Origin of the sequence: Curvibacter soli, from assembly GCF_029211125.1 — a bacterium.
GTDB lineage: Bacteria > Pseudomonadota > Gammaproteobacteria > Burkholderiales > Burkholderiaceae_C > Curvibacter_A > Curvibacter_A soli.
In genome coordinates this window covers 1-57,101 of sequence record NZ_JARGEN010000034.1, presented here as the reverse complement: position 1 = coordinate 57,101, position 57,101 = coordinate 1, and the positions used below count along the sequence as shown (strand labels likewise).

The 57,101-nt window shown below is 67.5% G+C and carries 47 protein-coding genes, 3 tRNA genes and 3 pseudogenes (1 of these 53 running past the window's edge); 32 read left to right on the top strand and 21 right to left on the bottom strand.

Annotated features, from left to right (window positions below; translation table 11 throughout):
* The 10 genes from PY257_RS08615 to PY257_RS08570 form a co-directional block, all read left to right on the top strand.
* A protein-coding gene (locus PY257_RS08615; RefSeq protein WP_275740945.1) for an O-succinylhomoserine sulfhydrylase crosses the window boundary here: on the top strand, positions 1-215 show its final stretch. It extends 1,006 nt beyond the left edge of the window; 215 of the gene's 1,221 nt are visible here — the last part of the coding sequence; its start codon lies off the left edge, out of view; the stop codon is at positions 213-215.
* Positions 212-1,618: a glutamate--tRNA ligase gene (gene gltX, locus PY257_RS08610; protein WP_275740943.1), complete on the top strand. Its 1,407-nt coding sequence runs from the start codon at positions 212-214 to the stop codon at positions 1,616-1,618. Before PY257_RS08615 ends, gltX begins: the two co-directional genes overlap by 4 nt.
* A 65-nt stretch (positions 1,619-1,683) precedes the next feature.
* Positions 1,684-1,759 (top strand) — tRNA-Ala (locus PY257_RS08605).
* Positions 1,760-1,787: 28 nt separating this feature from the next.
* Positions 1,788-1,863: transfer RNA gene (locus tag PY257_RS08600), tRNA-Glu, on the top strand.
* Positions 1,864-1,906: 43 nt separating this feature from the next.
* Positions 1,907-1,983: transfer RNA gene (locus PY257_RS08595), tRNA-Asp, on the top strand.
* A 679-nt stretch (positions 1,984-2,662) separates the two neighbouring features.
* Positions 2,663-5,758 (top strand): bifunctional diguanylate cyclase/phosphodiesterase, encoded by a 3,096-nt coding sequence (locus PY257_RS08590; RefSeq protein ID WP_275740941.1) that lies wholly within the window; start codon positions 2,663-2,665, stop codon positions 5,756-5,758.
* 492 nt (positions 5,759-6,250) lie between these two features.
* On the top strand, positions 6,251-7,354 hold the full coding sequence (locus tag PY257_RS08585) for an NAD(P)/FAD-dependent oxidoreductase (protein ID WP_275740939.1): 1,104 nt from the start codon (positions 6,251-6,253) through the stop codon (positions 7,352-7,354).
* A gap of 139 nt (positions 7,355-7,493) precedes the next feature.
* A complete protein-coding gene (locus PY257_RS08580) occupies positions 7,494-7,805 on the top strand; it encodes a DUF883 family protein (protein ID WP_275740937.1) in 312 nt (103 codons plus the stop codon).
* 46 nt (positions 7,806-7,851) lie between these two features.
* Positions 7,852-8,247: a phage holin family protein gene (locus PY257_RS08575; RefSeq protein WP_275740935.1), complete on the top strand. Its 396-nt coding sequence runs from the start codon at positions 7,852-7,854 to the stop codon at positions 8,245-8,247.
* A complete protein-coding gene (locus PY257_RS08570) occupies positions 8,244-8,579 on the top strand; it encodes a hypothetical protein (protein ID WP_275740934.1) in 336 nt (111 codons plus the stop codon). Before PY257_RS08575 ends, PY257_RS08570 begins: the two co-directional genes overlap by 4 nt.
* A 94-nt stretch (positions 8,580-8,673) precedes the next feature.
* On the opposite strand, the gene PY257_RS08565 is transcribed toward PY257_RS08570, so the two are convergent.
* Positions 8,674-9,729, bottom strand: a complete 1,056-nt coding sequence (locus tag PY257_RS08565; RefSeq protein WP_275740932.1) for a quinone-dependent dihydroorotate dehydrogenase — start codon at positions 9,727-9,729, stop codon at positions 8,674-8,676.
* A 38-nt stretch (positions 9,730-9,767) separates the two neighbouring features.
* Between PY257_RS08565 and rpiA the strand changes: the two genes are divergently transcribed.
* Entirely contained in the window at positions 9,768-10,463 is a 696-nt protein-coding gene (gene rpiA / locus PY257_RS08560) for a ribose-5-phosphate isomerase RpiA (RefSeq protein ID WP_275740929.1), read from the top strand.
* A 178-nt stretch (positions 10,464-10,641) separates the two neighbouring features.
* On the opposite strand, the gene PY257_RS08555 is transcribed toward rpiA, so the two are convergent.
* From PY257_RS08555 to PY257_RS08525, 7 genes and pseudogenes are all read right to left on the bottom strand, one after another.
* The gene (locus PY257_RS08555; RefSeq protein WP_275741070.1) at positions 10,642-11,289 is read right to left on the bottom strand and encodes a glutaredoxin family protein; all 648 of its coding nucleotides are present in this window, start codon (positions 11,287-11,289) and stop codon (positions 10,642-10,644) included.
* Between the two features lie 32 nt (positions 11,290-11,321).
* A complete protein-coding gene (locus tag PY257_RS08550; RefSeq protein WP_275740927.1) occupies positions 11,322-13,379 on the bottom strand; it encodes a M3 family metallopeptidase in 2,058 nt (685 codons plus the stop codon).
* Between the two features lie 94 nt (positions 13,380-13,473).
* Complete coding sequence (locus PY257_RS08545; RefSeq protein WP_275740925.1) at positions 13,474-14,688, bottom strand: ATP-grasp domain-containing protein; 1,215 nt, start codon at positions 14,686-14,688, stop codon at positions 13,474-13,476.
* Between the two features lie 15 nt (positions 14,689-14,703).
* Positions 14,704-15,966: pseudogene (locus PY257_RS08540) on the bottom strand (pyridoxal phosphate-dependent decarboxylase family protein); the annotation flags it as partial.
* Positions 15,967-16,212: 246 nt separating this feature from the next.
* Positions 16,213-17,058: pseudogene (folD, locus tag PY257_RS08535) on the bottom strand (bifunctional methylenetetrahydrofolate dehydrogenase/methenyltetrahydrofolate cyclohydrolase FolD); the annotation flags it as partial.
* A 78-nt stretch (positions 17,059-17,136) separates the two neighbouring features.
* Entirely contained in the window at positions 17,137-17,763 is a 627-nt protein-coding gene (locus PY257_RS08530) for a response regulator transcription factor (RefSeq protein ID WP_275740923.1), read from the bottom strand.
* Between the two features lie 4 nt (positions 17,764-17,767).
* Positions 17,768-20,323 (bottom strand): PAS domain S-box protein, encoded by a 2,556-nt coding sequence (locus PY257_RS08525; protein ID WP_275740921.1) that lies wholly within the window; start codon positions 20,321-20,323, stop codon positions 17,768-17,770.
* A 190-nt stretch (positions 20,324-20,513) separates the two neighbouring features.
* Between PY257_RS08525 and aceE the strand changes: the two genes are divergently transcribed.
* The 6 genes from aceE to PY257_RS08495 all read left to right on the top strand — a co-directional run bounded on the left by aceE (position 20,514) and on the right by PY257_RS08495 (position 30,148).
* The gene (aceE, locus tag PY257_RS08520; protein WP_275740919.1) at positions 20,514-23,264 is read left to right on the top strand and encodes a pyruvate dehydrogenase (acetyl-transferring), homodimeric type; all 2,751 of its coding nucleotides are present in this window, start codon (positions 20,514-20,516) and stop codon (positions 23,262-23,264) included.
* Positions 23,265-23,315: 51 nt separating this feature from the next.
* The gene (gene aceF, locus PY257_RS08515; protein WP_275740917.1) at positions 23,316-24,965 is read left to right on the top strand and encodes a dihydrolipoyllysine-residue acetyltransferase; all 1,650 of its coding nucleotides are present in this window, start codon (positions 23,316-23,318) and stop codon (positions 24,963-24,965) included.
* Between the two features lie 13 nt (positions 24,966-24,978).
* Positions 24,979-26,796, top strand: a complete 1,818-nt coding sequence (gene lpdA, locus PY257_RS08510; protein WP_275740915.1) for a dihydrolipoyl dehydrogenase — start codon at positions 24,979-24,981, stop codon at positions 26,794-26,796.
* A 505-nt stretch (positions 26,797-27,301) separates the two neighbouring features.
* Complete coding sequence (locus tag PY257_RS08505; protein WP_275740913.1) at positions 27,302-27,484, top strand: hypothetical protein; 183 nt, start codon at positions 27,302-27,304, stop codon at positions 27,482-27,484.
* Between the two features lie 175 nt (positions 27,485-27,659).
* Positions 27,660-28,190, top strand: a complete 531-nt coding sequence (ppa, locus tag PY257_RS08500; RefSeq protein ID WP_275740911.1) for an inorganic diphosphatase — start codon at positions 27,660-27,662, stop codon at positions 28,188-28,190.
* 152 nt (positions 28,191-28,342) lie between these two features.
* Positions 28,343-30,148: a methyl-accepting chemotaxis protein gene (locus tag PY257_RS08495; RefSeq protein ID WP_275740909.1), complete on the top strand. Its 1,806-nt coding sequence runs from the start codon at positions 28,343-28,345 to the stop codon at positions 30,146-30,148.
* A 156-nt stretch (positions 30,149-30,304) separates the two neighbouring features.
* Here the strand turns inward: PY257_RS08495 and PY257_RS08490 are convergent, their stop codons facing one another.
* Positions 30,305-31,489, bottom strand: coding sequence for a GNAT family N-acetyltransferase (locus PY257_RS08490; RefSeq protein ID WP_275740907.1), 1,185 nt, complete (start codon positions 31,487-31,489; stop codon positions 30,305-30,307).
* A 59-nt stretch (positions 31,490-31,548) separates the two neighbouring features.
* Between PY257_RS08490 and PY257_RS08485 the strand changes: the two genes are divergently transcribed.
* Together PY257_RS08485 and PY257_RS08480 are read left to right on the top strand one after the other, a co-directional pair.
* Positions 31,549-33,216, top strand: coding sequence for an NAD+ synthase (locus PY257_RS08485; RefSeq protein ID WP_275740905.1), 1,668 nt, complete (start codon positions 31,549-31,551; stop codon positions 33,214-33,216).
* Positions 33,217-33,233: 17 nt separating this feature from the next.
* Positions 33,234-33,572 carry a P-II family nitrogen regulator gene (locus PY257_RS08480; RefSeq protein ID WP_275740903.1) on the top strand — a complete coding sequence of 113 codons (339 nt, stop codon included), beginning with the start codon at positions 33,234-33,236 and terminating at the stop codon, positions 33,570-33,572.
* A 29-nt stretch (positions 33,573-33,601) separates the two neighbouring features.
* On the opposite strand, the gene PY257_RS08475 is transcribed toward PY257_RS08480, so the two are convergent.
* From PY257_RS08475 to PY257_RS08450, 6 genes are read right to left on the bottom strand one after another with little or no spacing between them, the layout of a single operon-like run.
* Positions 33,602-34,204 (bottom strand): LOG family protein, encoded by a 603-nt coding sequence (locus PY257_RS08475; protein WP_275740900.1) that lies wholly within the window; start codon positions 34,202-34,204, stop codon positions 33,602-33,604.
* Positions 34,201-34,596 (bottom strand): diacylglycerol kinase, encoded by a 396-nt coding sequence (locus tag PY257_RS08470; protein WP_275740898.1) that lies wholly within the window; start codon positions 34,594-34,596, stop codon positions 34,201-34,203. Before PY257_RS08470 ends, PY257_RS08475 begins: the two co-directional genes overlap by 4 nt.
* Positions 34,597-34,637: 41 nt before the next feature.
* Positions 34,638-35,219, bottom strand: a complete 582-nt coding sequence (locus tag PY257_RS08465; RefSeq protein ID WP_275740895.1) for an RDD family protein — start codon at positions 35,217-35,219, stop codon at positions 34,638-34,640.
* On the bottom strand, positions 35,216-35,929 hold the full coding sequence (locus PY257_RS08460; RefSeq protein WP_275740893.1) for a DUF3106 domain-containing protein: 714 nt from the start codon (positions 35,927-35,929) through the stop codon (positions 35,216-35,218). The genes PY257_RS08465 and PY257_RS08460 overlap by 4 nt, the downstream gene beginning before the upstream one ends.
* Before the next feature lie 24 nt (positions 35,930-35,953).
* Entirely contained in the window at positions 35,954-36,394 is a 441-nt protein-coding gene (locus PY257_RS08455; RefSeq protein WP_275740891.1) for a DUF3619 family protein, read from the bottom strand.
* Positions 36,391-36,960: an RNA polymerase sigma factor gene (locus PY257_RS08450; RefSeq protein ID WP_275741068.1), complete on the bottom strand. Its 570-nt coding sequence runs from the start codon at positions 36,958-36,960 to the stop codon at positions 36,391-36,393. Before PY257_RS08450 ends, PY257_RS08455 begins: the two co-directional genes overlap by 4 nt.
* Before the next feature lie 291 nt (positions 36,961-37,251).
* Here PY257_RS08450 and PY257_RS08445 point away from each other — a divergent pair, with 291 nt between their 5' ends.
* The 4 genes from PY257_RS08445 (at position 37,252) to pssA (ending at position 41,715) form a co-directional block, all read left to right on the top strand.
* Positions 37,252-39,033, top strand: a complete 1,782-nt coding sequence (locus tag PY257_RS08445; RefSeq protein WP_275740889.1) for an acetolactate synthase 3 catalytic subunit — start codon at positions 37,252-37,254, stop codon at positions 39,031-39,033.
* A 144-nt stretch (positions 39,034-39,177) separates the two neighbouring features.
* Entirely contained in the window at positions 39,178-39,669 is a 492-nt protein-coding gene (gene ilvN, locus PY257_RS08440) for an acetolactate synthase small subunit (protein WP_275740887.1), read from the top strand.
* A gap of 52 nt (positions 39,670-39,721) precedes the next feature.
* Positions 39,722-40,738, top strand: coding sequence for a ketol-acid reductoisomerase (gene ilvC / locus PY257_RS08435; RefSeq protein WP_345799239.1), 1,017 nt, complete (start codon positions 39,722-39,724; stop codon positions 40,736-40,738).
* 122 nt (positions 40,739-40,860) lie between these two features.
* Entirely contained in the window at positions 40,861-41,715 is an 855-nt protein-coding gene (pssA, locus tag PY257_RS08430; RefSeq protein WP_419095677.1) for a CDP-diacylglycerol--serine O-phosphatidyltransferase, read from the top strand.
* A gap of 77 nt (positions 41,716-41,792) precedes the next feature.
* On the opposite strand, the gene PY257_RS08425 is transcribed toward pssA, so the two are convergent.
* A complete protein-coding gene (locus PY257_RS08425; protein ID WP_275740883.1) occupies positions 41,793-42,428 on the bottom strand; it encodes a GntR family transcriptional regulator in 636 nt (211 codons plus the stop codon).
* A gap of 142 nt (positions 42,429-42,570) precedes the next feature.
* Between PY257_RS08425 and scpA the strand changes: the two genes are divergently transcribed.
* From scpA to PY257_RS08385, 8 genes are all read left to right on the top strand, one after another.
* On the top strand, positions 42,571-44,739 hold the full coding sequence (gene scpA / locus PY257_RS08420; protein WP_275740881.1) for a methylmalonyl-CoA mutase: 2,169 nt from the start codon (positions 42,571-42,573) through the stop codon (positions 44,737-44,739).
* A gap of 34 nt (positions 44,740-44,773) precedes the next feature.
* Complete coding sequence (locus PY257_RS08415) at positions 44,774-45,052, top strand: hypothetical protein (RefSeq protein WP_275740879.1); 279 nt, start codon at positions 44,774-44,776, stop codon at positions 45,050-45,052.
* Between the two features lie 298 nt (positions 45,053-45,350).
* On the top strand, positions 45,351-45,479 hold the full coding sequence (locus tag PY257_RS08410) for a PIN domain-containing protein (protein WP_275740877.1): 129 nt from the start codon (positions 45,351-45,353) through the stop codon (positions 45,477-45,479).
* The gene (gene meaB, locus PY257_RS08405; RefSeq protein WP_275740875.1) at positions 45,479-46,504 is read left to right on the top strand and encodes a methylmalonyl Co-A mutase-associated GTPase MeaB; all 1,026 of its coding nucleotides are present in this window, start codon (positions 45,479-45,481) and stop codon (positions 46,502-46,504) included. Before PY257_RS08410 ends, meaB begins: the two co-directional genes overlap by 1 nt.
* A 38-nt stretch (positions 46,505-46,542) precedes the next feature.
* Positions 46,543-48,075 carry an acyl-CoA carboxylase subunit beta gene (locus PY257_RS08400; RefSeq protein ID WP_275740873.1) on the top strand — a complete coding sequence of 511 codons (1,533 nt, stop codon included), beginning with the start codon at positions 46,543-46,545 and terminating at the stop codon, positions 48,073-48,075.
* Positions 48,076-48,096: 21 nt separating this feature from the next.
* Positions 48,097-50,145 carry an acetyl-CoA carboxylase biotin carboxylase subunit gene (locus tag PY257_RS08395; RefSeq protein WP_275740871.1) on the top strand — a complete coding sequence of 683 codons (2,049 nt, stop codon included), beginning with the start codon at positions 48,097-48,099 and terminating at the stop codon, positions 50,143-50,145.
* Between the two features lie 4 nt (positions 50,146-50,149).
* Complete coding sequence (gene bioB / locus PY257_RS08390) at positions 50,150-51,199, top strand: biotin synthase BioB (RefSeq protein ID WP_275740868.1); 1,050 nt, start codon at positions 50,150-50,152, stop codon at positions 51,197-51,199.
* A complete protein-coding gene (locus tag PY257_RS08385) occupies positions 51,196-51,675 on the top strand; it encodes a VOC family protein (RefSeq protein ID WP_275740866.1) in 480 nt (159 codons plus the stop codon). Before bioB ends, PY257_RS08385 begins: the two co-directional genes overlap by 4 nt.
* A 249-nt stretch (positions 51,676-51,924) precedes the next feature.
* On the opposite strand, the gene PY257_RS08380 is transcribed toward PY257_RS08385, so the two are convergent.
* The 5 genes from PY257_RS08380 to PY257_RS08360 all read right to left on the bottom strand — a co-directional run bounded on the left by PY257_RS08380 (position 51,925) and on the right by PY257_RS08360 (position 56,287).
* On the bottom strand, positions 51,925-52,560 hold the full coding sequence (locus tag PY257_RS08380; RefSeq protein WP_275740864.1) for a LysE family translocator: 636 nt from the start codon (positions 52,558-52,560) through the stop codon (positions 51,925-51,927).
* A gap of 259 nt (positions 52,561-52,819) precedes the next feature.
* Positions 52,820-53,479 carry an electron transport complex subunit RsxB gene (gene rsxB / locus PY257_RS08375; protein ID WP_275740862.1) on the bottom strand — a complete coding sequence of 220 codons (660 nt, stop codon included), beginning with the start codon at positions 53,477-53,479 and terminating at the stop codon, positions 52,820-52,822.
* A 6-nt stretch (positions 53,480-53,485) separates the two neighbouring features.
* Positions 53,486-54,868 (bottom strand): polyhydroxyalkanoate depolymerase, encoded by a 1,383-nt coding sequence (locus PY257_RS08370; RefSeq protein ID WP_275740860.1) that lies wholly within the window; start codon positions 54,866-54,868, stop codon positions 53,486-53,488.
* A 9-nt stretch (positions 54,869-54,877) separates the two neighbouring features.
* Positions 54,878-55,069, bottom strand: coding sequence for a hypothetical protein (locus tag PY257_RS08365; protein ID WP_275740858.1), 192 nt, complete (start codon positions 55,067-55,069; stop codon positions 54,878-54,880).
* Between the two features lie 21 nt (positions 55,070-55,090).
* On the bottom strand, positions 55,091-56,287 hold the full coding sequence (locus PY257_RS08360) for an amino acid aminotransferase (RefSeq protein ID WP_275740856.1): 1,197 nt from the start codon (positions 56,285-56,287) through the stop codon (positions 55,091-55,093).
* 633 nt (positions 56,288-56,920) lie between these two features.
* Here PY257_RS08360 and PY257_RS16385 point away from each other — a divergent pair.
* Positions 56,921-57,037 (top strand): annotated as a pseudogene (locus tag PY257_RS16385) (IS701 family transposase); the annotation flags it as partial.
* Positions 57,038-57,101: the final 64 nt, after the last annotated feature.

Here is a 57,101-nt window from a genome sequence, read left to right as displayed (position 1 = left end):
TCGACAGCACGCGCGTATGCAGCATCACCGCGAACCTGGGCGACACCAAGACCACCATCACACATCCGGCGACCACCTCGCACGGACGGCTCACCGAGGTCCAGCGCCAGGCGGCGGGCATCGGCCAGGGGCTGATCCGCGTGGCGGTCGGGCTCGACCATATCGACGACATCAAGGCCGATCTGCTGCGCGGTCTGGATACCCTCAGCGCATGACACAACAAAAAATCCGCACCCGCTTCGCCCCGTCGCCCACAGGATTCATCCACCTTGGCAATATCCGCTCGGCGCTCTACCCCTGGGCTTTCGCCCGCTCCACGGGTGGCGCCTTCATCCTGCGCATCGAGGATACCGATCTCGAGCGCTCCACCCAGGCGGCCGTGGATGTGATCCTTGAAAGCATGCAATGGCTGGGCCTGACGCCAGACGAAGGGCCGTACTACCAGATGCAGCGCATGGACCGCTACAAGGAGGTGCTGGCGCTGATGCAGGCGCAGGGCCTGGTCTATCCCTGCTACATGAGCGTGGCCGAACTCGATGCGCTGCGCGAACGCCAGATGGCCGCCAGGCAGAAGCCGCGCTATGACGGCACCTGGCGCCCAGAGCCCGGCAAGGTTTTGCCCGCTGTTCCCGCTGGTGTGCAGCCGGTGCTGCGCTTCAAGAACCCGATGGCGGGCGTCGTGGCGTGGGACGACAAGGTCAAGGGGCGCATCGAGATCCACAACGAGGAACTCGACGACCTCGTGATCGCGCGGCCCGATGGAACGCCGACCTACAACTTCTGCGTGGTGGTGGATGACATCGACATGGCGATCACGCATGTGATCCGAGGCGACGACCACGTGAACAACACGCCGCGGCAGATCAACATCTTCCGCGCCCTCGGCAAGGAGCCGCCCGTCTACGCCCACCTGCCCACCGTGCTCAACGAGCAGGGCGAGAAGATGAGCAAGCGCAACGGCGCCAAGCCGGTGACGCAGTACCGCGATGAGGGCTATCTGCCCGACGCGATGATCAACTACCTTGCGCGCCTGGGCTGGAGTCATGGCGATGACGAGATTTTTTCGCGCACGCAGTTCCTGCAGTGGTTCGATCTCGACCATCTTGGAAAAAGTGCCGCGCAGTTCGACGAGGCCAAGCTGCGCTGGGTCAATGCGCAGCACATCAAGGCAATGGGCGATGACGAACTGGCTGTGCTGGCGAGCGCAATCCTGGTGCGCCGCGGTTTCTCTGCGGATGTGCTCGCGGACGGGCGGCTCCCACGCATCTGTGCCTTGTTCAAGGATCGTTGCGAGACGACGGTGGCACTGGCGGACTGGGCGGCCATCTTTTATGGTGCGGCGATAGCGCCCACGCAGGAAGACCGCGAGAAGCACATCACTGCGGCCATCGCGCCGGCACTGGATGCGCTGGCTGCGCAACTCGCAGTAGGCACATGGGACAAGCCATCGATCGCCGCGGCGATCAAGACTGTGTTGGCGGAACATGGCTTGAAGATGCCGCAGCTTGCAATGCCCGTGCGTGTACTGGCCATGGGCACGCCGCACACTCCGTCGGTCGATGCGGTCATCGAGCTCATCGGACGAGAAAAAATCTTGGAAATATTGCGGAGCCGCTGAATATCTGTCTATAATTCAAGGCTCAGGAGTTGGCGGCCGAGCGGATTCGCAGGGTCGAAAACTATGGGGGTATAGCTCAGCTGGGAGAGCGCTTGCATGGCATGCAAGAGGTCATCGGTTCGATCCCGTTTACCTCCACCAATTTCTTGAGAATCAGTCCCAAGGTTTTGACCCTATCGTCTAGAGGCCTAGGACATCACCCTTTCACGGTGAGTACCGGGGTTCGAATCCCCGTAGGGTCGCCAAGTTTGTGGCGCTTGGCTCGCAAGAGCGAAAGCCGCACCACGCGGAGTGGTAGTTCAGTTGGTTAGAATACCGGCCTGTCACGCCGGGGGTCGCGGGTTCGAGTCCCGTCCACTCCGCCAGCCATATGGGAAGCCGCTGCAATTTCATTGATTTGCAGCGGCTTTTTTCTTGACTGCTACACGTTGTACGCCTGTCTGTGCTACCCGCGGCCGCTCGTTTGTGCAGCAGATGTGCAGCAACCAAAGCGTGCCACGCGCTTCTGCTTCTGCCTGCATGCACCGCTCTGCGCCGGCGGCTCGTTGGCCACCAACGCGAGCGAGCACCCCATGCATCACACCGACAGACAAGGCGCCCAGCAGCGCCCGAAACCGGCTACGCGACCTTGTTGTTCTCGTTGGCGCGAAGTTAACCCTGGAAACGGCAGTTGGATGCGCTCCGCCGGTGCCGTGATCGGGGTGCCAGGCAAGACGCGACGACGCGGCGGGCTGCTGCCCGCAAGGAGAAGCAACGCCGCATGGCGCCCCGAGCGCGGTGCTGGCAGGTGCATAGCGCTCTCACCCACGAGGTGAACCCCATCGGCGCCGTCAATGCTCGATTTCATGCGGCCTGGCAAGGGATACGAAGCGGTCAACTGCCGTTTCCAGGTTAACTGCATGTATCCGAACGAGGCGTGGACTGGTCGTCTGGCGGCACCTGTGTGGCGCCAAAGTTGACGGCCTCGGATTCCTTGTTTGCGTCAGTCCTGTGCGGTTATGCTGGCATTTTTCCGTGCAGCAGAATCCGTCCATAAGCCCCGCCATGCCCTACCGCAACCTGCCGACATTGCAGCGCCGTCTCGGCGAGTGGCTGTTGTTGGGCGTGCTGTTCCTGGCGCTGGGGGCCCTCGTGGTGCACATCGTGCTCCTGGAGCAGAGCCGCATCGCGCGGCAGGAACTGGACCGCCTGCAGGCGCAGGCCCGCACGGTGGACGACAACCTCACGCGCCAGTTCCACGGCATCTACGGTGCCCTGGGCGACGTGCGTGACGAGTTCGGCCTGGGCGACCCGGCATCCGCCGGCCCGCAGGCCTCGGCGCGGCTGCAGGCGCTGGTGCGCGCCATGCCCGGCGTGCGCACCATGCTGGTCGTCGATGCCGAGGGGCGCATCTGGGCCGCCAGCCGCAGCGAACTGCTGCAGCGCAACGTGGACGAGCGCGAATTCTTCACCACGCCGCGCGAGCAGCCGCGCGCCGCGCTGCTGTATGTATCGCAGCCGTTTCATACCGACCTCGGCGTGTACTCGATCAACGTGGCGCGCGTCATCCTCGATGCGCGGCAGCGCTTCGCCGGCATCGTCTCGGCCACGCTCGACCAGACCTACGTCGACGTGGTGCTCCGCTCGGTGCTCTACGCCCCCGACATGCACGCATCCATCATGCACGGCGACGGGGCCGTGTTCCTGGCCCTGTCGGGGGACAGCCAGCGCCCCATGGCCATGGAGCCGGGCGGCCCGCTGTTCGCGCGGCACATGACCAGCGGCCAGATCGCCACGGCATACGAGGACACCCGCGAAACGGCCAACGCCCGCATGCTGGCGCAGCGCACCATCAACCCCGCCAGCGCGCCGATGGACAAGCCGCTGGTGGTGGGCATCAGCCGCCAGGTCGATGCCGTGTTGGCACCGTGGCGCGCCCAGGCCATGGTGTATGGCGTGCTCTACGCGGCGTGCGCGCTGCTGGCGGTGCTGGGGCTGCTGCTCATACAGCGCTGGCGCGCCCAGCGCGTGTTGCTCGATGCCCGGCGCGACGCGGATCGGCGTGCCGACGCCGAGCGGCTGGAACTCACCCTCACCGGCGCCGACGTGGGCCTGTGGGACTGGGACGTGCCCAGCGGGCGCATGTTCTTCAATGAGCGCTGGTATGCCATGCTCGGCTACGCCGCCTCGGAGATCGCGCCCTTCGTGCGCAACTGGCTGGCCCTGGTCCACCCCGAAGACCGCGCACGCATCAACCAGAGGCTCGACCCGCACCTGCGCGGCGAAACCCCGGTGTATGAATGCGAATACCGCATGCGCCACCAGGACGGCCACTGGGTCTGGATCCTCGACCGCGGCAAGCTCATGGAGCGCGGCACGCGTGGCGAGCCCGTGCGCATCGTCGGCGCGCACATGGACATCACCGCCCGCAAGCACGCCGACGAAGCCCTGCGTGCCAGCGAGGCGCGCTTCCGCAGCCTGACCGAGCTCTCATCCGACTGGTACTGGGAGATCGACGCACAGTACCGCCTCGTTCGCATCGAGGGCTATTCGGCCCGCGACACCGGCTTGTCGAGCCAGGGGCAGCTTGGCCATACACAGTGGGAGATCGGCGCGCTCAACATGTCCGACGCGGACTGGCAGGCCCACCGCGCGGCGCTGGAGGCGCACGAGACCTTCCACGACCTCGAACTGCAGCGGCTCGACGGGCAGGGCAGTACGTACTGGATCGCCATCAGCGGCGCGCCGATCTTCGACGAGGCGGGGGCCTTGCGCGGCTACCGCGGCATCGGGCGCGACATCACCGGGCGCAAGCGCGCCGAGGACGAGATCGAGCGCCTGGCCTTCTACGACGCCCTCACCGGCCTGCCCAACCGCCGCCTGCTGCTGGACCGCCTGACCGTCGCGCTCGCGGCCAGCGGGCCGCGGCAGGACCAGGGCGCGCTGCTGTTCATCGACCTCGACAACTTCAAGGACCTGAACGACACCATGGGCCACGACGTGGGCGACACGCTGCTGGAGCGCGTGGCCAACCGCCTCGTCACCTGCGTGCGCGCCGGCGACACGGTGGCGCGCCTGGGCGGCGACGAGTTCGTGGTGATGCTCGAACACCTGGGCCGCGACATCGACGCCGCCGAGGCCGCGGCCCGCGCCGTGGCCGCCAAGGTGCTCGACATCCTCAACCACCCCTACGTGCTCGACGGCTACCAGCACCACAGCACGCCCAGCATCGGCATTGCGCTGTTCGACAGCCAGACCCGCAGCGTGGACGAGCTGCTCAAGCGCGCCGACCTCGCCATGTACCAGGCCAAGGCCGACGGGCGCAACACCATCTGCCTGTTCCTGCCCGAAATGCAGGCCGCCGTCAGCGCGCGCTCGGCGCTCGAAGGCGACCTGCGCCAGAGCCTGCAGCACGACGAGATGCTGCTGTACTACCAGCCCGTGGTGAACGAGGACGCGCACCTCACGGGCGTGGAGGCGCTGCTGCGCTGGCACCATCCGCAGCGCGGCATGGTGTCGCCGGCCGAGTTCATCCCGCTGGCCGAGCAGACCGGCCTGATCCTGCCCATCGGCCAGTGGGTGCTGGAGATGGCCTGCGCGCAACTGGCGGCGTGGGCGCAGCAGGCCGACACGCGCGGCCTCTCCATCGCCGTCAACGTGAGCGCGCGGCAGTTCCGCCACCCGGACTTCGTGCGTCAGGTCACCGGCGCGCTGGGGCGCAGCGGCGCATCGCCCCAGCGGCTCAAGCTCGAAATCACCGAGACGCTGCTGCTCTCCAGCGTGGAGGACATCGTCGCCAAGCTCGCCCAGCTCAAGGCCGTGGGCGTGGGCTTCTCGCTCGACGACTTCGGCACCGGCTATTCATCGCTGGCCTACCTCAAGCGCCTGCCGCTGGACCAGTTGAAGATCGACCAGTCCTTCGTGCGCGACGTGCTCACCGACCCGAACGACGCGGCCATCGTGCGCACCATTCTGGCCCTGGCCGAGAGCCTGGACCTGCAGGTGGTGGCCGAAGGCGTGGAAGTCGCCGGCCAGCTCGACTACCTGCGCCGCCACGGCTGCAAGGCGTTCCAGGGCTACCTGTTCGGGCGGCCCGTGCCGGTCGAAGAGCTGGTCATCACGCCGGCCATGCGCGGCGTCCGCATCGACGCCATCATCTGACCCCGGATGGTTCATGAACCTAGAAACGGCAGTTGACCGCTTCGTATCCCTTGCCAGGCCGCATGAAATCGAGCGTTGCCGGCTTCGATGGGGTTCACCTCGTGGGTGAGAGCGCTATGCACCTGCCAGCACCGCGCTCGGGGCGCCATGCGGCGTTGCTCCTCCTTGCGGGCAGTAGCCCGCCGCGTCGTCGCGCCTTGCCTGGCACCCCGATCACGGCACCGGCAGGCGCATCCAACTGCCGTTTCTAGGATGAATGAAATATGCCTCCAGTGCAGTGTTCAACGCTAAGCAGCACATAAAACCGCGCCTTTTGACGCATGGCGGCGTTGCAAATCCTCGCGATAGCTACGGCTATCGCTGTGGTTTGCGCCTTGCCCTGCGCCACAACGCATCGCTTTTATTGGTGCCGCCAAGCATCGAATACTGCACTAGCGCTTATTCCGCCTGCGGGAGCAGCTCTTTTTTCGATAGCAGAACAGGAGAATCCCGATGGACCGCGTAGACACCGTCGTCGTGGGTGCGGGCGTGGTGGGCCTGGCGGTGGCGCGCGCACTGGCGCTCGCCGGGCGCGAGGTGCTGGTGCTGGAGGCCGCGGCCGCCATCGGCACCGGGACCAGCGCGCGCAACAGCGAGGTCATCCACGCCGGCATCTACTACGCGCCAGGCTCGCTCAAGGCCCGGCTGTGCGTGCAGGGCCGGCGGATGCTCTACGCCTACTGCGAAGAGCGCGGCCTGCCGCACCGCCGCTGCGGCAAGCTCATCGTCGCCACGCACCAGGACCAGCTCGCGCAGTTGCAGGGCATCGCCGCCCAGGCCGCGGCCAACGGCGTCGGCGACCTGCGCCTGCTCACGCGCGAGCAGGCCCGCGCGCTGGAGCCACAGCTCGAATGCATGGCCGCGCTGCTGTCGCCATCCACGGGCATCGTGGACAGCCATGCGCTCATGACCGCGCTGCTCGGCGACATCGAGAACGCCGCCGGCCTGCTGGCGCTCGATTCGCCGCTGGAGCGCGCCGCCGCCACCGCCGCCGGCATCGTGCTCACCGCGCGCGACGGCACGCAACTGCTGGCGGGCACCGTCGTCAACGCCGCCGGCCTGCACGCGCAGGCGCTGGCGCGGCGCTTCGATGGGCTGGACGCGCGCCACGTGCCGCCCGCCCATTACGCCAAGGGCAGCTACTTCACCCTCTCGGGCCGCTCGCCGTTCAGCCGCCTGATCTACCCCGTGCCGCAGGCCGCGGGCCTGGGCGTACACCTGACCATCGACCTGGGCGGACAGGCCAAGTTCGGCCCCGACGTGCAGTGGGTCGATGCGCCCGACGACCTGGCGGTGGACCCGGCGCGTGGCGACGCCTTCTATGCCGAGGTGCGCAAGTACTGGCCCGCGCTGCGCGACGGCGCGCTGGAGCCCGGCTACGCCGGCATCCGCCCGAAGATCCAGGCGCCCGGCGAGCCTGCGCGCGACTTCCTGGTCCAGGGCCCGCGCGAGCACGGCGTGGCGGGCCTGGTCAACCTGTTCGGCATCGAATCGCCGGGGCTCACCAGTTGCATGGCCATCGGGCAGCACGTGCGGGAGCTGCTGGCCGCCGCATGAACCTTGCCTTGATCTGGGTCAGTTGTGGGCCCGCGGGTTGGCGGCGTAAGATGGACTCGAATGTGCGCCAGGGGGCTGATTTCGACACCTGGCCTTTCCGCAATCGAAGAAAATCGCACTCTGCAAAGGAAGTACCACCATGACCGCAACCATCAAAGAAACCGCCAGCAAGACCCAGGCCGAGATCGAGAAGCTCGTCTCCGACCTGCGCGAGCTGGTCGACAGCAAGGAGCTCGACAGCATCCCCGAGATCAAGGCCCTGCGCCGCCGCCTCGATGCCGGCCTGCATTCGCTGCGCGACTCTGCCGTCGAGGCGGCCCAGGAGGCCGCCTACCAGGCCAAGGAAGCCGCGCGCGCCGCCAATGAATATGCCCACGACGAGCCGTGGCGCGTCGCCGGCGCGGCATTGGCCGTGGGCGCCTTGCTGGGCTTCCTGCTGGGTCGCCGCTGATGGCGGCGGGCGCGCCGGGCGCCCTGTGCGCCCAGGGAGCGCGGGCATGAACTGGCGGTCCCTGCTGGGCCTGGACGACTGGGCCGCGTGCTGGCACAAGGCCGCCACCGAAGGCGCTATCGCGCTCGAGGACCGGGTGGAGCTGGCCTGCCTCGAATGGCAGGACCAGAAACGCCGGCTCTGCTGGCTGCTGGTGCTGTCCATCCTCGGCGCGGGCCTGACGGTGGTGGCGCTCACGGTGCTGTCGCTGGCCGTGCTGGTGCAGTTCTGGGACACGCCCCAGCGCGCCACCGTGGCCTGGGTGCTGGGCGCGCTCTGGACCCTGGCCTGGCTGGCCGTGCTGGCGGCGCTGGCGCAGATGGTGCGCCGCAGCGGCGCCGCGTTCGCACTGACCCGGCGCGAGCTGTCGCGCGACTGGCAGGCCCTCAAGGAGTCGCTATGACCGACGAGGCCGCATTGCCATTCCTGGCCGCCGAACTGCCCGCGCCGTCCCCCGCGCAGCAGGAGGTGCTGGCGCGCATCGCGCGGCAGCGCGGTCGGCTGCGCCAGGAACGCCTTGCGCGCGAGGAAGAGGCGCTGCTGGAGGCGCAGGCGCAATCCCTGCCGCCCGAGCCCGGCGCCCCGTTCGCCGCGCGGCTGGCGTATTTCGCGCGCCAGCACCCGGTGGCCGTGTCGGCCCTGGCGGGCGGCCTGCTGGCGGCGCTCGGGCCGGCGCGCATGCTGCGCTGGGCCGGCTGGCTGCTGCCCATCGCACTGCGCCGGCTGGGCCGCTGATGCCGGGTTGCGACCGCACCGCTGGCCGCGCGGGGCCCGTGGCGCGGGCAGTGGATATTCGTGCCTTGCCGCCGCCCCGCGCCGTGCGCGGCGGTCAGGCCATGTCGCGCAGGGCGCGCGCCGCGGCGCTGGGCAGGCCGGGGCCGGCGTAGACCAGGCCGGTGTAGATCTGCACCACGTCCGCGCCCGCGCGGATCTTGGCCACTGCGTCCTGCGGCGCCATGATGCCGCCCACGCCGATGATGGGGAAGTCGCCGCCGAGCGCGGCGCGCAACTGGCCGATCACGCGGTTGCTGGCTGCGCGCACCGGCGCGCCGGAGAGGCCGCCGGTCTCGTCCGCATGCGGCAGGCCCCGCACCGCGTCGCGCGCGATGGTGGTGTTGGTGGCGATCACGCCGTCCATGCCGTGGCGCCGCAGCGTGAGCGCGATCACGTTCACCTGCGCCTCGTCGATGTCCGGCGCGATCTTCACGAAAATGGGTACGTATTTGCCGTGGCGCGCGGCCAGCAGTTCGCGCTGCCCGGCGATGGCCGCCAGCAGCGCGTCGAGGGCGGCGTCGCCCTGCAGGGCGCGCAGGTTCTGCGTGTTGGGCGAGCTGATGTTGATGCTCACGTAGTCGGCGTGCGGGTACACGCCGTCGAGGCAGGCCAGGTAGTCGGCGGTGGCGTCCTCGATGGGCGTGGCGGCGTTCTTGCCGATGTTCAGGCCCAGCAGCATCGGGTGGCGGCGCGGCTGACTGCGCAACCGCGCCTGCCGCACGTTGCGCACGAAGGCGTCGAGCCCGTCGTTGTTGAAGCCCAGCCGGTTGATCAGCGCCTGCGCCTGCGGCAGCCGGAACATGCGCGGCCGGGGGTTGCCGGGCTGCGCGCGCGGGGTGACCGTGCCCACCTCGACGAAGCCGAAGCCCATGGCGGCCAGCGCGTCGATGCAGCGCGCGTTCTTGTCCAGGCCCGCGGCCAGGCCCACGCGGTTGGGGAAGGTCAGGCCGGCGAGCTGCACCGGGTCGTCCACGGTCTCGCTGCGCCAGGCCCACTGCAGCGGGCCGCAGCCGGCGCCGCGCGCGAGCAGGTCCATGGTCAGCTCGTGCGCGGTTTCGGGGTCGAGGCGGAAGAGAAAAGGGCGGACGAGCGGGTAGGGCAGCGGCGGCATCGGTTGGATAATCCGGGGGAACTCCGCGATTCTCCCCCATGACGCATGCCGCTTCCCCCGCCCTGAGCCAGGACGAACTCAAGACCCTGGTGGGCCAGGCCGCCCTGGACTATGTGAACGAGGGCGACATCGTCGGCGTCGGCACGGGCTCCACGGTCAACAGGTTCATCGACGCGCTGGCGGGCATCAAGAGCCGCATCCGCGGCGCGGTGTCGAGCTCCGAGGCCAGCACCGCGCGGCTGGCCGCGCTGGGCATTGCGGTGTTCGACGCGAATGCCGTGGACGAGCTGCCCGTCTACATCGACGGCGCCGACGAGATCGACGGCCACGGCCACATGGTCAAGGGCGGCGGCGCGGCGCTCACGCGCGAGAAGATCGTGGCCGCGCTGGCGTGCCGCTTCGTCTGCATCGCCGACGAGAGCAAGCTGGTGCCGGTGCTGGGCCGCTTCCCGCTGCCGGTGGAGGTGATCCCCATGGCCGCGCACCGCATCGCGCGGCAGTTCGCCGCGCTGGGCGGCCATGCCGCGCTGCGGCACAAGGACGGCGCGCCGCTGGTCACCGACAACGGCCAGCACATCCTGGACGTCGCGGGCTTGTCCATCAGCGACCCGCTGGCGTTCGAATCCCAGGTCAACCAGTGGCCCGGCGTGGTGACGGTGGGGGTGTTTGCGCACCAGAAGGCGTCGGTCTGCCTGCTGGGCACCGCGCAGGGCGTGCGCACGCTGCGGTTCTGAGCAGGACTTGCGCAAACAAGGCTGCGCCAGCCGTTGCGACCAGCGGGCAGGTGTCTTGCCTGAATCCGTTTTGCGCAAGTCGTTTCTGGGGTGATACTCCTGGGGAGTATCGCTATCTACCGCTTTATTTACCTGCGCTGGCGGATGGCAGGTGGGGGAGTATATGCCCCCGCCGCGGTCAGAACGTGATGCCGGCCGGGTTCGCCGGCGCGGGCCCCTGGGGCGCGCTGGGCGCGACAGCCGGTGCGGCGGGCGCCGCGCTGGGCGCAGGGGCCGCGGGCGGCGTGGCCCGCTGCACGGCGACCAGCGGCGCGGCGGGGGGCTGGCGGTAGCCGGGCGGCAGCTGCGATTCCTTGGGATAGCCCGCCGCGTCGAGGTACTGCGTCCATTCCACGTCGGAGAAGCCGGAAAGCTTCTGCCCGCCGATGGTGGCGAAGGGCAGGCCGGAGTCGCCGCTGAGCTTGTTCAGCGCGTCGATGTCCTCGCGCGTGTTCACCGTGCGTTCGGTGAACGGTATGCCGCGCTGCACGAGCAGCGAGCGCGCCGTCGTGCACGGCGCGCAGTTGGAGCCGGTGTAGAGCGTCACCGGAAAGCGGCTGGCAACCTGGCGCAGCGCATAGGGCAACTGGCCGCCCGCCTCGCCGGCGGAAGCTGCGGGCTGCACTGGCATGGCGCGCTCGGCCTGGTTGACCGGCGGGCGGTCCGAGAAGGTCACCTTGCCGTCGGGGCCGACGATGCGGTACACCTGTTGCGCCTGGGCGCAAAGCGCCAGCAGCGCGAGGAGCAGGGGGGCCAGCAGTTGCTGCAGTGGTCGGGCGAAGCGCATCGTCGGGTACTCCAGGAAAGTCATGGGGGAAGTCAGGCCATGCCCTGGTGGCGCAGCAGCGCGTCCAGGCTGGGCTCGCGGCCGCGGAACGCCTTGAACGATTCCATCGCCGGGCGGCTACCGCCGGCCTCCAGGATGGCCTGGCGGTATTTTCGCCCGGTTTCGGGGCTCGGCGTGCCGTCCGGGCGCATGGTCTCCTCGAACGCCGCGTAGGCGTCGGCGGAGAGCACCTCGGCCCACTTGTAGCTGTAGTAGCCCGCCGCGTAGCCGCCCGCGAAGATGTGGCTGAAAGTCTGCGCGGTGCGGCTGAAGGGCGGCGGCTCGAGCACGGCCACCTCGTCGCGCACGCGGTCGAGCAGCGCCATGAAGTCGGCTTGCGGCTCGGTGTGCAGCAGCATGTCGAACAGCGCGAACTCCACCTGCCGCAGCGTCTGCATGCCGCTCTGGAAGTTCTTGGCCGCCAGCATCTTGTCGAACAGCGCGCGCGGCAGCGGCGCGCCGGTGTCCACGTGGGCCGTCATGTGGCGCAGCACCTCCCACTCCCAGCAGAAGTTCTCCATGAACTGGCTGGGCAGCTCCACCGCGTCCCATTCCACGCCGCTGATGCCCGACACGTCGTGCTCGTTCACCTGCGTGAGCATGTGGTGCAGGCCGTGGCCGAACTCGTGGAACAGGGTGCTGGCGTCGTCGTGGGTGAGCAGCGGCGGCTTGCCCGCCACGCCGCCGGCGAAGTTGCACACCAGGTAGGCCACCGGCGTCTGCAGCCCGTGCGTGTCGGGGCGCAGCCAGCGCGAGCGGGCGTCGTCCATCCAGGCGCCGCCGCGTTTGCCGGGGCGGGCGGTGGGGTCCAAATAGAACTGGCCGACGAGTTTGCCGGCCCGCTCGATGCGGTAGAACTCGACCGACGGGTTCCAGACCGGCGCCTCGTCGCGGCGAATCGCCACCTCGAACAGCGTCTCGGCGATCTTGAACAGCCCGGCGAGCACCTTGGGCGCCGGGAAATACTGCTTGACCTCCTGCTCGCTGAAGGCGTAGCGCGCCTCCTTGAGCTTCTCGCCCACGTAGGGCCAGTCCCAGGCCTGCGGGTCGGCCAGGCCCAGGTGCTCGGCGGCGAAGGCGCGCAGGTCGGCCAGATCCTTCTCGGCGAACGGGCGGGCGCGGTGGGCGAGGTCGCGCAGGAACGCGATCACCTGCTGCGGCGAATCGGCCATCTTGGGCACCAGCGAGACTTCGCCGAAGTTGCGGTAGCCGAGCAGTTCGGCCTCCTCCTGGCGCAGCGCGAGGATGTCGCGGATGACCTGCGTGTTGTCGAAGCGCACGGCCTCGCCCCCGGCCTGGTCGGAGGCGCGCGTGGCGTAGGCGCGGTAGAGCTTCTCGCGCAGCGCGCTGCGGGTGGCGAACTGCATCACGGGCAGGTAGCTCGGCAGCTTCAGCGTGAGCTTGTGGCCGGGCTTGCCCTCGGCCTCGGCGGCGGCGCGGGCGGCCTGCACCACGTCGGCGGGCACGCCGTCGAGTTCCTCCGCGCTGGCGTAGCAGGCGAAGGCGTCGGTCGCGTCGAGCGCGTTCTCGCTGAACTTCTGGCCCAGCGCGGCCTGCTGTTCCTGGATGGCGGCGAAGCGATCCTTGGCCGCGCCCTGCAGTTCGGCGCCGCCGAGCACGAAGTCGCGTATCGCGTTGCGGTGGGCCTGGCGCTGCTCGGCGTCGAGCGTGGCAGGGTCGATCGCCTTGTACTTGGCGTAGAGCTGCTCGTCGGCGCCCAGGCGGGTCCAGAACTCGGTGACCTTGGGCAGCGCCTCGTTGTAGGCGGCGCGCAGCGCGGGCGTGTCGGCCACGCTGTTGAGGTGGCCCACCACGCCCCAGGCGCGGCCCAGGCGCTCGGTGGCCACGTCGAGCACCAGGGCGATGTCGCCCCAGCGGGCGGGAAAGCCGGGCTGGCTGACCGTGTCCAGGGCTTTTTCAGCCTCGGCCAGCAGGCTGTCGATGGCGGGGGCCACGTGTTCGGGCCGGATGCGGTCGAACGGCGGCAGGTCGGTGAAGTCGAGCAGGGGATTGTCGGCGGGTGAGGAGTGGGAGATGGAAGTGGCGCTCATGGATGGCATTTTGCGGCATGTGCGCCGGGTTCAAGCGCGGGCGGTGCGCGAGAGTCCATGCGCGGCATGGCCGCCGTGGCCCGGGGTGCCTGTTTCAGCGCGGTGCCGCCATGGCCCGCGCCAGCATGGCGTGGAAGCCCCGGTAGATCTTGTCCATGTGCGGGCGCTTGTAGGGGAACAGGTCGTCCGGGTCCATGGAGTGCACCACCGCGCCGGGGTCCACCTCGAACACCAGCAGTTCGCCGGCGGGCGTTTCGGCGCAGTCCAGCACCAGGTAGTCGAGGCCGAAGCGGTCCGCCACCGCCGACAGGGCCGCGGCATGGCGCTGGCCGAAACCGCCTGCACGCTCGAAGCCGGTCATGAATGCCTCCTCCTCCGCGCGCTTGGCCGCGCTGTCGGACATGCCGGCGTTCAGGTAGTGGATCATCCAGTGGGACGAAACACCCATGTGCGCGGCGTACGGCACGCCGTCGATCAGCACCACCCGGTATTTGCGGAACAGCCCGTCGGCGCTGCGGTAGTCGATGAAGCGGGAGATGAAGAACGCATCCGCCGGCGCCTGCTCCGCCAGGTAGGGCGCGATGTCCTGCGGGCCTTCGATGCGCGCCAGGCCATGCCCGGCGTGGGAGTCGACCGGGCGCACGATCAGCGGGTAGCCGCCATCGGGCAGCACGGCGGCGGGCGCGGTGTCGCCGCGCGCCAGCGCCTGCAGGGTGGATGCGTCCACCCGGGCGGACGGCGGCATCAGGATGCCGGGCACGCCTTCCAGCACGGCGTAGGCCTGGGCGCGCGACGTGCGCGGAATGCGGTCCGCGCGGTTGATGACCGGCGCCGGCCAGCCCGCGAGCTGGCGGCCCAGCGCGTCCAGCAGGGGCCGGGTGGGGTCGGATTCGGAGACGGCGACGAAGATCGCATCGTGCGCGGGCAGCGGCTGCGGCAGCGGTTCGCCGGGCAGCACGTAGACCATGTGCAGCGCGATGCCCGCCGCCTCCGTCAGGAAGGGCAGCGGCGCGTTGGCCATCAGGTCGCCGGGCGCCATGACGGCCAGCAGGCGGATGGCGTGCTCGTGCGGGCCCGGCAGGCTGTACATCCGCTGGGTCTGCAGGGCCTGCGACTGCGCCGCCAGGCCCAGTGCGCGCTCCCCCTGCAGCATGAGCACGGTGGACAGGTCCATCAGTGCGCAGGCGTCTTGCTCGTCGCGGGCGGCGCGCTCCATCAGGCGCTGGGCCAGCGGCCGCAGGTCGCGCCCCTGGAAGGCCAGGGTCATGAGGTGCGCCAGTCCCAGCAGGGCGGTGTCTTGGTCCATCATGGTCGGTTCGGTTCCTCAGGCAGGGCGGCTGGCCGCCGGGGGCGGTGCGGCATCCGCACCCGAAAGGCCGCTGCGGCGGCGTCCGCAGGCCACGGCGGCGTGCACCAGCGCGTCGATGTCGTCGAGGGTCGTGCGGTGGTTCACGATGGCGGCGCGGATGGCGGTCCGCCCGTCGATGGTGGTGACGGAGGGCACGGCGATGCCGGATTCGTGCAGGTCGGCCACGATTTCGGCGTTGACCGCATTGGCGTCCTCGCAGCGGTAGCGGAAGCAGACGATGCTCAGCGCCACCGGCGCCAGCAGTTCCAGCTCCGCATGGGCCTCGACGCGCTGCCCCAGCGCACGCGCCAGCGCGCACGAGTGCGAGATCGCGGCGCCCATGGCATCGGTGCCGTGGGTGACCAGGGTGAACCAGGTCTTGAGCGCGCGGAACCCACGCGACAGGTCCGGCCCCAGGTCGCAGGGCCAGGGCGAGCCGGCGGCCAGGCCGCGCGGGTGGCGCGCCAGGTAGGCGGCGGGCGAGGCGAAGGCGGCGAGCTGGTCGGCCTCGCGGCGCACCAGGACGAAGCCCGCATCGTAGGGCACCTGCCCCCATTTGTGGAAGTCCAGCGCGATGGAGTCGGCCTGCCCGATGCCGGCGAGCAGCGGCGCCACGTCGGGCGCCAGCATGCCGAGCGCGCCATAGGCGCCGTCGATGTGGAACCAGACGCGGTGCTCGTGCGCGACCGCGGCGATGGCGGCCAGGTCGTCCACCGCGCCCGTGTCGACGGTGCCGGCGGTGCCGGCGATGAAGAAGGGGGTTTGCCCGGCGGCCTTGTCGGCGGCGATCATTCGGGCCAGCGCCGCAACGTCCATGCGGTGGCGCGCATCCACCGGCACCCGGCGCAGGGCGTCCGTGCCGAGCCCGGCGATGGCCATGGCCTGCGCGATGCAGCCATGGGCGTCGGCGGAGGCGTAGGCGGACAGCCGCAGGCCGGAGGCGGCCACTCCGGTCTTGCGCGATTCCCCGCCCAGCGCGGCGGTGCGTGCCACCAGCAGGCCGATCAGGTTGGCCATGGACGAGCCGGTGACGAACAGGCCGCTGGCGGTTTCGGGCAAGCCGAACAGGTCGCGCATCCAGGCCACGATCTGACGTTCCATCTCCAGGGGCATCTGGTCGCGGCCGCCCAGGTTGGCGTTCAGCCCGGCGGCCAGCATTTCCGCCAGCATGCCGACCGGCGTGCCGCCGCCCTGCACCCAGCCCATGAAGCGGGGGTGCGCGTTGCCGGCAGCGTAGGGCAGCACGCTGTGCATGAAGCGCCGGTGGGCCTGCGCCAGGCTGGTCGGCGCTGCCGGCAGCGGCTCGCGCAGCGACGACCGCACCTGCGGCGAAATGGGCTGCCACACCGGGCGATCGCGCAAGGTTTCCAGGTAGCCGAACATGTCGTCGAGCATGGCGTGGCCTTGCGCGCGCAGTTGCGTCCAGTCGTCGGGGTCCAGCGAATGGGGGCGGTGGTCGGTCATGGGGCATGGGGCTGGACAGGCGGCTGCGCGTTCCGCCGCTTCGAGCGTGTTGACCAGCAGCATCGTGATCGTCATCGGTCCCACGCCTCCGGGCACGGGGGTGATCCAGCCCGCGACCTCCTTCACGCCGGCGAAGTCCACGTCGCCGCAGAGCTTGCCCGCGTCGTCGCGGTTCATGCCCACGTCGATCACCACGGCGCCGGGCTTGACCATGCCGGCGGTGAGCACGTTGCGCTTGCCCACCGCGGCCACCACCACGTCGGCGTCGCGCGTGAAGTGGGCCAGGTCGGGCGTGGCGCTGTGGCAGATGGTGACGGTGGCGTTCTGCGCGAGCAGCATCAGCGCCATGGGCTTGCCCACGATGTTGCTGCGGCCAATGACCACGGCGTGCTTGCCGCGCAGGTCGTAGCCGATGGATTCGAGCATCTTCATGCAGCCGTAGGGCGTGCAGGGCCTGAAAGCCGGCATGCCGGTCATGAGCGCGCCGGCGCTGGCGACATGGAAGCCGTCCACGTCCTTGGCCGGCGCGATGGCCTCGATGACCTTCTGCGCGTCGATGTGCGCGGGCAGCGGCAGTTGCACCAGGATGCCGTGGATGGCGGGGTCGTCATTCAGCGCCTGCACGCGGGCCAGCAGGGCGGCCTCGGTCATCGCCGCGTCGTACTTCTCCAGGACCGAATGCAGGCCGCTGTCGGTACAGGCCTTGACCTTGTTGCGCACATAGACCTGGCTGGCCGGGTTGTCGCCCACCAGCACCACGGCCAGGCCGGGCGTGACGCCGCGGCTTTTCAGCGCGGCGGCGCGGCGCTCCACGTCGGCGCGCAGTTGGCGGGAGAGGGCGTTTCCGTCGATCAGTTGGGCGGTCATGTCGGGAAAGAATTTACCAATAAAAAAGCCCGCCAGCGCAGGTGTGGCGGGCGGGAGTAGCTATGAATTCAGGAGTTTTCAGGCTTTGGGCGCATTTTGTCCCAGCGCGATCTTGAGCAGGTCGGCCACGGTGTTGGCGTGCAGCTTTTCCATGATGTTGGCGCGGTGCGCCTCCACGGTCTTGATGCTGATGCCCAGGTCGTCGGCGATCTGCTTGTTCAGCCGCCCGGCCACGATGCGCTCCAGCACCTGCGCCTCGCGGCTCGTGAGCTTGGCCAGCAGCGCGTCGCGGCTGGCGGCCTGCTGGTGTTCGACGAAGGCTTCGCGCGCGTGTTCGAGCATGCGCTCCACCAGGGCCACGAGCTCGTCTTCCTTGAACGGCTTTTGGATGAAGTCGAGCGCGCCCTTCTTCATGGTGTTCACGGCCATGGGCACGTCGCCGTGGCCGGTGATGAAGACGATGGGCAGGGGCGACTTCCGTTCCACCAGCCGGTCCTGCAGCTCCAGGCCCGTCATGCCGGCCATGCGGATGTCCACGATCAGGCAGGCAACCTCGCGCGGGTCGTAGCGGGCCAGGAACGCCTCGGCGGATTCAAAGCAGCGCACGCGGTAGTCCTTGCCTTCGAGCAGCCATTGCAGCGAATCGCGCACGGCCTCGTCGTCGTCCACCACATAGACCGTGCCCTTCTTCGGAATCAGGCTCATGTCGTCACCCCCGGTTGCGTGTATTTGCTATGGAATTGATAGTGCCATCGGCAGGCTTGGCGAGCGGTATCCAGAAGGAGAACCGGCAGCCCGCAATCTCCGTTCCATTGTAGAGGTTCTCCGCTTGCATCCGGCCCTGGTGCGACTCGATGATGCTGCGGCACAGGTTCAGGCCGATGCCCATGCCTTCGGACTTGGTGGAGAAGAAGGCTTCGTAGAGCCGATCCAGCACCTCGGGCGCCAGGCCGGCGCCGGTGTCGAGCACGGTGAACTCCACGCCGGGCTGCTCGTCCACCTGGCGCGGCACCACGCGCAGTTCCACGTTGCGCTGCTGCAGCGGGCGGCGCGCGTTGTCGATGGACTCGGCGGCGTTCTTCAGCAGGTTGACCAGCACCTGCTCGATGAGAATCGGGTCCACCAGCAGGTGCGGCAGGCGCGCGGCCACGTAGTGCGACAGGCGCACGCTGCGCCGGCGCAGCTCGATGCCGGCCAGCTCCACCGACTCGCCCACGATCTCATCCACGTTCGACAGCGTGCGGTTGGGCTCGCTCTTCTTCACGAAGGCGCGGATGCGCTGGATGATCTGGCCCGCGCGCTGGGCCTGGTGCGCGGTTTTCTCCAGCGCCGCGACGAGCGCGTCTTCCTCGATCTGCCGGTTGCGGATGCGCGCGATCATGCCGCTGCAGTAGTTGCTGATGGCCGACAGCGGCTGGTTCAGCTCGTGCGCCACGCTAGACGCCATTTCGCCCATGGTGATCAGGCGGCTGACCGACTGCGCGCGCTCGGCCTGGCTGGCAGCCTGCTCCTCGGCCTGGCGGCGCGGCGTGATGTCGGTGGCAATCACCAGTTGCGCCAGCCTGCCGTCGACCCAGTTGAGGTAGCGCGAGCGCACTTCGAGCCACTTGCCGAGCTCGGGCACGAAGATTTCGGCGTTTTCGCTCTGCGCCGAGGTCAGTGGGTCGGTCGGCAGGCCCATGAGCCCGTCCACCTCGTCGCCCGATTCTCCGCCCGGCGTGGCCGCCGGCACACCGGCCTGCGCCACCAGTTGCAGGTGCCCCGTGGCCAGCGAGCCGAACCACTGGCGGTAGAGCTTGTTGGCGAACAGCAGCTCGTGGCTGCCCAGCGGCGCCACCGACACCGACGCGTCCAGCGCCTCCAGCACGACGGTGAAGCGCTCGTGCGACGCGGCCAGTTGGGCGCGGATGCGGTTGGGCTCGGTGATGTCGGTCATCGAGGTCATCCAGCCCGTCTGCTGGCCGTGCGGGTCGATCAGCGGCGAGAGGTACATGCGGGCGTCGAACAGCGTGCCGTTCTTGCGCTTCATGCGCACCTGGAAGCCGCCCTGCACGGTCTTGCCCGCCAGCTCGTCGCGCAGCCGCGCGTGCAGCGCCTCGTAGTCGGACTCGGGCCAGAACGAGAACGGCGCGCGCTGGCCCACCAGTTCGGCGTTGCTCCAGCCCGTCATCTGGCAGAACGCCGCGTTCACATAGGTGATGCAGCCGTGCATGTCGAGCACGCGCATGCCGGTGACGATGGAGTTCTCCATCGCGCGGCGGAAATTCATCTCGGCCACCAGCGCCTCCTGGGCCTGCATGCGCCGGCGCGTGTGGCGCCAGGTGGCCAGCAGCATCCACACCGTCATGGCGCTGAGCGTGCCGACGAGCCAGAACATGCCGCTGCCAATCACGCCCGGCGAGGTGCGGTACGCCTGCGCGCGCAACTGCAGCCCGTTGCCCACGAGGGATACCGGCACCTCGTGTCCGCTGGCGCGCGTGGTCCAGGGCAGCAGGCGCGTGGCACCGTCGCGCGGCGGCAGCGGAGTGCCGGCCAGCAGGTGGTTGCTGCCGTCCACCAGCGTGACGGCGTAGCGCGCCAGCACCTCGGTGGGCGTGCCGTAGCGCAGCAGGCCGTCGAGCGAGTATTCGCCCATCACCACGCCCGCGAAGCGGCCCTGTTCGTTCATGAGCGGCACATGCAACTGCAGCAGGGGCGCGGCGTCGCCGATGCGCATGGGCTGCGAGTACACGGGCTGCTGCAGGTCGCGCGCCAGGCTGAAGCTGCCGTCGGTCTCGCCGTCCTTGAGCAACTCGCCGGCCATGCGCAACTGACTGTTGGCCAGCGTGGGCGCGGCGTGGCTGGCGCGCACCTGCCGGCGCTGGTCGATCCAGGTGATGGCCTGCCATTCGGGGTACTGGCTGATCAGCGACTCGGCGCGGGCCACGAACTCGGGCGGCTCCATGTCGCCGCCGGACACGTCGCGCGCCAGGCGCATCAATTGCTCCTGCCGCTCCAGCAGGCGCAGGCGCAGGCGCTGCTGGGCGTATTCGGCATCGCGTCGCACGGCCTCCTGCGCGCGCTCCGCTTCTTCCGCGCGCAAATACCACAGCGCCGCCGCGATGGCGGCCAGGAACAGCAGCACCGCCAGCAGCGGCGCCAGCATGGCCAGGCGGTCCTGGTGCGTGGGCGGCTGGCTGCGCCACCACGTGCGCCACCAGGCCAGCGGCGCGGGCACTGCGGCGGGGGCGGGCGCCTTTACCGGTGGAGTAGGGATTTGCTGCATGTGCGCAGTGTAGGGAGCTATTGGCACGGCGCAGGCCGCCCGCGCGTATCACGTGGGCCGGGCGAGGCGTGGATGGCCGTGAAATTCATAATATGAAAGCAAAAGGCACGATTTGAAATTTCATGGAAATATGCGAAACTCCGCGCGCGGTCAACGCAAGCTAAATTAGCCCCATTTTCAGGAGACAACCATGTCAGCACTCCCCGACAAGCCGTCCGGCGTGGCCGCGAACGACGCGCAGGACATCGACCCGCAGGAAACCCGTGAATGGATCGACGCGCTGTCGGCCGTGATCGCCGCCGAGGGGCCGCAGCGCGCGCACTTCCTGCTCGAACAACTGCTGGAGCAGGCCCGCCAAAACAGCGTGGACATGCCGTTCTCGGCCACCACGGGCTACGTCAACACCATCGAGCCGCAGGACGAAGCGCGCACGCCCGGCAACCTGGAGCTCGAAGGCCGGCTGCGCGCCTACATGCGCTGGAACGCCATGGCCATGGTGGTCAAGGCCAACCGCCTGCACCCCGAGGACGGCGGCGACCTGGGCGGCCACATCAGCTCCTTCGCCTCGCTGGCACACATGCTGGCGGCGGGTTTCAACCACTTCTGGCATGCCGACGACACCGCCAGCGGCGGCACCCACGGCGGCGACCTGCTCTACATCCAGGGCCATTCGTCGCCCGGCATCTACGCCCGCGCCTTCCTCGAAGGGCGGCTGTCGGAAGACCAGTTGCTCAACTTCCGCCAGGAGGTGCGGGGCAAGGGCCTTTCGAGCTACCCGCACCCCAAGCTGATGCCCGAGTTCTGGCAGTTCCCCACGGTGTCGATGGGCCTGGGCCCGCTGATGGCGATCTACCAGGCGCGCTTCCTCAAGTACCTGCACGCGCGCGGCATCGCCGACACATCCAAGCGCAAGGTCTGGGCCTTCCTGGGCGACGGCGAGATGGACGAGCCCGAGAGCCTGGGCGCCATCGGCCTGGCTGCGCGCGAGGGACTGGACAACCTGATCTTCGTCGTCAACTGCAACCTGCAGCGCCTCGACGGCCCGGTGCGCGGCAACGGCAAGATCATCCAGGAGCTGGAGGGCGAGTTCCGCGGCTCGGGCTGGAACGTCATCAAGCTGATCTGGGGCAGCAACTGGGACCCGCTGCTGGCGCGCGACAAGGACGGCGCGCTGCGCAAGATCATGATGGACACGGTGGACGGCGACTACCAGGCCTTCAAGGCCAACGACGGCGCCTTCGTGCGCAAGCACTTCTTCGAGCGCTCTCCCGCCACCGCCAAGCTGGTAGAGCACATGAGCGACGAGGACGTGTGGGCCCTGCGCCGCGGCGGCCATGATGCGCAGAAGGTGTATGCCGCCTTCCATGCCGCCAACGCCCACCAGGGCCAGCCCACGGTGCTGCTGATCAAGACCATCAAGGGCTACGGCATGGGCAAGATCGGCGAGGGCAAGAACACCGCGCACCAGACCAAGAAGCTGGCCGACGACGACATCCGCATCTTCCGCGACCGCTTCAACATCCCCATTCCTGACAGCGAACTGGCCAACGTGCCGTTCTACAAACCCGCCGACGACACGCCCGAGATGCAGTACCTGCACGCGCGGCGCAAGGAGCTGGGCGGCTACCTGCCGCACCGCCGCACGCATGCCGACGAGCAGTTCACCGTGCCCGCGCTCGACATCTTCAAGGCCGTGCTGGAGCCCACCGCCGAGGGGCGCGAGATCTCCACCACCCAGGCCTACGTGCGCTTCCTCACGCAACTGCTGCGCGACCAGGCGCTGGGCCCGCGCGTGGTGCCCATCCTGGTGGACGAGGCGCGCACCTTCGGCATGGAGGGGCTGTTCCGCCAGATCGGCATCTACAACCCCAAGGGCCAGCTCTACACCCCGGTCGACCGCGACCAGGTGATGTACTACAAGGAAGAGAAGAACGGCCAGATATTGCAGGAAGGCATCAACGAGGCCGGCGGCATGGCGAGCTGGATCGCCGCGGCCACGTCGTATTCGACGAACAACCGGATCATGATCCCGTTCTACGTCTACTACTCGATGTTCGGCTTCCAGCGCATCGGCGACCTGGCCTGGGCCGCGGGCGACATGCAGGCGCGCGGCTTCCTGCTGGGCGGCACCTCGGGGCGCACCACGCTCAACGGCGAGGGCCTGCAGCACGAGGACGGCCACAGCCACGTGCTGGCCGGCACCATCCCCAACTGCGTGAGCTACGACCCGACCTTCGCGCACGAGGTGGCGGTAATCATGCACCACGGCCTGGTGCGCATGGTCGAGAAGCAGGAGAACGTGTTCTTCTACATCACGCTGCTCAACGAGAACTATGCCCAGCCGGGCCTGGTCCCCGGCACGCAAGAGCAGATCATCAAGGGCCTGTACCTGCTCAAGGAAGGCCCCGTGCCACCGCAGGGCACTTCCAATGCCGCCGCCCCGCGCGTGCAACTGCTGGGCAGCGGCGCCATCCTGCGCGAGTCGCTGGCCGCGCAGGAGTTGCTGGAAAAGGACTGGGGCGTGGCCGCCAACGTGTGGAGCGCGCCGAGCTTCAACGAACTGGCCCGCGACGGCCAGGACGTGGAGCGCTGGAACCTGCTGCACCCCACCGAGACGCCGCGCGTGCCCTTCGTCGCGCAGCAGCTCGGCACCCACAGCGGGCCGGTGGTGGCGTCCACGGACTACATCAAGGCCTATGCCGAGCAGATCCGCGCCTACATGCCCAAGGGCCGCGGCTACAAAGTGCTGGGCACCGACGGCTTTGGCCGCAGCGACTTCCGCTGGCGCCTGCGCGAGCACTTCGAGATCAACCGCCACTACATCGTGGTGGCCGCCTTGAAGGCGCTGAGCGAGGAGGGCAGCGTGCCCGCCGCCAAGGTGGCAGAGGCCATTCAGAAGTACGGCATCGACGCCGAGAAGATCAACCCCCTGCACGCCTGAGCGCGCACGGCGCCGGCGCGCCTTGCGCGCCGCCGCTTTGGAGACATTCCCATGGCATTGGTAGAAATCAAGGTGCCCGACATCGGCGACTTCGCCGAAGTGGCGGTGATCGAGGTGCTGGTCAAGCCCGGCGACACGGTGAAGGCCGAGCAGTCGCTCATCACCGTCGAATCCGACAAGGCGTCGATGGAGATCCCGTCGTCCGCCGCCGGCGTGGTCAAGGAGCTGAAGGTCAAGCTCGGCGACAAGGTGGCCGAAGGCTCGGTCATCCTGGTGCTGGAAGCGGCGGGCGAGGGCGCCGCACCGGCCCCGGTTTCCGAGCAAAAAACGGCTCCAGCGCAGGTAGAACCTGCGGTTGCAGCTATTGATTCTGTAGCAAAAGACCCCGCGCCCGCTGCCGCCCCCGCAGGGTTGGTGGAGGTGCGCGTGCCCGACATCGGCGACTTCAAGGACGTGGCGGTGATCGAGGTGCTGGTCAAGCCCGGCGACACGGTGAAGACCGAGCAGTCGCTCATCACCGTCGAATCCGACAAGGCGTCGATGGAGATCCCGTCGTCCGCCGCCGGCGTGGTCAAGGAGCTCAAGGCCAAGGTGGGCGACAAGGTCAACATCGGCGACCTGATCGCCGTGCTGGAAGGCAGTGCCGCCGCTCCGGCGCCGGCCACGGCGCCTGCCGCGGCCGCCAGCGCCCCTGCGCCTGCTGCCACCACCGCGCCGCCGCCGCCGCACGCGCCCGCCGCGCCCACGGGCGGCCTGCCGCATGCGTCGCCCTCGGTGCGCCGGTTCGCGCGCGAGCTGGGCGTGCCGCTGGCCGAGGTCAAGGGCAGCGGCCCCAAGGGCCGCATCACGCAGGCCGACGTGCAGAACTTCACCAAGGCGGTCATGGCCGGCGCCGCCCAGACCACGGCCCAGGCCGCCAAGGCGCCCGCGGGCGGCAGTGGCGCCGGGCTCGATTTGCTGCCCTGGCCCAAGGTCGATTTCGCCAGGTTCGGCGCCGTGGAGCGCAAGGCGCTTTCGCGCGTCAAGAAAATCAGCGGCGCCAACCTGCACCGCAACTGGGTGATGATCCCGCACGTCACCAACAACGACGAGGCCGACATCACCGAACTCGAAGCCTTCCGTGTCTCCACCAACCTGGAGAACGAGAAAGCGGCAAAAAATGGAGTCAACGCAAGCGTCAAGGTGACCATGCTGGCCTTCGTCATCAGGGCCGTGGTCTCGGCGCTGAAGAAGTTTCCCGAGTTCAACGCGAGCCTCGACGGTGATACGCTGGTCTACAAGCAGTACTTCCACATCGGCTTCGCGGCGGATACGCCGGGCGGGCTGGTGGTGCCGGTGCTGAAGGATGCCGACAAGAAGGGCATCCTGCAGATCAGCGCCGAGATGGGCGAGCTTGCCAAGAAGGCACGCGACGGCAAGCTCGGCGCCGCCGACATGCAGGGCGGGTGCTTTTCCATCAGCTCGCTGGGCGGCATCGGCGGCACGCACTTCACGCCCATCATCAACGCCCCCGAGGTGGCGATCCTGGGCCTGTCCAAGAGCTTCATGAAGCCCGTGTGGGATGGCCGGCAGTTCGTGCCGCGCCTCGCGCTGCCGCTGTCGCTGTCGTACGACCACCGCGTGATCGACGGCGCCTCGGCGGCGCGCTTCAACGCCTACCTGGCCCAGGTGTTGGCGGACTACCGCCGCATCCTGCTGTGAAGGAGAGCCCGATATGGCAGTGATCGACATCCATGTGCCCGACATCGGCGACTTCCAGGAAGTGGCCGTCATCGAAGTGCTGGTAAAGCCGGGCGACACCGTCCGCGCGGAACAGAGCCTCGTCACCGTGGAGTCCGACAAGGCGTCGATGGAAATTCCGTCGAGCCACGCGGGCGTGGTGAAGGAGCTCAAGGTCAGGCTCGGCGACAAGGTGAGCGAGGGCGCGGTGCTGCTCACGCTCGAAGCCTCCGACGCCGCGCCAGCGCCTGCCCCGGCTTCTGAACAAAAACCGGCGCCAGCGCAGGCAGCGCCTGCGGCACCAGCTATCAAAATGGAAGCGTCGAGCTACGGCGGCACGGCCGACCTGGACTGCGATGTGCTCGTGCTCGGCGGCGGGCCCGGCGGCTATTCCGCCGCCTTCCGCGCCGCGGACCTCGGCTTGAAGGTGGTCATCGTGGAGCGCTACGCCACCCTGGGCGGCGTGTGCCTCAACGTGGGCTGCATCCCGTCGAAGGCGCTGCTGCACGTGGCCGCCGTGATCGACGAGGCCAGGCATCTGGCCGATGCCGGCGTGGTCTTCGGCGACCCGTCGATCGACATCGCCAAGCTGCGCGCCCACAAGGAGAAAGTCGTCGGCAAGCTCACCGGCGGCCTGGCCGCCATGGCCAAGATGCGCAAGGTCGCCGTCGTGCGCGGCCATGGCGGCTTCATCGGCGCCAACCACGTGGAGGTGGAGGAAACCACCGGCAGCGGCCAGGAGAAAACCGGCACGAAGAAAGTCGTCGCCTTCAAGCGCGCCGTCATCGCCGCCGGCAGCCAGGCCGTGCACCTGCCGTTCCTGCCCGACGACCCGCGCGTGGTCGATTCCACGGGCGCCCTGGCGCTCGCGGAAGTACCGAGGCGCATGCTGATCCTCGGCGGCGGCATCATCGGCCTGGAAATGGGCACCGTCTACAGCACGCTGGGCGCGCGCCTGGACGTGGTGGAAATGCTCGACGGCTTGATGCAGGGCGCCGACCGTGACCTGGTGCGCGTCTGGCAGAAGATGAACGCACCGCGCTTCGACAACATCATGCTCAAGACCAAAACCACGTCCGCCGTGGCGATGAAAGAAGGCATCCTGGTGCATTTCGAGGGCGAGCAGGCGCCCAAGGAGCCGCAACTCTACGACCTGGTGCTCCAGGCCGCCGGCCGCACCCCCAACGGCAGGAGGATCGGCGCCGACAGGGCCGGCGTGGCCGTGACGGAGCGCGGCTTCATCGACGTGGACATCCAGATGCGCACCAACGTGCCGCACATCTTCGCCATCGGCGACGTCGTGGGCCAGCCCATGCTGGCGCACAAGGCGGTGCACGAGGGCCACGTGGCGGCGGAAGTGATCGCGGGCGAACTGACGGGCGACAAGGCCCTGGCCGCCAGCGCCTTCGAGGCACGGGTGATCCCGAGCGTGGCCTATACCGACCCCGAGGTCGCCTGGGTCGGCCTGACCGAGGAGCAGGCCAAGGCCCAGGGCATCCAGGTGAAGAAGGGCTTGTTCCCCTGGAGCGCATCGGGCCGCGCCATCGCCAACGGGCGCGACGAGGGCTTCACCAAGCTGCTGTTCGACGACAGCCCCGAGGCGCACGGCCACGGGCGAATCCTGGGTGGCGGCATCGTCGGCACGCACGCGGGCGACATGGTGGGCGAAATCGCCCTCGCCATCGAGATGGGCGCCGACGCCGTGGACATCGGCGCCACCATCCACCCGCACCCCACGCTGGGCGAAAGCCTGGGCATGGCGGCGGAAGTGGCGCACGGTAGTTGCACGGATGTGCCGCCGCAGCGGAAGTAGCCGAGCCCTGGCGAGCCGTTCATGCCAAGCCGCGCGGGCCTGCAAGCCTTCCTTCAAGCGGACCCGCCTTCGGCGGTCCGCTTAAGTCAAACGCTATGCATAAAGGTCTGCGCGCACTTCTGGCATCAACTGCTGCTCTTGTCAGCCGAGGCCACGCAAATCGCGGCGCCGCAGTGCCCACGCTTCTATCCCCGATGAACCCCGACACTCCTGCTCCGTCCCTGTGGCCCGCACGCATCTTGGCCTTGGCATTCCTCGCCGCAGCCGGCTACTCGGCCTACCTCGCAGTGAACCTCCTCTCCACACGCTGCGAGGGGTTCAGTTGCACTTACCTGGGCTTGGTCTGGCTCTTCTGGCTTGGCGTCCTTTGCCTGCCAGCCACAGTCCTTGGCTACTTCGCGCAACGATCAAGCGCGTTCGCCGCCCGCCCAAGATCCATCCTCCGGGCCACTTGGCACGCGCACAGTCTCTTGTCCATCGGCCTTCTGGCTTGGTGGCTAGTGTAGTGTTCGACACCATGCGGCACATGAAACCGCGCCTTTTGGCGCATGGCGGCGTTGCAAATCCTCGCGATAGCGACGGCTATCGCTGTGGTGCTGCTGTGGTGCTGTGGTTTGCGCCTTGCCCTGCGCCAAAACGCATCGCTTTTATTGGTGCCGCCAAGCATCGAACACTGCACTGGCTTTAGCTGTTCCGGGCGGCCTGGGTAGCATCAGTTCTTCAGAAAAAATCGGCTGCCACCGCTTATGCATGAAGCGATGGCAGCTATCGATTGCATAGCAATTTCGGCCCGGCTGGCGGGCAGCCCGTAAAATCGGGGCTGTCTCCATCGACCAACCTGACAACCGCAAGCAACGACCGCCATGTCCATCGACAAAGTAACCCCCGGCAAGAACGCTCCCGACGCCTTCAACGTCGTCATCGAGATCCCGATGAACTCCGACCCCGTGAAGTACGAGGTCGACAAGGAGTCCGGCGCGATCTTCGTGGACCGCTTCATGACCACCGCCATGCACTATCCGGCCAACTACGGCTACGTGCCGCAGACGCTCTCCGGCGACGGCGACCCGGTGGACGTGCTGGTGCTCACGCCGTTCCCGCTGCCCGCGGGCGTGGTGGTGACGTGCCGCGCGCTGGGCATCCTGATGATGGAGGACGAGGCCGGCGTGGACGGCAAGGTGCTGGCCGTGCCCACCGAGAAGCTGCTGCCCTACTACAGCCAGTGGCAGACGGTGGACGACCTCAACCCCATGACGCTCAAGACCATCAGCCATTTCTTCGAGCACTACAAGGACCTGGAAGCCGGCAAGTGGGTCAAGGTGACCGGCTGGCAGGGCGTGGACGCGGCGAAGAAGGAAGTCGCCGACGGCATCGCCCACTACCGGCAGAAGTAGGCCGTCGTGCCTTTTGCCGGCGCCCGCCCGCGGCCCCGCAGGCGGGCGTTTTTGCGTGTGCGTCGCACCGGCGCGACAGCCGCGCGGCGGGCTGCGCGCACAATGCTCGCACCCATGGCGCGAGGGCGCCGCAACACTGACGAGGAGTAAGCATGAAGCTATCGGATCTGCGTATCGGCGCCAAGCTCGGGGGGGCCTTCGGCCTGCTGGTATTCATGACGTTGGCGCTGGGCTTGACGGCGCTGCTGGCGCTGGGGCGCATCAACGACGACACCACGGATTTCGCCACCAACTGGCTGCCCAGCGTGCAACTGCTGGGCGACATGCGCACCATGGCCAATCGCATGCGCCGCGCCGAGAGCGAGGCGGCGATCTCCCCCGACCCGGCGGCGCGCGAGAAGTACGGCACCCAACTGGTGCAGCTCCGCAAGGAATACGACGCGCTGGAAGCCCGGTACGCGTCCACGGTCACCGCGGGCGAGGAACAGGCCGCCTTCGACAACTACAAGGGCAAGCGCGATGCGTACTTCGCGGAGCAGGCCAAGCTCGTCGACGCATCGCGCAATGCCTCTGCGGACGCAGCCCAGTTGCAGGCGGTTTCCCAGTTGTACTCGACCACCGGGGAGGCCGCCTTCGGCGCGCTGGCCGAGGCGATCGGCGCGCTGTCTGCCATGCACACCGCGGACTCCGGGCAGTCGTACAAAATGGCGCAGGCCGACTATGGCAAAGCGGTCGCCACGACCATCGCCATCGCCGTCGCGGCGATCGTGCTGGGGGCGCTGCTGGCGTGGCGCATCACCCGCAGCATCACCGGCAAGGTGCAGCATGCGGTGGACGTGGCCCGCGCCGTGGCCGCGGGCGATCTGTCCGTGCATGTCCAGGCGGAGGGCAAGGACGAGCTGGGCCTGTTGCTGCACGCGCTGCACGACATGCGCGAAAATCTCGCGCGGGTGGTGGCCGGCGTGCGCACCGCCGCCGAGGGGGTGGCGACGGCCAGCGTCGAAATATCGCAAGGCAACAACGACCTCTCCTCGCGCACCGAGCAGCAGGCCAGCGCGCTGGAAGAGACGGCGGCCTCGATGGAGCAGCTCGGCTCCACCGTGCGCCAGAACGCCGACAACGCCCGCGCGGCCAACCAACTGGCCGTCAACGCATCCACCGTGGCCGCCCACGGCGGCGAAGTCGTGGCCCAGGTGGTGGTCACCATGAAGGGCATCAACGACAGCTCGCGCAAGATCGCCGACATCATTGGCGTCATTGACGGCATCGCCTTCCAGACCAACATCCTGTCGCTCAACGCGGCGGTGGAGGCGGCGCGCGCGGGCGAGCAGGGCCGCGGCTTCGCGGTGGTGGCCAGCGAGGTGCGCAGCCTGGCGCAGCGCAGCGCCGAGGCGGCCAAGGAAATCAAGAGCCTGATCGGCGCCAGCGTCGAGCGCGTGGAGCAGGGCTCCACGCTGGTCGACCAGGCGGGCGAGACGATGCAGGAAGTGGTGGGCGCGATACGGCGCGTGACCGACATCGTGGGCGAAATCAGCGCGGCCAGCAGCGAACAGGCGTCCGGCGTGGCGCAGGTGGGCGAGGCGGTCACGCAGATGGACCAGGCCACGCAGCAGAACGCGGCGCTGGTGGAGCAGTCGGCGGCGGCGGCGGCCAGCCTGACCACGCAGGCCCAGGAACTGGTGCAGGCCGTGGCGGTGTTCAAGCTCGCCGCAGACCACCAGGGCGGCGCCTATGCCTCGGCGTCCGCTGCGCGTCCCGTGGCACGGCGCCCGGCACCCGTGCCGCCCACCGTAGCGGCCAAGAAGCCCATGGCCCGCGTGGCGCCGCCCGCTGCCAAGCCGCCTGCCCTGGCCGCCAGGTCTGCCGCCGCGCAGCCCCCGAAGCCCGCCGCTCCGCCGCCGGCCTCTCCGCGCGCCCAGGCCGGCGGCAGCGACGATGGCGAGTGGGAGACGTTCTAGCAGTGTTCAACGCCAAGCAGCACATGAAACCGCGCCTTTTGCCGCATGGCGGCGTTGCAAATCCTCGCGATAGCGACGGCTATCGCTGTGGTTTGCGCCTTGCCCTGCGCCAAAACGCATCGCTTTCATTTGTGCCGCCAAGCATCGAACACTGCACTAGCGCTTGAACGGGCTGCGGTCGCGCAGCTCGTCGAGGTAGCCGGCCATGCCCTGGTCCTCGCGCTCCAGGAAGCGGGCCACCGCATCGTTGAATGCCGGGTGGGCCAGCCAGTGGGCGCTGGCGGTGGGCGTGGGCAGCAGGGCGCGGGCCATCTTGTGCTCGCCCTGCGCGCCGCCTTCGAAGCACGCCACGCCGTGCGCGATGCACCACTCCAGCGGCTGGTAGTAGCAGGCCTCGAAATGCAGGCAGTCCACGCGCTCCAGCGCACCCCAGTAGCGCCCGTAGGCCGTGCCCTGGGGTTGATGGCAGAATTGGCCTGTAGCGCTTGATATATCTGCGGTGATAGCTATCAAACTGGTAGCAATCGCATGGCCTTCGCGCTCTGCCGTGAACAGCAACCAATGTTCAGGCATGGTGTCGGCCATGCGCGCGAAGAAATCGCGCGTGAGGTAGGGTGGGTTGCCGTGCTCGCGGTAGGTGCGGGCGTAGCAGCGGTAGAAGAAATCCCAGTCCGCCGCACGGATGTCCGCGCCACGCGCCCAGCGCAACGTCACGCCCGCGTCGCGCACCTTGCGGCGCTCCTGGCGGATTTTCTTGCGCTTGTCTTGGCTCAGGCGGGCCAGGAAGTCGTCGAACGATGGGTAGCGATCATTCTTCCAGTGGAACTGCACGCCATGGCGCAGCAGCAGGCCGGCGGCCTCGCAGGCGGCCACGTCCTCGGCGCTGGCGAACAGCAGGTGCAGCGACGATAGCTGCTGCTCGCCGCACCAGCCCACCAGCGCACGCACCAGTGCCGCGCGGGCCGTCGCGTCGCGCGCCAGCAGCCGCGTGCCGGGCACGGGCGTGAACGGGACGGCCACCACGGCCTTGGGGTAGTAGTCCAGCCCGTGCTGCTCGTAGGCGCTGGCCCAGGCCCAGTCGAACACGTATTCGCCATAAGAATGGCCCTTGGCGTAGAGCGCGCAGGCCGCGGCCAGGGTGCCGCCTTGCCACAGCGTGAAGCAGCGCAGGTTCCAGCCCGTTTGCGGCACGGCGCTGCCGCTGGCCTGCAGGGCCGCGAGGTATTCGTGGCGCATGAAGGGCGTGGCATGGGGCTGCCGCGCGAGCAGCGCGTTCCATGTCTGCGCGTCGATGGCGGGCCATGCATCCGTAATCCGGATGACATAATCGGTTTCACCCATGCCGCACCCGGTGGCGCGGTGCGCGCAAGGCTCCTGCATCCACGGCGTTTTCGACTTCCATGACCCTCAAGATCTGCATTGCCCAGTTGAATTTCGTGGTGGGCGACATGGCCGGCAACGCGCGCAGGATCATCGATGCCGCGCACGCCGCCCATGCCGAGGGCGCCCACCTGCTGCTTACGCCCGAACTGGCCATCTGCGGCTATGCGGCGGAAGACCTGTTCCTGCGCCCGGCGTTCATCACCGCCTGCGATGATGCCCTGAATGCGATAGCCGATGGCACGGCCGGGTTAAGCGGCCTGCGCATCGTGGTCGGCCATCCGAGCGGCGGCGATGCGCGCACGCGCAGCGTGTCGGTGCAGCACCGCCACAACATGGCGAGCGTCTTGCGCGAGGGCCGCGTGGAGCAGACCTATGCCAAGCGCGAACTGCCCAACTACCAGGTGTTCGACGAACGGCGCTACTTCACGCCGGGCCGGGGCGTCTGCGTGTTCGAGGCGGCAGGCGTGCGCGTGGGTCTGCTGATCTGCGAAGACGCCTGGTTCGACGAGCCCGCCGCGCTGGCGCGCGATGCCGGGGCCGAGGTGCTGGCCGTCATCAACGCTTCGCCGTTCCACGTGGGCAAGGGCGGCGAGCGCGTGGCCCGCATGGCCGAGCGCGCACGCGCGGCGGGCCTGCCGCTGGTCTATGCACACCTCATGGGCGGGCAGGACGAGGTGGTGTTCGACGGCGCGTCGTTTGTCGTGCAGGCCGACGGCACGCTGGCGCTGCAGGCCGAAAGCTTCAAGGAAAAACTGGTGTTTGCGCAGGTGGAGCGTTCGCAGGGCGCTATAAAAATAGAAGCGCAGTCGTTGCCGCCGCCGCGCTTGCCCGAGGCCGAGCTGTGGGACGCGCTGGTGCTGGGTGTGCGCGACTACGTAGGCAAGAACGGCTTCCCGGGCGCGCTGCTGGGCTTGTCCGGCGGCATCGACTCGGCCCTGGTGTTGGCCGTCGCGGTGGATGCGCTGGGGGCCGAGCGGGTGCGCGCGGTGATGATGCCGTCGCCCTATACGGCGGATATTTCGTGGATCGATGCGCGCGACATGGCCGCACGGCTGGGCGTGCGCTACGACGAGATTTCCATCGTGCCGCAGTTCGAGGCTTTCAAGGCCGCGCTGGCGGGCGAATTCGCCGGGTTGCCCGAGGACGCGACGGAAGAGAACATCCAGGCCCGCATCCGCGGCACGCTGCTGATGGCCTTGTCCAACAAGTTCGGCGCCATCGTGCTCACCACCGGCAACAAGAGCGAGATGGCCACGGGCTACTGCACGCTCTATGGCGACATGGCCGGGGGCTTCGCCGTCATCAAGGACGTGGCCAAGACCATGGTGTTTCGCCTGGCGCGCTGGCGCAACGCGCACGACCCGTACGGCAGCGGCGCCGGCCCTATTCCCGAGCGCATCATCACCCGCCCGCCGAGCGCCGAACTGCGCCCCGAGCAGACCGACCAGGACAGCCTGCCACCCTACGAGGTGCTCGACGCCATCCTGGAGCGCTACATGGAGAACGACCAGGGCATCGACGAGATCGTGGCCGCCGGCTATCCGCGCGCGGCGGTGGAGCAGGTGGTGCGGCTGATCCGCGTGAACGAATACAAACGCCGACAAGCCCCTGTGGGCATACGGGTTACGCACCGCAGCTTCGGCAAGGATTGGCGCTACCCTATCACCAGCAAGTTCCGAGCATGACCGCAGAAGGAGTTTCCATGAAACAGATCACCGCCATCATCAAGCCGTTCAAGCTCGAAGAGGTGCGCGAAGCCCTCGGCGACTGCGGCGTGTCCGGCCTGACCGTGACCGAGGTCAAGGGCTTCGGCCGCCAGAAGGGCCATACCGAGCTGTACCGCGGCGCGGAATACGTGGTCGACTTCTTGCCCAAGGTGAAGGTCGAGGCCGTGGTGAGGGACGACGAAGTGGAGCGCTGCGTCGACGCCATCATCAAGGCCGCGCACACCGGCAAGATTGGCGATGGCAAGATCTTCGTCACGGCGGTCGAGCGCGCGGTGCGCATCCGCACGGGCGAGCTCGACGAATCTGCGGTCTGACCCCTGCGGCCCACCGGCCGCCCGGGTGTTCAGATCACGTCGCGCAAGGGCGGCGTGTCTCGCTGCACGCCTGCCGACTCCACGAGTTGTTGCAGCAGGTCCGGCGCGCTGGCGCCCACGCGCAGCAGGTCCATCTGCCAGTCGCTCATGAGCCCGTTGCCAACGCAGTTGCGCAGGAAGGCAACCAGCCCTTCGTAGTAGCCCGCCACGTCGAGCAGGCCCACGGGCTTGTCGTGGTAGCCGAGCTGGCGCCAGGTCCAGACCTCGAACAGTTCCTCGAACGTGCCGATGCCCCCGGGCAGGGCCAGGAAGGCGTCGGAGCGCTCGGCCATCAACGCCTTGCGCTGGTGCATGTTGTCCACGATGTGCAGTTCGGTACAGTCGCGGTTGGCATGCTCCTTGTCCACGAGCGCTTGCGGAATCACGCCCACCACCCGTGCTCCGGCTTGCAGCGCGGCATGCGCCGCGATGCCCATGAGCCCGTTGTTGCCGCCACCGTAGACGAGCTGGCCGCCGTGCTGGCCTATCCACTGGCCCACCTGGCGCGCGGTTTCGGCGTAGAGCGGATTCGTGCCGGGGCGCGAGCCGCAGTACACGCAGATCGAAAAAGCAGGCGCAGTCGTTGTCGTCATGCAAGAAACCTCTGATAGAGCGCTGTTGCCCAGATGCCCGCGCACAGCAGCAGCGCCAGCAGCACGGCAGCGCTGCCCACATCCTTGGCGCGCTTGGAGAACGCATGCCATTCGGGGCCGACGCGGTTCACCGCGGACTCCACGGCGGTATTGAGCAATTCGGCGATCAGCAGCAGCACCACGCAGCCGGCGAGCAGCGCGGTCTCCACCCAGGTGCGTCCGACCCAGAGCGCCAGCGGCAGCAGCACGGCGGCGGCGATGGCCTCCTGCCGGAACGCGGTTTCTCCCCAGGCGCAATGCAGGCCGGCCCACGAGTGGCGGGTGGCATGCCAGAGCCGGTCCAGGCCTTTGCGGGCTTTCTGTGTCTGGATGGGGGAAGGGGATGCAGGCATGGGTATGCAGAGACAGACGCAAACGGGTTGGCTGCGGCGCATCAGGCGCGCGCGGCAGCGGTGACGAGACGGGTGCCGGCGAGCGCGTCGTGCCAGAACTGCCGGCTCGGGTGGAGCCTGCTTGCCAGGGCCCACACGGCCACCCAGCCGAGCATGGCGGCGGCGGTTTCGCCCATCGAGGGGTGGAGCGGCGCCATGACCGCGAGCGGCGGCAGCAGCCAGACCCATGCCAGCAGGTAGCGACACAGGGCGCGTGCCTGGCCCACGGGGTTGCCATGGCGGTCGACGATGCGGATGTGCCAGGTTTTCATCGCCAGCGTCTGGCCACGCGACCAGAACCATGTGAAGTAGATGCCGAACACCACGAACAGGAAGCCTTGCTGCGCGTGCCGGTTGTCGAGCGCGTTGCGCGTCTGCGTCAGTGCGCTGAACAGGTAGTCCGCGATGAAGACCACGCCGAACAGCAGCACGCCCTCGTACAGCCAGCACGCCATCCGGCGCGCCAGGCCGGGAGCTTGTGCAAACGCGGTGGCGGGGAGCGGCGGCGGGGCCTGCGGGGCGCCGTCAGGCGGGGAAGCCGGGGGTGCGGGAGTGGCGGCGGGACGGGGGGGTGGCGAGATCATTGCTCCGTTGCATGCGCTTGCGTCCCGTGCGCCGCGTCGGATACGGGCGCTACCGGAGAGGGCGGAGCCTGCATTGTCGCCGGAACGGCGGTGGGTGCGGGCAGGAGTACCGGCGCCTCGGGCATGCGCGCCGGGTGCACCGCCGTCGCGCGCGTGGTGCCTGCCGGCACCACGGTCAGGCGTTCCGGCGGGGCCAGCTTGATGGCCGGGGCGGCGCCTCGTGGCTTGGGGGCGGCGCGCGCGGCGAGTTTTCGCTTTTCCTCGTCGCTGAGGGCCTGGTATGCCTCCCAACTGGCCTTCTTGTCGTGCGGGTCGAGCTGGTTGGTGGCCGCGAAGTTCAGGCGCGCCTGGTCGCGCTGCTGCATGCTCAGGCCGGCCCATTCGGTCATGCGGCTGTGCAGCTTGGCCTGCTCCGTCGCGCTCATCTGGGGGAAGTTCTGCGACAGCGCGATCCACTTGCGCTTGTGCGGCCCGCTCAGCGCGGACCAGTGCGGCGCCAGCGGCTGCAGCGCGTGTTGCTGCGACGTGGTGAGCTGGTTCCACAGGGGTTCGGCTTCGGACGTCCGCAGGGTGGCGGGCTTGCCCGTCACGGCGTGCTTGCCGCCCTGGGGTGCTTGCGGCAGTTGCGCGGCAACGCCGGTGCTGGCCAGGGCTGCTGCCAGCGCCAGCAGTGGCACGTGTGCGGCAAAGGGACGAAGGCGCGCGGGCATGGCTGTAAAAGGGTGGGTGCCGTTTCAGCGCTCTGCGCGCTGGGTGAGCTTCAGGAACTGCAGGAAGCCCGGGTCTGCATAAGCGGCGGGGGGGAGGTCGTCGGTAAGCAGCGCGGCATCGACCTCGGCGATTTCGCGCGCGCGGCTTTCGTCCTGCACGTAGCTGATGGCCACCAGCCCGGCCACGAGCGTGACGATGGGCAGCGCGGATGCCGCGAGCAGGCGCCACCAGCGCCCGCCTTCGCCCCACGGCAGGGTCGCGGCGCCGGCTCCGTTGGCGGCGATGCTGGCGGCCAGCAATGGCGCTCTTTCCACCTTGCGGTGCGCCAGGGCCTGCATGCGCGCAGCGCGCAGGCGTTCGGCTATGTCATAGGGCAAGGTGTCGTTGCCGGCGGTCAGCCGCGCGGCAACACGCTGGCCGAAAAGGTCCAGCAGCGCGTCTTGATCCGGGAAGGCGGTAGTCATGGTCGTATTCCTCGGGCTTTCAGGGCTTTACCAAGAGCCTGGACGGCGCGCGAGCAATGCGTCTTGACGCTGCCTTCCGAGCAACCCATTGCCGCGGCAGTTTCCGCGACGTTCATCTCCTCCCAGTAACGCATGAGGAATGCCTCGCGTTGACGGGCAGGCAGCTCCAGGATCTCGGCTTCGATTTCATGCAAGATCTGCGCCCGCCCGACGGTGTCCTCCGCGCTTTCCGTGCCCTCGGAGCCCTCGGGGCCCGCATAGGCTTCGAGCAGGTCGAACGCATCGTCGCTGTCGCCGTCGGGCTCGAAATCCCCCATGTTGGTGAACAGGGCATTGCGCACCTTCTGCCGCCGGAACCAGTCGAGCGTGCAGTTCGACAGGATGCGCTGGAACAGCATGGGCAATTCGCCCGGCGGCTTGTCGCCGTAGTGCTCGGCCAGCTTGAGCATGCTGTCCTGCACGATGTCGAGCGCCGCCTCTGTGTTGCGCACATGGTAGAGCGAGCGCTTGAAAGCGCGTTTTTCCACGCTTTTGAGGAAGTCGGAGAGTTCGCGTTCGGTTGCCAAGAGAGAAGGCCGGCCGCTGGCGGCCACTCGGGGTTGCTGGGCTTGTCGTTGTGCGTGAGGCGTCGCGGCGATTATGGCACCGCACCTTGAATTTTTCCTCCCCCGTGCTCGCGGCGGCGCGCGGGCAGTGCATAATCGGCGGTTGCAATTCAAAAGGCAAACGGGTCACGGTCCGGCGCAGCAATCATCTCGCCCATGTCCGGTGGTCCTAAGTCTCGAAGCAGCTTCACAAGAGCGCGCCAAGAGGCACCCTAGGTTTTTCGTCAGAGAAATTCGCAAAGGTTGATCGACATGGAAATCTCCAAGGCCGAACTGGCTTCGGCAGCGGCTGCGTCCGCAGCGCAAGGCGGCTCCCAGGATCTCATGGGCGCCGAGATCCTCATCAAGGCACTGCAGGCCGAAGGCGTACGCTACCTCTGGGGCTACCCGGGCGGCGCGGTGCTCTACATCTACGACGCGCTCTACAAGCAGGACTCCATCGAGCATGTGCTGGTGCGCCACGAGCAGGCCGCCGTGCATGCCGCCGACGGCTATGCGCGCGCCACTGGCGACGTGGGCGTGGCGCTGGTCACTTCCGGCCCCGGTCTGACGAACGCGGTGACGGGCATCGCCACCGCCTACATGGACAGCATTCCGATGGTCATCATCTCGGGCCAGGTGCCGACGGCGGCCATCGGGCTCGACGCCTTCCAGGAATGCGACACGGTGGGCATCACGCGGCCCATCGTCAAGCACAACTTCCTGGTGAAGGACCCGCGCGATCTGGCGCTGACGATGAAGAAGGCCTTCCACGTCGCGCGCAGCGGCCGCCCGGGCCCGGTGGTGGTCGATATTCCGAAGGACGTTTCCTTCAAGAAGGCGGCCTACGCGGGCTATCCCGACAAGGTGGAGATGCGCTCCTACAACCCCGTGAAGAAGGGGCACGGCGGCCAGATCCGCAAGGCGCTGCAACTGCTGCTGTCGGCCAAGCGCCCCTACATCTACACCGGCGGCGGGGTGCTGCTGGGCAATGCCTCGAACGAATTGCGCACGCTGGCCGACATGCTGGGCTACCCGGTCACGAACACGCTCATGGGCCTGGGCGCCTACCCGGCTTCCGACCGCAAGTTCCTCGGCATGCTGGGCATGCATGGCACGGTCGAGGCCAACAACGCCATGCAGAGCTGCGACGTGCTGCTGGCCGTGGGCGCGCGCTTCGACGACCGCGTGATCGGCAACGTGAAGCACTTCGCGCAGAACGAGCGCAAGATCATCCACGTCGACATCGACCCGTCCTCCATCTCCAAGCGCGTGCGCGTCGACATCCCCATCGTCGGCGATGTGAAGGACGTGCTGGGCGAGCTGATCTCCATGCTGCGCGAAAGCAGCACCAGACCCGACGCGCAGGCCCTGGCCCGATGGTGGGACACCATCGAGGGCTGGCGCGGCACCGACTGTCTGAGGTACGACCGCGGCAACAAGGACGTCATCAAGCCCCAGTACGTCGTCGAGACGCTGTGGAACATGACCAAGGACGCGGACACGTACATCACCTCCGACGTGGGCCAGCACCAGATGTGGGCCGCGCAGTACTACCGCTTCGACGAGCCGCGCCGCTGGATCAACTCCGGTGGCCTGGGCACCATGGGCGTGGGCATTCCCTATGCCATGGGCGTCAAGCTGGCCAGGCCGCAGAGCGAAGTGTTCTGCATCACCGGCGAAGGCTCGGTGCAGATGTGCATCCAGGAGCTCTCCACCTGCCTGCAGTACAACACGCCCATCAAGATCTGCGCGCTCAACAACCGCTACCTGGGCATGGTGCGCCAGTGGCAGGAGATCGAATATTCGGGCCGCTACAGCCACAGCTACATGGATGCGCTGCCCAACTTCGTGAAGCTGGCCGAGGCTTATGGCCACGTCGGCATGCTGATCGAGCGCCCGCAGGACGTGGAGCCCGCGCTGCGCGAGGCGCGCCGGCTCAAGGACCGTACCGTGTTCATGGATTTCCGCACCGATCCCACCGAGAACGTGTTCCCGATGGTGCAGGCCGGCAAGGGCATCACGGAGATGCTGCTGGGCGCAGAAGATCTTTAAGAAAATAGCCATCTGGCGCTCATGAAACAAGCGCCTATAGCTATCAATACGATAGCAATCCATCCCTGAAGAAGAATCTATTGCCCGCCAAGCCCGCGCATTACCGTGCGCGGGGGAGGGCGGCGAGAAGAGGAATCGCAAACCATGAAACACATCATCGCAGTGCTGCTGGAAAACGAACCCGGCGCGCTTTCCCGCGTTGTGGGCCTGTTCTCGGCCCGCGGCTACAACATTGAATCGCTGACGGTCGCGCCGACCGAGGACCCGAGCCTCTCGCGCATGACCATCCAGACCGCCGGCTCGGAGGACGTGATCGAGCAGATCACCAAGCACCTGAATCGGCTGATCGAGGTGGTGAAGGTGGTCGACCTGACCGAGGGCGCCTACACCGAGCGCGAACTCATGATGGTCAAGGTGCGCGCAGTCGGCAAGGAACGCGAGGAGATGAAGCGCATGGCTGACATCTTCCGCGGCCGCATCATCGACGTGACCGACAAGAGCTACACCATCGAATTGACGGGCGACCAGTCGAAGATCGATGCCTTCCTCGTGGCGCTCGACCGCTCGGCCATCCTGGAGACCGTGCGCACGGGCGCCAGCGGCATCGGCCGCGGCGAGCGCGTGCTGCGCGTCTGAATCCCCGCGCGCGAACATCAGTTACCAACACCGAATCAACCAAGGAGCAACCATGAAGGTGTATTACGACAAGGACGCCGACCTCAGCCTCATCAAGGGCAAGACGGTCGCCATCATCGGCTACGGCAGCCAGGGCCATGCGCATGCGCAGAACCTCAACGACAGCGGCGTGAAGGTCGTCGTCGGCCTGCGCAAGGGCGGCGCTTCCTGGCCCAAGGTCGAGAAGGCCGGGCTGAAGGTGGCCGAGGTGGCGGATGCGGTGAAGGCCGCCGACGTGGTCATGATCCTGCTGCCCGACGAGCAGATCGCCAGCGTCTACAAGAACGACATTGCGCCCAACATCAAGCAAGGCGCGTCGCTGGTGTTCGCGCACGGCTTCAACGTGCACTACGGCTTCGTGCAGCCGCGCGCGGACCTGGACGTGTGGATGGTCGCGCCCAAGGCTCCCGGCCACACCGTGCGCAGCACCTACACCCAGGGCGGCGGCGTGCCGCACCTGGTGGCCGTCTATCAGGACCAGACCGGCAAGGCGCGCGATTTGGCCCTGTCCTACGCCATGGCCAACGGCGGCGGCCGCGCCGGCATCATCGAGACCAGCTTCCGCGAGGAAACCGAGACCGATCTGTTCGGCGAGCAGGCCGTGCTGTGCGGCGGCACGGTGGAGCTCATCAAGGCCGGCTTCGAGACGCTGGTGGAAGCGGGCTACGCGCCCGAGATGGCGTACTTCGAGTGCCTGCACGAGCTCAAGCTCATCGTGGACCTGATCTATGAAGGCGGCATCGCCAACATGAACTACTCGATCTCCAACAACGCCGAGTATGGCGAATACGTCAGCGGCCCGCGCGTGGTGACCGAGGAGACCAAGAAGGTCATGAAGCAATGCCTGAGGGACATCCAGACCGGTGAATACGCCAAGAGCTTCGTGCTGGAAAACGCCGCTGGCGCCCCCACGCTCATCAGCCGCCGCCGCCTGACTGCCGAGCACCAGATCGAGGTGGTGGGCGCCAAACTGCGCGCCATGATGCCCTGGATCGGCAAGAACAAGCTGGTGGACCAGACGCGCAACTGACGTGGTTGGCGCTGCCTGGCGGCACGAGGGCCCGTGGCTTGCCACGGGCCCTTTCCGATCGCAGGAGGCATCGCTGTCTTAAACTCGACCGATGCAACACACTTACCGGGAAGGCTCGGCGTATGTCCGATGACATGGATTCGCACGAACTTGCGCCAGACACCGAGCTTCCATCGGGCCGCAAGCCCCGCAAGGGCATCTACGTGCTGCCCAACCTGTTCACGCTGGCGGCGCTGTTCGGCGGCTTCTATGCCATCGTGATGGCCATGAACGACCGCTTCGAGCAGGCGGCGTTCGGTGTGTTCTGCGCCATGGTGCTCGACAGCCTCGATGGCCGCGTGGCGCGGATGACCAACACGCAGAGCGCCTTCGGCGAGCAGATGGATTCGCTGGCCGACATGGTGTCGTTCGGCGCTGCGCCCGCGCTCATCGCCTACGAATGGGCGCTGCGCGGGCTGGGGCGCTGGGGTTGGATAGCGGCCTTCGTGTACTGTGCCTGCGCGGCGCTGCGGCTGGCGCGCTTCAACGTCAACACCGCCGTGGTCGACAAGCGCTATTTCCAGGGCCTGCCATCGCCCGCCGCTGCGGCGCTCGTGATGGGCCTGCTCTGGCTCATGACCGAGGCGGGCATCAAGGGCTCCGAGCAGTTGTACCTGGGCGCGGGCCTGTGGCTCGACGTGGACTGGCTGATGTTCTGCCTCACGCTGTATGCAGGACTCACCATGGTGACCAATGTGCCGTTCTACAGCTTCAAGGACATGCAGATGAAAAAGAGCGTGCCGTTCACTGCCATCGTGCTCATCGTTCTGGGCATCGCGGTGATCAACATCCATCCGCCGGTGGTGCTGTTTCTGCTGTTCATGGCGTATGGCGCCAGCGGCTACTGCGTGTACGCATGGCGCCGCGCCAAGGGCTTGCGCACGAGCATGATCAGCATGTCCACCGACGAGCCCGAGGAAGAAGGCCTGCACAAATAGGCGCCAAGTGGAGTCTTGCCATGCGGCAGTCTATGGCATCAAAGGCAGAAAGCTGCCGCAATATCTTCCTGACTGAGTCAGGCGGCCGCCTCCAGCCCGCTGTCGAAATGCGCCTGCATGCACGCGATGGCGGCTGCGCCGTCGTGGGTCGCCAGCGCGGCCATGATGGCGCGATGCTCGGCCAGCGACTCGGCGATGCGGCCGGTCTTGAGCAGCGAGTTGTGGCGGTTGAGCTTCATCACCTTGCGCAGGTCGGCCACGAGTTGCAGGCGCCAGCGGTTGTCGGCGATCTCCAGCACACGCAGGTGGAAGCGCTCGTTGATCTCAAAGAAGCGGTCGCGGTCGTCGGTGGCGGCCTCCAGTTCGGCGTGCAGCGCCTGCAATTGCTGCAACTGCGCGGGCGTGGCGCGGCAGGCGACGACGCCGGCGGCATCGCTCTCCAGCAGGCTCAGCAGGTGGTACACGTCGGCCAGATCCTTGGCCGACACCTCGGTGACGTAGGCGCCGCGCCGCACCTTCATCGTGACCAGCCCTTCGGCGGCCAGCACTTTCAGCGCCTCGCGCAACGGCGTGCGGCTGATGCCGAACTCCTCGGCGATCTTGAGCTCGTCGATCCAGCTTCCGGGTTCGAGCTGGCGGTGGTAGATGCGCTGGCGCAACTGCTCCGCCACCTCTTCGTAGAGGGCGCGGGGCGTGAGCGTGAGGGCGGACATGGGCCAAGAATGTACCGCAAGAAAACTATAAATTAATAATTACGGATCGGTTAAACTTCCGCGTCCTTGAAATTGTTGCGAACATGGCTTCCGCCATCCGCCAAGACCGCATAGCCTCCTCCCCGTTTTGTCTTCATTCACCATGAGCAGTTCTCCTGAACCGATTTACCCGCCCGTGGGCCTCGATGCATGGGCCAAGGCCGCAGCCAAATCCGCTCCGGGCGGCGATGTGGGGGCGCTCAACTGGATCACGCCCGACGGCATCACCGTCAAGCCGCTCTACACCGCGGCGGATCTGCAGGGCCTGAAGTACACCGATACGATGCCGGGCTTCGCGCCCTACCTGCGCGGCCCGCAGGCCACGATGTACGCTGTGCGGCCCTGGACCATCCGGCAGTACGCGGGCTTCTCCACGGCGGAGGAGAGCAACGCCTTCTACCGCAAGGCCCTGGCCGCCGGTGGGCAGGGCGTGTCCGTGGCGTTCGACCTGGCCACGCACCGGGGCTACGACAGCGACCACCCCCGCGTGACGGGCGACGTGGGCAAGGCCGGCGTGGCGATCGATTCGGTCGAGGACATGAAGATACTGTTCGACGGCATCCCGCTCGACAAGGTGAGCGTTTCCATGACCATGAACGGCGCCGTACTGCCCGTGCTGGCGGGCTACGTGGTGGCGGCGCAAGAGCAGGGCGTCTCGCAAGACAAACTGAGCGGAACCATCCAGAACGACATCCTCAAGGAGTTCATGGTCCGCAACACCTACATCTACCCGCCGGCGCCGAGCATGCGGATCATCGGCGACATCATCGAGTACACGGCGAAGAACATGCCGAAGTTCAACTCGATCAGCATCAGCGGCTACCACATGCAGGAAGCAGGCGCCAACCAGGCGCTGGAACTGGCCTTCACCCTGGCCGACGGCAAGGAATACGTGAAGACCGCCATCGCCAAGGGCATGGACGTGGACGACTTCGCGGGCCGCCTGTCGTTCTTCTGGGCCATCGGCATGAACTTCTACCTCGAAGTGGCCAAGATGCGCGCCGCGCGCCTGCTGTGGTGCCGCATCATGCAGGGCTTCAACGCCAAGAACCCCAAGAGCCTGATGCTGCGCACCCACTGCCAGACCAGCGGCTGGAGCCTGACCGAGCAGGACCCATACAACAACGTGGTGCGCACCACCATCGAGGCGATGGCCGCGGTGTTCGGCGGCACCCAGAGCCTGCACACCAACGCGCTCGATGAAGCCATCGCGCTGCCCACCGAATTCAGCGCCCGCATCGCGCGCAACACGCAGCTCATCATCCAGGAAGAGACCCATATCACCAGCGTGATCGACCCCTGGGCCGGCAGCTACATGATGGAGAAGCTCACCCAGGACATGGCCGACGCCGCCTGGAAGATCATCGAGGAGGTCGAGGCCATGGGCGGCATGACCCAGGCCGTGGACAGCGGCTGGGCCAAGCTCAAGATCGAGGCCGCCGCGGCTGAAAAGCAGGCGCGCATCGACTCGGGCAAGGACGTGATCGTCGGCGTCAACAAGTACAGGCTGAAGACCGAGGATGTGATCGACAGCCTGTCGATCGACAACGTCAAGGTGCGCGACGGGCAGGTCGCGCGCCTGCGGTCCATCCGGCAGAAGCGCGACTCCGCGCAGGTGCAGCAAGCGCTGGATGCTCTCACTTCCGCAGCGGAAAGCGGGCAGGGCAACCTGCTGGACCTCTCCATCCGGGCCGTGCGCCTGCGCGCCACGGTGGGCGAGGTGTCGGATGCGCTTGAAAAGGTATTTGGGCGCCACCGCGCCGACACGCAAAAGGTGACCGGTGTGTACGCTGCCGCTTACGACTCGGCCGAAGGCTGGGACAAACTCAAGGCCGAAATCAACGAATTTGCCGAAACCCATGGTCGCCGCCCCCGCGTGATGATCGCCAAGCTGGGCCAGGACGGCCATGACCGCGGCGCCAAGGTGGTGGCCACGGCCTTTGCCGACCTGGGCTTCGACGTGGACATGGGCCCGCTGTTCCAGACCCCCGAGGAATGTGCGCGCCAGGCCATCGAGAACGACGTGCATGCGGTGGGCGTCTCCACGCTCGCCGCCGGCCACAAGACGCTGGTGCCGGCCATCATCGAGGCGCTGAAAACGCAGGGCGCAGACGACATCATCGTCTTCGTCGGCGGCGTGATCCCGCGCCAGGACTACGACTTTCTGTACGAAGCCGGCGTGAAGGGCATCTATGGCCCCGGCACGCCGATCGTCGCCAGCGCCAAGGACGTGCTGGAGCAGATTCGCAAGGCCACAACAACAGCGGCGTGATACAGCAAGCTACTGTATTTCACGGGAGAATGCCATGGCTGTATCCGTCCGCATGGGCCCCTTGATGGAAAAAGGGTTGGGGCTTGCCGCCAAGCGGCAGGGCATCGCCAAGTCGCAGTTCATCATCGGGGCGGTGGAGCGTGCGCTGGGGCGCAAAGACCCGGCGGTTCTGTACCAAGGGGTCATGCACGAAGCTCTGCCGCCGTACAAGTCGGCCTTGCGCAAGAGTCTGCGCGAAGCATGCGGGGGGCAGCAGAACGAATACGCCGCCTATCTGGCACAGTGCGAAGCCGTCAAAGGGAAGACGGTTTGAATATCTGCCTTCTGGATGCTAGTGCAGTGTTCAACGCCAAGCAGCCCATAAAACCGCGCCTTTTGCCGCATGGCGGCGTTGCAAATCCTTGCGATAGCGACGGCTATCGCTGTGGTTTGCGCCTTGCCCTGCGCCAAAACGCATCGCTTTTATTGGTGCCGCCAAGCATCGAACACTGCACTAGGGCAGTGTTCGATGGATCGGGGGCAGGGCGGCCCAGGTGTTCCCCTTCGACGCCTCGGATTTGATCGATATGTGCGGATGGATCAAGCAATACACGCAGCAGCCCCGTACCGGGATGGATTTGGCCGATGCTCCTCTCTACTGGCTGGCCTGCGAGTCTGGCGTGGCGCAGATCCTGGCCGTGGACATGCGCGATTTCTCGCGCTGCCGCCTGCCCGATGGGCGCGCTTTCGAGATGCTGTGATGCTGCTGGTTGACGCCATCTTGCGCCCCGCATCCGCCGCCGTGCAGCGCCGCGCCATCGCCAAGGCCATCACATTGCTGGAGTCCACCCGCGCCGACCACCGCGTGCAGGCCGACGAACTGCTCACCGCGCTGCTGCCGCACACGGGCCGGGCATTTCGCCTGGGCATCAGCGGCGTGCCGGGCGTGGGCAAGTCCACCTTCATCGAGGCGCTGGGCCTGTATCTGATCGCCCAGGGCCATCGCGTGGCGGTGCTCACCATCGACCCGTCCTCCACCGTCTCGGGCGGCTCCATCCTGGGGGACAAGACGCGCATGGAAAAGCTCTCGGTGCACGAGCGCGCCTACATCCGCCCCAGCCCCAGCAGCGGCACGCTCGGCGGCGTGGCCGAGAAGACGCGCGAGGCCATGCTGGTCTGCGAGGCCGCGGGCTACGACGTGGTGATCGTCGAAACCGTGGGCGTGGGCCAGAGCGAGACGGCGGTGGCCGGCATGACCGACATGTTCTGCCTGCTGCAACTGCCCAACGCGGGCGACGACCTGCAAGCCATCAAGAAAGGCGTGATGGAGATCGCTGACCTGGTGGTCATCAACAAGGCCGACCTCGACGTGGCCGCCGCCACCCGCGCCCAGGCGCAGATTACCTCGGCTCTGCGCCTGTTTGGCCACCAGGGCAACCCGGAGCATGCGCACGCGGCGCAGGATGCGCGGACCGGCACCGAGGTGCGCTACTGGCAGCCCAGGGTGCAGCAGATGAGCGCGCTGACCGGCAGCGGCATCGACGCCTTCTGGGCCGCAGTCACCGAATTCAAGGCATTGCAGGCCGCCAACGGCCGCCTGGCCGCGCGGCGTGAGCAGCAGGCGCTGGCCTGGATGTGGGAGCGCATCGATGCCGGGCTGAAGCAGGCGTTCCGCCAGCACCCGCGCGTGCGCGCGCTGCTGCCGGTGCTGACAAGACAGGTGCGCGCGGGCACGCTCGCCGCATCGACCGCAGCACGAAACCTGCTTGCACAGGCCATGGAATAAGCGCAGGAAGCTATCAATACCGTAGTGAAAGAGAAACCATGCAGGACATACTCGACCAACTGGAACAACGGCGCGAACAGGCCCGCCAGGGCGGCGGCGAAAAGCGCATCGCCGCGCAGCACAAGAAAGGCAAGCTCACCGCCCGCGAACGCATCGAGCTGCTGCTCGACGACGGCACCTTCGAGGAATGGGACATGTTCGTCGAGCACCGCTGCGCCGACTTCGGCATGGACGCGCAGAAGATTCCGGGCGACGGCGTGGTCACGGGCTACGGCATGATCAATGGCCGCCTGGTGTTCGTCTTCAGCCAGGACTTCACCGTGTTCGGCGGCGCGCTGTCCGAGGCCCATGCCGAGAAGATCTGCAAGGTAATGGACCAGGCCATGAAGGTCGGCGCCCCGGTCATCGGCCTCAACGATTCGGGCGGCGCGCGCATCCAGGAAGGCGTGGCGTCCCTGGGCGGCTATGCCGAGGTGTTCCAGCGCAACGTGATGGCCAGCGGCGTGGTGCCGCAGATCAGCATGGTGATGGGCCCGTGCGCGGGCGGCGCGGTGTATTCGCCAGCCATGACCGACTTCATCTTCATGGTCAAGGACAGCAGCTACATGTTCGTGACCGGCCCCGAGGTGGTGAAGACGGTCACGCACGAGGAGGTTTCGGCCGAGGAACTGGGCGGCGCCATCACCCACACCACCACCAGTGGCGTGGCCGACATGGCGTTCGAGAACGACGTGGAGGCGCTGATGATGCTGCGCCGCCTGTACAACTACCTGCCGCTCAACAACCGCGAGAAAGCGCCCACGCGGCCCAGCAACGACCCGGCGGACCGGGCCGATGCATCGCTCGACACCCTGGTGCCCGAAAACGCCAACAAGCCCTACGACATGAAGGAGCTGATCACCAAGGTGGTGGATGACGGCGACTTCTTCGAGCTGCAGCCCGACTACGCCCGCAACATTGTCATCGGCTTCGCCCGCATGGAAGGGCAGACCATCGGCATCGTGGCCAACCAGCCGCTGGTGCTGGCGGGCTGCCTGGACATCAAGAGCAGCATCAAGGCCGCGCGCTTCGTGCGCTTCTGCGACGCCTTCAACATCCCCGTCATCACCTTCGTGGACGTGCCCGGCTTCATGCCCGGCACGGCGCAGGAATACGGCGGCATCATCAAGCACGGCGCCAAGCTGCTGTATGCCTATGCCGAGTGCACCGTGCCCAAGATCACCATCATCACCCGCAAGGCCTACGGCGGCGCCTATGACGTGATGAGCTCCAAGCACCTGCGCGGCGACGTCAACCTGGCCTGGCCCAAGGCCGAAATTGCGGTGATGGGCGCCAAGGGCGCGGTGGAGATCATCTTCCGCGAGGACAAGAACGACCCTGCCAAGCTCGCCGCCCGCGAAGCCGAGTACAAAGAGCGCTTTGCCAACCCCTTCGTGGCCGGCGCGCGCGGCTACATCGACGACGTGATCCTGCCGCACGAGACGAGGAAGCGCATCTGCCGCTCGCTGGTCATGCTGCAGGGCAAGAAGCTCGACAACCCGTGGCGCAAGCACGGCAACATTCCTCTTTGACCGGCCCAGGAGAACAAGAACGTGTTTACCAAGATATTGATCGCCAACCGCGGCGAAATCGCCTGCCGCGTCATCGCCACCGCCCGCAAGATGGGCATCGCCACCGTCGCCGTCTATTCCGACGCCGACAAGGACGCCCGCCACGTCAAGCTGGCCGACGAGGCCGTGCACATTGGTGCGGCGCCCAGCCGCGAGAGCTACCTGCTGGCCGACAGGATCATCGCCGCGGCCAGGCAGACCGGCGCGCAGGCCATCCACCCCGGCTACGGCTTCCTGTCGGAAAACGAAGGTTTCGCGCGCCGGGTCGAGGAAGAGGGCATTGCCTTCATCGGCCCCAAGCATTACTCCATCGCCGCCATGGGCGACAAGATCGCATCGAAGAAGCTGGCCAACGAGGCCCAGGTCAACACCATCCCGGGCTGGAACGACGCCATCGAATCCGCCGAGCGCGCGGTGCAGATCGCCAAGGACATCGGCTACCCCGTGATGATCAAGGCCAGTGCCGGCGGCGGCGGCAAGGGCCTGCGCGTAGCCTTCAACGACAAGGAGGCGTTCGAGGGCTTCACCAGTTGCCGCAATGAGGCGCGCAACAGCTTCGGCGATGACCGCGTGTTCATCGAGAAGTTCGTCGAGGAGCCGCGCCACATCGAGATCCAGGTGCTGGGCGACAGCCACGGCAACGTCATCTACCTCAACGAGCGCGAATGCTCCATCCAGCGCCGCCACCAGAAGGTGATCGAAGAGGCGCCATCGCCCTTCATCTCTGATGCCACGCGCAAGGCCATGGGCGAACAGGCCGTGGCGCTGGCCAAGGCGGTGAAGTACCAGAGCGCGGGCACGGTGGAGTTCGTGGTCGGCAAGGACCAGAGCTTCTACTTCCTGGAGATGAACACCCGCCTGCAGGTGGAGCACCCGGTCACCGAATGCATCACCGGCCTGGACCTGGTGGAGCTGATGATCCGCGTGGCCGCGGGCGAGAAGCTGCCGATCGCGCAGGCCGACGTGAAGCGCGACGGCTGGGCCATCGAGTGCCGCATCAACGCCGAGGACCCGTTCCGCAACTTCCTGCCCAGCACGGGCCGGCTGGTGCGCTTCCTGCCGCCCGGGCAGACCATGCACGCGGCCGACACGCAGCACCTGCTGGGCGTGCGCGTGGACACCGGCGTGTACGAGGGCGGCGAGATCCCGATGTACTACGACTCGATGATCGCCAAGCTCATCGTGCATGGCCGCGACCGCAACGACGCGATCGCCAAGATGCGCGAGGCGCTCAACGGCTTCGTCATCCGCGGCATCAGCAGCAACATCCCGTTCCAGGCCGCGCTGCTGGCGCACCCGAAGTTCGTGGCGGGCGATTTCAACACCGGCTTCATCGCGGAAAACTATGGCAAGGGCTTCCATGCCGAGGACGTGCCGCACGGCGACCCGAACTTCCTCGTCGCGCTCGCCGCCTACGTGTACCGCCGCACGCGTGCGCGCGCCTCGGGCATCAGCGGGCAACTGGCGGGCCATGGCGTGAAGATCGGCGAGCAGTTCGTGGTGGTCACGCTGGGGGCCGAGGGCCAGAATGTGCAGACGCCCGTATCGGTTACGGATTTTGATGAGAAATCGGGCTCCAGCGCAGTATCCGTGGGCGGTAGCAGCTACAAAATCAGTAGCGAAATGGTGCTGGGCGAGATCCGCGTGCAGGGCCTGTGCAACGGCCAGCCGTTCACCGCGCAGGTGGCGCGCGGCACGCCGCGCAACCCGCTGGCGCTGCGCATCGCGCACAACGGCACGCAGCTCGATGCGCTGGTGCTCTCGCCGCGCGGGGCCGAGCTGTACAAGCTCATGCCCTACAAGGCGCCGCCGGACCTGAGCCGGTTCCTGCTCTCGCCCATGCCGGGACTGCTGGTGGATGTGGCGGTGCAGCCGGGCCAGGCCGTGCAGGCCGGCGAGAAGCTGGCGGTGATCGAGGCGATGAAGATGGAGAACATCCTGTTCGCCGCGCAGGACGGCGTGGTGGGCAAGGTGGTGGCCGGCAAGGGCGAGTCGCTGGCCGTCGATCAGGTGATCCTGGAGTTCGCATAAAGCCATGGGCGCCAACGACCTGCCAACCGCCACCCACACCATTGCGGTGCATCGCCCGGCGTCCGCGCGCGCAGCGTCCGGTTCGCCCACGCCAGCCTGGACGATCGAGGCCATCGAGGCCCTGTTCGACAAGCCGTTCATGGACCTGCTGTTCCAGGCCCAGACCGTGCATCGCCAGCACTGGTCTGCCGGCGACATTGAACTGGCCGCGCTGCTGTCGGTGAAGACCGGCGGCTGTCCCGAGAACTGCGGCTACTGCCCGCAGGCCGCCGAGTTCGACACCGGCGTGCAGGCCGGCAAGCTCATGGCGGTGGAAGACGTCAAGCGCGCCGCGCAGGCCGCCAGGGACGCTGGTGCCACACGCTTTTGCATGGGCGCGGCCTGGCGCGCGCCCAAGGACCGCGACGTGGAGAGGGTGGCCGAACTGGTCGAGGCCGTGAAGGGCCTGGGCCTGTCCACCTGCGCCACGCTGGGCATGCTGGAGCCGCAGCAGGCCCGGGCATTGAAGGACGCGGGCCTGGACTACTACAACCACAACCTGGATACGGCCCCCGAGTACTACGCCGACGTGGTCAGCACGCGCGCCTACCAGGACCGGCTGGATACCCTGCACAACGTGCGCGCCGCCGGCATCAGCGTGTGCTGCGGCGGCATCATCGGCATGGGCGAGGCGCCGGTGCACCGCGCGGGGCTGATCGCGCAACTCGCCAACCTCGACCCGTATCCCGAATCCGTGCCCATCAACAGCCTGGTGCGCGTGCCCGGCACGCCGCTGGCCGACAGCGACCCCGTGGACCCGCTGGATTTCGTGCGCGTCATCGCCGTGGCCCGCATCACCATGCCGCGCGCCCGCGTGCGCCTGTCGGCGGGCCGCCAGCAGCTCGGCGAGGCGGTGCAGGCGCTGTGCTTCCTGGCTGGCGCCAATTCCATCTTCTACGGCGACAAACTGCTCGTCACCGGCAACCCCGAGGCACAGGATGACGCCCGGTTACTCGCCAAGCTGGGCCTGTCGGCCACGCGCACCGCCGTATCCACACCGGAGTACACCGCATGACCGCCACCACCACCACACGCCGCCCTTTCCAGGTGCTGGGCATCCAGCAGATCGCCATCGGCGGACCCGACAAGCATCGGCTGCAGACGCTGTGGGTGGAGATGCTGGGCCTGGAGGTGTCCGGGACGTTTCGCAGCGAGACCGAAAATGTGGACGAGGACATCTGCGCCATCGGCCGCGGCCCCTACAAGGTGGAGGTGGACCTGATGCAGCCGCTCGACCCCGAAAAGAAGCCGTCCGTGCATTCCACGCCGCTCAACCACGTCGGCCTGTGGATCGACGATCTGCCGCGCGCCGTGGAGTGGTTGTCTGCGCAGGGCGTGCGCTTCGCGCCCGGCGGCATCCGGCGCGGCGCAGCGGGCTACGACATCTGCTTCCTGCACCCGAAGAGCAACGAGCAGTTCCCGATCGCGGGCGAGGGCGTGCTGATCGAACTGGTGCAGGCGCCGCCGGAGGTTATCGAGGCGCTGGGTTGAACCTGGAAACGGCAGTTGACCGCTTTGTATCCCTTGCCAGGCCGCGTCAAATCGAGCGTTGCCGGCTTCGATGGGGTTCACCTCGTGGGTGAGCGCGCTATGCACCTGCCAGCACTGCGCTCGGGGCGCCATGCGGCGTTTGCTCCTCCTTGCGGGCAGCAAGCCCGCCGCGTCGTCGCGTCTTGCCTGGCACCCCGATCACGGCACCGGCGGAGCGCATCCAACTGCCGTTTCCAGGTTTGAATTCGACTACGCCGCGTGGCGGCGGTACAGCGCCAGCAGCGCCGCCAATGCCCACATGCCCGCGGCGCAGCCCCGGTTGAGGCAGCGCAGGCCGCGCTGCGACAGCCAGCGCACCGCCTGCCGGCCCGCGCTGGCGTAGAGCAGCATGACCAGGATGTCCTGTCCCACGAAGATACCGCCCAGCACCGCGTACTGCGCGCCCTGCGGCGCGGCGGTGTCGACGAACTGCGGCAGGAACGCGGCGAAGAAGAGTATGGCTTTCGGATTGGTCAGCGCCACGAGCAGGCTGCGCCGGAATGCCACCCGCCCGGCCACCTGCCGGGCCGGCACGCTGGCTGCAGCCAGGGCCAGATCGGGCGCCGGGCTGCGCCACAGGCCGACGCCCAGCCAGCACAGGTAGGCGATGCCCGCCACGCGCAAGGCATGGAACAGCACCTCCGACGCCGCCAGCAGCGATCCCAGGCCCAGCGCCACCAGCGCGATCAGGCAACTGCTGCCGAGCGACGCGCCGGCGATGCCGAAGCCCGCGCGCCGCAGGCCGCCGGCCATGCCGTTGCTCAGGGCCAGCAGCATGGTGGGGCCGGGAATGACGGCCAGCGCGATGGACGCCGTGGAGAAGAGGAGCAGGGTTTCGGTGCGCATGGGGTCGTGGGGCGGAGGGTTCAGCCTAGAAACGGCAGTTGGATGCGCCTGCCGGTGCCGTGATCGGGGTGCCAGGCAAGGCGCGACGACGCGGCGGGCTACTGCCCGCAAGGAGGAGCAACGCCGCATGGCGCGCCGAGCGCGGTGCTGGCAGGTGCATAGCGCTCTCACACATGAGGTGAACGCCATCGAAGCCGTCAACGCTTGATTTCATGCGGCTTGTCAAGGGATACAAAGCGGTCAACTGCCGTTTCTAGGTTCAGCCGGGCGTGCGCTGCGCGCGGGCACGGGCCAGCGCGGCTTCGATGACCGCGCGTTTCTGGTCGAGGATGGCCGGGTCGGTATGGCGGGAATGCGCGGGCAAATCGGCCAGCCTGGCATGGGCTTTTTCTTCAAGCCTTTTTGCGCTTTCGCTCTCATTCTGCCTGCGGCGATAGCTATGAAATACATAGCGTTCGCGGGCCTGCTGCGCGGCTTCGCCGGACCATGCGGCCCAGCCCGTTCGATCACCGCTGGCGTTGTCGAGGTGGATGCAGTCCACCGGGCAGGCCGGCACGCACAGCTCGCAGCCGGTACACCACCGCTCCAGCACCGTGTGCATGCGCTTGTTGCCGCCCATGATGGCGTCGGTGGGGCAGGCCGCCAGGCACAGCGTGCAGCCTATGCACCAATCCTCGTCGATCCAGGCCACCGCGCGCGGGCCCTCGGCGCCGTTGCCGGGGTTGAGCGGCAGCGTGGGCCGGCCCGTGATGCGCGCCAGCCGCGCCACGCCTTCGGCGCCGCCGGGCGGGCACTGGTTGATGTCGGCCTGGCCTGCGGCAATGGCCTCGGCGTAGCCCGCGCAGTCGGGAAAGCCGCAGCGCGTGCATTGGGTCTGGGGCAGCGCCGCATCGATGGCGGCGGCCAGGGCCAGGGGCATGCGGCGTCAGCCCGCGGAGGGCGCCCTGCGATTGCCGCGCTTGGCCGGGGTGCGCTTGGCGCTGGGCGCGGCCTTGGGGCGGGCCGCGGTTTTCCTGGCGGGTTCGTCCTCCGCTGCGGCCTGCTTGCCGGCGTGCGCAAGAATGAAGTCGCGCACCTGCGGGTAGACGGTTTCGCGCCAGCGCCTGCCACTGAAGATGCCGTAGTGTCCCGCGCCCTTGACCTCCAGGTGCTGCTGGTCGGCTTTCGGGATGCCCGTGCACAGGGCATGCGCTGCTGCGGTCTGGCCCGCGCCGGAGATGTCGTCGAGCTCGCCCTCCACCGTCAGCAGCGCGGTGGTGGTGATGTCCTGCGGGCGCACCAGTTCGGGCTGGCCTTGCGGGTTGAGGACTTCCCAACTGCCGTTGACGAGGCTGAATTCCTGGAACACCGTGCGGATGGTTTCGAGGTAGTAGTCGGCGTCCATGTCGAGCACGGCGTTGTACTCGTCGTAGAACTTGCGGTGCGACTCGGCGCTGGCGTCATCGCCCTTGATGAGGTCCTTGAAGTAATCGTAGTGGCTCTTGGCGTGGCGGTCGGGGTTCATGGCGACGAAGCCCGTGTGCTGCATGAAGCCGGGGTACACGCGCCGCCCCGCACCGGGGAAGTTGTCGGGCACGCGGTAGATCACGTTGTTCTCGAACCACTCGCGGCTTTTGTTCATGGCCAGGTTGTTCACCGCCGTGGGCGACTTGCGCGCGTCGATGGGGCCACCCATCATGGTCATGGACAGGGGCGTCTTTTCGCCGCGCGACGCCATCAGCGCGATGGCGGCCAGCACCGGCACCGTCGGCTGGCACACGCTCACCACGTGGCAGTTGCCATAGCGGTCCTGCAGGTGGCGGATGAAGTCTTCCACGTAGTTGACGTAGTCGTCGAGGTGGAACGCGCCTTCGGTAAGCGGCACCGTGCGCGCGTTCTTCCAGTCGGTGATGTAGACCTTGTGGCCGCGCAGCATGGAGCGCACCGTGTCGCGCAGCAGCGTGGCGTAGTGGCCCGAAAGCGGGGCGACGATGAGTACCACGGGCTGGCCCTTGAGCTTGGCAAGCGTGGCCGGGTCGTCGGAAAAGCGCTTGAAGCGCCGCAACTCGCAGAAGGGCTTGTCCACCTCCACGCGCTCGTGGATGGCGACGCTCACGCCGTCCACGTCCACCGTGTCGATGCCGAACTGGGGCTTCTCGTAGTCCTTTCCCAGGCGGTAGAGCAGGTCGTAGGTGGCGGAAACGCGCTGCGCCATCGGCGTCTGGCTCAGCGGCGACAGCGGGTTGTTGTAGAACTTGGACGCCGCCTGTGCGAATTCGGCGAACGGCTCCATCAGCGAGCGGTGGGTTTCGTAGAGTTGGTACAGCATGGGACACACCTAGAATTGTTGCAACGCAATATAGCAAGAAGAAATCATCCTGGAAACGGCGGTTGGATGCGCCTGCCGGTGCCGCGATCGGGGTGCCAGGCAAGACGCGACGACGCGGCGGGCTTGGTGCCGGGCCAGGAGCAGGCAGCCCGTACCCAGCAGCCCGCCAGCGAGCGCCGGGTGCAGGTTGGCGATGGTCATGAAGCGCTCCCCGCCCGAAGGTCAGACGACCTTGGCGATGGATGCGCAGACGTACTTGATGTTCTTGCTGTTGAGCGCGGCCACGCACATGCGGCCGGTGTCGGTGCCGTACACCCCGAACTCGTTGCGCAGGCGCACCATCTGGTCCTTGGTCAGGCCCGAATAGCTGAACATGCCGATCTGCTGGGTGATGAACGACATGTCCTGCTTGACGCCAGCGGCCTTCAGGCCATCCACCAGCTTCTGGCGCATGGCCTTGATGCGGGTGCGCATCTCGCCAAGCTCTTTTTCCCACAGCGCGCGCAGCGCGGGAGTGCCGAGTACCGCCGCGACGACTGCGCCGCCATGCGTGGGCGGGTTGGAGTAGTTGGTGCGGATCACGATCTTGAGCTGGCTCAACACGCGAGACGCTTCTTCCTTGTCCTTGCACAGCACCGACAGCGCGCCCACGCGTTCGCCATACAGGCTGAAGCTCTTGGAAAACGAGGTCGAGACGAAGAAGTCCAGGCCCGCGGCGACGAACTTGCCGATCACCGCGCCGTCCTCGGTGATGCCATGGCCGAAGCCCTGGTAGGCCATGTCGAGGAAGGCGACGAGGTTTTTCTCCTTGACCGCTGCGATCACCTGGTCCCACTGCGCGGGCGTGATGTCATAGCCGGTCGGGTTGTGGCAGCAGGCGTGCAACACCACGATCGTGCCGGGGGCTGCGCCGTGCAGCGCGGTCAGCATGCCGTCGAAGTTGATGCCGCGCTTGGCGGCGTCGTAGTAGGGGTAGGTTTCGACAGTGAAGCCGGCGTTGGTGAACAGGGCGCGGTGGTTTTCCCAGCTCGGGTCGCTGATCAGCACCTTGGCCGCGGGGCTGATTCTGTGCAGGAAGTCCGCACCTATCTTCAGGCCGCCGGTTCCGCCCAGGGCCTGCACCGTGGCCACGCGCCCGGTCTCGACGGGTTCGCTGTCGCTGCCGAACACCAGGCCCTTGACGGCTGCGTCATAGGCCGCGATGCCGTCGATCGGCAGGTAGCCGCGGGCCGTGGGGGCTTCCATCATGTGCTTCTCGGCCTGCAGGACGCAGGCGAGCAGGGGAAGCTTGCCGTTGTCGTCGTAGTAGACACCGACGCCGAGGTTGACCTTCTTGGGGTTGGTGTCTGCCGCGTACTGTTCGTTGAGCCCCAGGATGGGATCGCGCGGGGCCATTTCGACGGCGGAGAAGAGAGACATGGAAGGTCCTTTGGAAAAGAGGTGGGGGTCTGTTTGCATGTGTATTGGCGCAATTCCCGCCCGTGCGTTAGCCTGCAGGCCGTCTGGAATTTTACTGAATCCTGAATCCATGAGCTCAACTGTATTTGTTCTTGATTTATCTTTATAAATCAACGATTTACTTGTGCAATGGTGCCCATCTCTGCCCCCAGAGCATCACGCCGGCGCATAGCGCTCTCACCCAAGAGGTGAGCCCCATCGAAAGCCGGCAACGCCTGATTGCATGCGGCCTGGCAAGGGATGCGAAGCGGTCAACTGCCGTTTCCAGGATCATCGGGTCGTACTGCCAGCACGGCACCCATGGGCAGTTCCATTCCGGGTTCAAGACAGGCATGAGGCGGCACGGTGCCCTGACCAGCGACTGCGAGCCATCCCGGCAACAGCAGCCACCCCGTGCAGCCATCGCTGCAGGCGCAGCCCTGCACGCTGCGTGCCGAACACCGTTTGTGGAGTGTCTTGGTGGCCGCTGGGGCGACGCTCATGCCCGCCATAACGGCCGGCGCAGGGTCTTGGACGCATGCAGGCAGGCAATCCGGGCAACGAAACTCAGAAAATCCAGCGAGGTGCGGAATCGTTATGGGATGGTCACGGATTCAGGACAAAGACGGCAGCACGGAGATCTTGCATCTGGTTTGCAGTGACTTGACTTGCGACTATGATGCCACTACCACGACCCAAAAAAGGTGGCAAGTGGAGGTCTTTTATAGGACTTACGCAAAAGCCATGGAGAGCGATGGACTTCTGAGTTCCTGACGCAAGTAGTCTGAGAGCAACG

Excerpts from the sequence above, each read along its gene's own strand:
- gltX (WP_275740943.1), top strand. The coding sequence starts at position 212 with ATGACACAACAAAAAATCCGCACCCGCTTCGCCCCGTCGCCCACAGGA.
- PY257_RS08590 (WP_275740941.1), top strand. The coding sequence starts at position 2,663 with ATGCCCTACCGCAACCTGCCGACATTGCAGCGCCGTCTCGGCGAGTGG.
- PY257_RS08585 (WP_275740939.1), top strand. The coding sequence starts at position 6,251 with ATGGACCGCGTAGACACCGTCGTCGTGGGTGCGGGCGTGGTGGGCCTG.
- PY257_RS08580 (WP_275740937.1), top strand. The coding sequence starts at position 7,494 with ATGACCGCAACCATCAAAGAAACCGCCAGCAAGACCCAGGCCGAGATC.
- PY257_RS08575 (WP_275740935.1), top strand. The coding sequence starts at position 7,852 with ATGAACTGGCGGTCCCTGCTGGGCCTGGACGACTGGGCCGCGTGCTGG.
- PY257_RS08570 (WP_275740934.1), top strand. The coding sequence starts at position 8,244 with ATGACCGACGAGGCCGCATTGCCATTCCTGGCCGCCGAACTGCCCGCG.
- PY257_RS08565 (WP_275740932.1), bottom strand. The coding sequence starts at position 9,729 with ATGCCGCCGCTGCCCTACCCGCTCGTCCGCCCTTTTCTCTTCCGCCTC.
- rpiA (WP_275740929.1), top strand. The coding sequence starts at position 9,768 with ATGACGCATGCCGCTTCCCCCGCCCTGAGCCAGGACGAACTCAAGACC.
- PY257_RS08555 (WP_275741070.1), bottom strand. The coding sequence starts at position 11,289 with ATGCGCTTCGCCCGACCACTGCAGCAACTGCTGGCCCCCCTGCTCCTC.
- PY257_RS08550 (WP_275740927.1), bottom strand. The coding sequence starts at position 13,379 with ATGAGCGCCACTTCCATCTCCCACTCCTCACCCGCCGACAATCCCCTG.
- PY257_RS08545 (WP_275740925.1), bottom strand. The coding sequence starts at position 14,688 with ATGATGGACCAAGACACCGCCCTGCTGGGACTGGCGCACCTCATGACC.
- PY257_RS08530 (WP_275740923.1), bottom strand. The coding sequence starts at position 17,763 with ATGAGCCTGATTCCGAAGAAGGGCACGGTCTATGTGGTGGACGACGAC.
- PY257_RS08525 (WP_275740921.1), bottom strand. The coding sequence starts at position 20,323 with ATGCAGCAAATCCCTACTCCACCGGTAAAGGCGCCCGCCCCCGCCGCA.
- aceE (WP_275740919.1), top strand. The coding sequence starts at position 20,514 with ATGTCAGCACTCCCCGACAAGCCGTCCGGCGTGGCCGCGAACGACGCG.
- aceF (WP_275740917.1), top strand. The coding sequence starts at position 23,316 with ATGGCATTGGTAGAAATCAAGGTGCCCGACATCGGCGACTTCGCCGAA.
- lpdA (WP_275740915.1), top strand. The coding sequence starts at position 24,979 with ATGGCAGTGATCGACATCCATGTGCCCGACATCGGCGACTTCCAGGAA.
- ppa (WP_275740911.1), top strand. The coding sequence starts at position 27,660 with ATGTCCATCGACAAAGTAACCCCCGGCAAGAACGCTCCCGACGCCTTC.
- PY257_RS08495 (WP_275740909.1), top strand. The coding sequence starts at position 28,343 with ATGAAGCTATCGGATCTGCGTATCGGCGCCAAGCTCGGGGGGGCCTTC.
- PY257_RS08490 (WP_275740907.1), bottom strand. The coding sequence starts at position 31,489 with ATGGGTGAAACCGATTATGTCATCCGGATTACGGATGCATGGCCCGCC.
- PY257_RS08485 (WP_275740905.1), top strand. The coding sequence starts at position 31,549 with ATGACCCTCAAGATCTGCATTGCCCAGTTGAATTTCGTGGTGGGCGAC.
- PY257_RS08480 (WP_275740903.1), top strand. The coding sequence starts at position 33,234 with ATGAAACAGATCACCGCCATCATCAAGCCGTTCAAGCTCGAAGAGGTG.
- PY257_RS08475 (WP_275740900.1), bottom strand. The coding sequence starts at position 34,204 with ATGACGACAACGACTGCGCCTGCTTTTTCGATCTGCGTGTACTGCGGC.
- PY257_RS08470 (WP_275740898.1), bottom strand. The coding sequence starts at position 34,596 with ATGCCTGCATCCCCTTCCCCCATCCAGACACAGAAAGCCCGCAAAGGC.
- PY257_RS08465 (WP_275740895.1), bottom strand. The coding sequence starts at position 35,219 with ATGATCTCGCCACCCCCCCGTCCCGCCGCCACTCCCGCACCCCCGGCT.
- PY257_RS08460 (WP_275740893.1), bottom strand. The coding sequence starts at position 35,929 with ATGCCCGCGCGCCTTCGTCCCTTTGCCGCACACGTGCCACTGCTGGCG.
- PY257_RS08455 (WP_275740891.1), bottom strand. The coding sequence starts at position 36,394 with ATGACTACCGCCTTCCCGGATCAAGACGCGCTGCTGGACCTTTTCGGC.
- PY257_RS08445 (WP_275740889.1), top strand. The coding sequence starts at position 37,252 with ATGGAAATCTCCAAGGCCGAACTGGCTTCGGCAGCGGCTGCGTCCGCA.
- ilvN (WP_275740887.1), top strand. The coding sequence starts at position 39,178 with ATGAAACACATCATCGCAGTGCTGCTGGAAAACGAACCCGGCGCGCTT.
- ilvC (WP_345799239.1), top strand. The coding sequence starts at position 39,722 with ATGAAGGTGTATTACGACAAGGACGCCGACCTCAGCCTCATCAAGGGC.
- pssA (WP_419095677.1), top strand. The coding sequence starts at position 40,861 with ATGTCCGATGACATGGATTCGCACGAACTTGCGCCAGACACCGAGCTT.
- PY257_RS08425 (WP_275740883.1), bottom strand. The coding sequence starts at position 42,428 with ATGTCCGCCCTCACGCTCACGCCCCGCGCCCTCTACGAAGAGGTGGCG.
- scpA (WP_275740881.1), top strand. The coding sequence starts at position 42,571 with ATGAGCAGTTCTCCTGAACCGATTTACCCGCCCGTGGGCCTCGATGCA.
- PY257_RS08415 (WP_275740879.1), top strand. The coding sequence starts at position 44,774 with ATGGCTGTATCCGTCCGCATGGGCCCCTTGATGGAAAAAGGGTTGGGG.
- PY257_RS08410 (WP_275740877.1), top strand. The coding sequence starts at position 45,351 with ATGGATTTGGCCGATGCTCCTCTCTACTGGCTGGCCTGCGAGTCTGGC.
- meaB (WP_275740875.1), top strand. The coding sequence starts at position 45,479 with ATGCTGCTGGTTGACGCCATCTTGCGCCCCGCATCCGCCGCCGTGCAG.
- PY257_RS08400 (WP_275740873.1), top strand. The coding sequence starts at position 46,543 with ATGCAGGACATACTCGACCAACTGGAACAACGGCGCGAACAGGCCCGC.
- bioB (WP_275740868.1), top strand. The coding sequence starts at position 50,150 with ATGGGCGCCAACGACCTGCCAACCGCCACCCACACCATTGCGGTGCAT.
- PY257_RS08385 (WP_275740866.1), top strand. The coding sequence starts at position 51,196 with ATGACCGCCACCACCACCACACGCCGCCCTTTCCAGGTGCTGGGCATC.
- PY257_RS08380 (WP_275740864.1), bottom strand. The coding sequence starts at position 52,560 with ATGCGCACCGAAACCCTGCTCCTCTTCTCCACGGCGTCCATCGCGCTG.
- rsxB (WP_275740862.1), bottom strand. The coding sequence starts at position 53,479 with ATGCCCCTGGCCCTGGCCGCCGCCATCGATGCGGCGCTGCCCCAGACC.
- PY257_RS08370 (WP_275740860.1), bottom strand. The coding sequence starts at position 54,868 with ATGCTGTACCAACTCTACGAAACCCACCGCTCGCTGATGGAGCCGTTC.
- PY257_RS08365 (WP_275740858.1), bottom strand. The coding sequence starts at position 55,069 with ATGACCATCGCCAACCTGCACCCGGCGCTCGCTGGCGGGCTGCTGGGT.
- PY257_RS08360 (WP_275740856.1), bottom strand. The coding sequence starts at position 56,287 with ATGTCTCTCTTCTCCGCCGTCGAAATGGCCCCGCGCGATCCCATCCTG.